Annotated in this window: 48 protein-coding genes and 1 pseudogene; 22 read left to right on the forward strand and 27 right to left on the reverse strand. The window is 37.3% G+C overall.

Annotated elements, in window-relative coordinates; all coding sequences use genetic code 11:
- From O970_RS06590 to csdE, 10 genes are all read left to right on the forward strand, one after another.
- On the forward strand, positions 1–606 hold a 606-nt coding region (locus O970_RS06590), incomplete at its 5' end, for a pyridoxal-phosphate dependent enzyme (RefSeq protein WP_024496332.1).
- Positions 603–1,427, forward strand: a complete 825-nt coding sequence (gene trpA / locus O970_RS06595; RefSeq protein ID WP_024496333.1) for a tryptophan synthase subunit alpha — start codon at positions 603–605, stop codon at positions 1,425–1,427. The genes O970_RS06590 and trpA, both read left to right, overlap by 4 nt.
- 842 nt (positions 1,428–2,269) lie before the next feature.
- Positions 2,270–2,494: a transposase family protein gene (locus tag O970_RS06600; protein WP_166667091.1), complete on the forward strand. Its 225-nt coding sequence runs from the start codon at positions 2,270–2,272 to the stop codon at positions 2,492–2,494.
- A 525-nt stretch (positions 2,495–3,019) separates the two neighbouring features.
- Entirely contained in the window at positions 3,020–5,215 is a 2,196-nt protein-coding gene (gene priA, locus O970_RS06605) for a primosomal protein N' (RefSeq protein WP_024496334.1), read from the forward strand.
- A gap of 313 nt (positions 5,216–5,528) precedes the next feature.
- Positions 5,529–6,182, forward strand: a complete 654-nt coding sequence (locus O970_RS06610) for a hypothetical protein (protein WP_024496335.1) — start codon at positions 5,529–5,531, stop codon at positions 6,180–6,182.
- 601 nt (positions 6,183–6,783) lie between these two features.
- Positions 6,784–7,878: a LacI family DNA-binding transcriptional regulator gene (locus O970_RS06615; RefSeq protein WP_024496336.1), complete on the forward strand. Its 1,095-nt coding sequence runs from the start codon at positions 6,784–6,786 to the stop codon at positions 7,876–7,878.
- Between the two features lie 81 nt (positions 7,879–7,959).
- Positions 7,960–8,955, forward strand: a complete 996-nt coding sequence (gene ubiU, locus O970_RS06620) for a ubiquinone anaerobic biosynthesis protein UbiU (RefSeq protein WP_024496337.1) — start codon at positions 7,960–7,962, stop codon at positions 8,953–8,955.
- 46 nt (positions 8,956–9,001) lie between these two features.
- Complete coding sequence (locus tag O970_RS06625; protein ID WP_024496338.1) at positions 9,002–9,880, forward strand: U32 family peptidase; 879 nt, start codon at positions 9,002–9,004, stop codon at positions 9,878–9,880.
- Complete coding sequence (csdA, locus tag O970_RS06630) at positions 9,874–11,076, forward strand: cysteine desulfurase CsdA (protein WP_105291847.1); 1,203 nt, start codon at positions 9,874–9,876, stop codon at positions 11,074–11,076. The genes O970_RS06625 and csdA overlap by 7 nt, the downstream gene beginning before the upstream one ends.
- 9 nt (positions 11,077–11,085) lie before the next feature.
- The gene (gene csdE / locus O970_RS06635; protein ID WP_024496340.1) at positions 11,086–11,508 is read left to right on the forward strand and encodes a cysteine desulfurase sulfur acceptor subunit CsdE; all 423 of its coding nucleotides are present in this window, start codon (positions 11,086–11,088) and stop codon (positions 11,506–11,508) included.
- 149 nt (positions 11,509–11,657) lie between these two features.
- On the opposite strand, the gene dolP is transcribed toward csdE, so the two are convergent.
- The 5 genes from dolP to rlmM form a co-directional block, all read right to left on the reverse strand.
- Positions 11,658–12,242 (reverse strand): division/outer membrane stress-associated lipid-binding lipoprotein, encoded by a 585-nt coding sequence (gene dolP, locus O970_RS06640; RefSeq protein ID WP_024496341.1) that lies wholly within the window; start codon positions 12,240–12,242, stop codon positions 11,658–11,660.
- Positions 12,243–12,259: 17 nt separating this feature from the next.
- Positions 12,260–12,847 (reverse strand): SIS domain-containing protein, encoded by a 588-nt coding sequence (locus O970_RS06645; RefSeq protein ID WP_024496342.1) that lies wholly within the window; start codon positions 12,845–12,847, stop codon positions 12,260–12,262.
- 5 nt (positions 12,848–12,852) lie between these two features.
- Positions 12,853–13,230 (reverse strand): YraN family protein, encoded by a 378-nt coding sequence (locus tag O970_RS06650; RefSeq protein ID WP_036562905.1) that lies wholly within the window; start codon positions 13,228–13,230, stop codon positions 12,853–12,855.
- A complete protein-coding gene (locus O970_RS06655; RefSeq protein WP_024496343.1) occupies positions 13,203–15,161 on the reverse strand; it encodes a penicillin-binding protein activator in 1,959 nt (652 codons plus the stop codon). The genes O970_RS06650 and O970_RS06655 overlap by 28 nt, the downstream gene beginning before the upstream one ends.
- A 130-nt stretch (positions 15,162–15,291) precedes the next feature.
- On the reverse strand, positions 15,292–16,398 hold the full coding sequence (gene rlmM / locus O970_RS06660; RefSeq protein WP_024496344.1) for a 23S rRNA (cytidine(2498)-2'-O)-methyltransferase RlmM: 1,107 nt from the start codon (positions 16,396–16,398) through the stop codon (positions 15,292–15,294).
- 260 nt (positions 16,399–16,658) lie between these two features.
- On the opposite strand from rlmM, the gene miaB reads away from it, so the two are divergent.
- The 10 genes from miaB to O970_RS06710 all read left to right on the forward strand — a co-directional run bounded on the left by miaB (position 16,659) and on the right by O970_RS06710 (position 30,128).
- Complete coding sequence (miaB, locus tag O970_RS06665) at positions 16,659–18,086, forward strand: tRNA (N6-isopentenyl adenosine(37)-C2)-methylthiotransferase MiaB (protein WP_024496345.1); 1,428 nt, start codon at positions 16,659–16,661, stop codon at positions 18,084–18,086.
- A 396-nt stretch (positions 18,087–18,482) separates the two neighbouring features.
- The gene (locus O970_RS06670) at positions 18,483–19,538 is read left to right on the forward strand and encodes a PhoH family protein (RefSeq protein ID WP_024496346.1); all 1,056 of its coding nucleotides are present in this window, start codon (positions 18,483–18,485) and stop codon (positions 19,536–19,538) included.
- A gap of 16 nt (positions 19,539–19,554) precedes the next feature.
- Entirely contained in the window at positions 19,555–21,510 is a 1,956-nt protein-coding gene (mrdA, locus tag O970_RS06675; protein WP_036562908.1) for a peptidoglycan DD-transpeptidase MrdA, read from the forward strand.
- The gene (gene mrdB / locus O970_RS06680; protein ID WP_036562910.1) at positions 21,510–22,619 is read left to right on the forward strand and encodes a peptidoglycan glycosyltransferase MrdB; all 1,110 of its coding nucleotides are present in this window, start codon (positions 21,510–21,512) and stop codon (positions 22,617–22,619) included. Before mrdA ends, mrdB begins: the two co-directional genes overlap by 1 nt.
- Before the next feature lie 117 nt (positions 22,620–22,736).
- Complete coding sequence (locus O970_RS06685) at positions 22,737–23,951, forward strand: serine hydrolase (protein WP_024496349.1); 1,215 nt, start codon at positions 22,737–22,739, stop codon at positions 23,949–23,951.
- A 119-nt stretch (positions 23,952–24,070) separates the two neighbouring features.
- Positions 24,071–24,334, forward strand: a complete 264-nt coding sequence (gene ybeD, locus O970_RS06690) for a DUF493 family protein YbeD (RefSeq protein ID WP_024496350.1) — start codon at positions 24,071–24,073, stop codon at positions 24,332–24,334.
- A gap of 345 nt (positions 24,335–24,679) precedes the next feature.
- The gene (licT, locus tag O970_RS06695; RefSeq protein WP_024496351.1) at positions 24,680–25,528 is read left to right on the forward strand and encodes a BglG family transcription antiterminator LicT; all 849 of its coding nucleotides are present in this window, start codon (positions 24,680–24,682) and stop codon (positions 25,526–25,528) included.
- 176 nt (positions 25,529–25,704) lie between these two features.
- Positions 25,705–27,606 (forward strand): beta-glucoside-specific PTS transporter subunit IIABC, encoded by a 1,902-nt coding sequence (locus tag O970_RS06700; RefSeq protein ID WP_024496352.1) that lies wholly within the window; start codon positions 25,705–25,707, stop codon positions 27,604–27,606.
- 25 nt (positions 27,607–27,631) lie between these two features.
- On the forward strand, positions 27,632–29,032 hold the full coding sequence (locus O970_RS06705; protein WP_024496353.1) for a glycoside hydrolase family 1 protein: 1,401 nt from the start codon (positions 27,632–27,634) through the stop codon (positions 29,030–29,032).
- 334 nt (positions 29,033–29,366) lie between these two features.
- Positions 29,367–30,128: a histidine phosphatase family protein gene (locus O970_RS06710; protein WP_024496354.1), complete on the forward strand. Its 762-nt coding sequence runs from the start codon at positions 29,367–29,369 to the stop codon at positions 30,126–30,128.
- A 62-nt stretch (positions 30,129–30,190) separates the two neighbouring features.
- Here O970_RS06710 and asnB read toward each other — a convergent pair whose 3' ends face one another.
- The 7 genes from asnB to O970_RS06745 all read right to left on the reverse strand — a co-directional run bounded on the left by asnB (position 30,191) and on the right by O970_RS06745 (position 38,766).
- Positions 30,191–31,867: an asparagine synthase B gene (asnB, locus tag O970_RS06715; RefSeq protein WP_024496355.1), complete on the reverse strand. Its 1,677-nt coding sequence runs from the start codon at positions 31,865–31,867 to the stop codon at positions 30,191–30,193.
- A gap of 137 nt (positions 31,868–32,004) precedes the next feature.
- Positions 32,005–33,435, reverse strand: a complete 1,431-nt coding sequence (gene gltX, locus O970_RS06720) for a glutamate--tRNA ligase (protein WP_024496356.1) — start codon at positions 33,433–33,435, stop codon at positions 32,005–32,007.
- 237 nt (positions 33,436–33,672) lie between these two features.
- On the reverse strand, positions 33,673–35,376 hold the full coding sequence (gene pabB / locus O970_RS06725; RefSeq protein ID WP_024496357.1) for an aminodeoxychorismate synthase component I: 1,704 nt from the start codon (positions 35,374–35,376) through the stop codon (positions 33,673–33,675).
- A 2-nt stretch (positions 35,377–35,378) separates the two neighbouring features.
- Positions 35,379–35,963 (reverse strand): anthranilate synthase component II, encoded by a 585-nt coding sequence (locus O970_RS06730; protein ID WP_024496358.1) that lies wholly within the window; start codon positions 35,961–35,963, stop codon positions 35,379–35,381.
- An 88-nt stretch (positions 35,964–36,051) separates the two neighbouring features.
- Entirely contained in the window at positions 36,052–36,333 is a 282-nt protein-coding gene (locus O970_RS06735; RefSeq protein WP_024496359.1) for a GNAT family N-acetyltransferase, read from the reverse strand.
- Positions 36,334–36,674: 341 nt separating this feature from the next.
- A complete protein-coding gene (gene pfkA, locus O970_RS06740; RefSeq protein ID WP_024496360.1) occupies positions 36,675–37,637 on the reverse strand; it encodes a 6-phosphofructokinase in 963 nt (320 codons plus the stop codon).
- A 205-nt stretch (positions 37,638–37,842) separates the two neighbouring features.
- A complete protein-coding gene (locus tag O970_RS06745; protein ID WP_024496361.1) occupies positions 37,843–38,766 on the reverse strand; it encodes a cation diffusion facilitator family transporter in 924 nt (307 codons plus the stop codon).
- A 187-nt stretch (positions 38,767–38,953) separates the two neighbouring features.
- Here O970_RS06745 and trmL point away from each other — a divergent pair, with 187 nt between their 5' ends.
- On the forward strand, positions 38,954–39,460 hold the full coding sequence (gene trmL, locus O970_RS06750) for a tRNA (uridine(34)/cytosine(34)/5-carboxymethylaminomethyluridine(34)-2'-O)-methyltransferase TrmL (RefSeq protein WP_024496362.1): 507 nt from the start codon (positions 38,954–38,956) through the stop codon (positions 39,458–39,460).
- 312 nt (positions 39,461–39,772) lie between these two features.
- On the opposite strand, the gene O970_RS06755 is transcribed toward trmL, so the two are convergent.
- From O970_RS06755 to O970_RS06765, 4 genes are all read right to left on the reverse strand, one after another.
- Complete coding sequence (locus O970_RS06755) at positions 39,773–40,159, reverse strand: barstar family protein (protein WP_024496363.1); 387 nt, start codon at positions 40,157–40,159, stop codon at positions 39,773–39,775.
- 10 nt (positions 40,160–40,169) lie between these two features.
- Positions 40,170–40,718: a guanyl-specific ribonuclease gene (locus O970_RS06760; RefSeq protein WP_024496364.1), complete on the reverse strand. Its 549-nt coding sequence runs from the start codon at positions 40,716–40,718 to the stop codon at positions 40,170–40,172.
- A 511-nt stretch (positions 40,719–41,229) separates the two neighbouring features.
- Complete coding sequence (locus O970_RS09895) at positions 41,230–41,409, reverse strand: hypothetical protein (RefSeq protein ID WP_166667092.1); 180 nt, start codon at positions 41,407–41,409, stop codon at positions 41,230–41,232.
- 238 nt (positions 41,410–41,647) lie between these two features.
- A complete protein-coding gene (locus O970_RS06765; protein ID WP_024496365.1) occupies positions 41,648–41,923 on the reverse strand; it encodes a hypothetical protein in 276 nt (91 codons plus the stop codon).
- Positions 41,924–42,079: 156 nt separating this feature from the next.
- Here O970_RS06765 and O970_RS10330 point away from each other — a divergent pair.
- Positions 42,080–42,151: pseudogene (locus O970_RS10330) on the forward strand (hypothetical protein); the annotation flags it as partial.
- A 50-nt stretch (positions 42,152–42,201) separates the two neighbouring features.
- Here O970_RS10330 and O970_RS06775 read toward each other — a convergent pair.
- The 11 genes from O970_RS06775 to O970_RS06810 all read right to left on the reverse strand — a co-directional run bounded on the left by O970_RS06775 (position 42,202) and on the right by O970_RS06810 (position 47,224).
- Positions 42,202–42,663 (reverse strand): hypothetical protein, encoded by a 462-nt coding sequence (locus O970_RS06775; protein ID WP_024496366.1) that lies wholly within the window; start codon positions 42,661–42,663, stop codon positions 42,202–42,204.
- Positions 42,664–43,405: 742 nt separating this feature from the next.
- Positions 43,406–43,594: a hypothetical protein gene (locus tag O970_RS06780; protein WP_024496367.1), complete on the reverse strand. Its 189-nt coding sequence runs from the start codon at positions 43,592–43,594 to the stop codon at positions 43,406–43,408.
- A 128-nt stretch (positions 43,595–43,722) separates the two neighbouring features.
- Positions 43,723–44,211, reverse strand: coding sequence for a DUF5376 family protein (locus tag O970_RS06785; protein WP_024496368.1), 489 nt, complete (start codon positions 44,209–44,211; stop codon positions 43,723–43,725).
- Complete coding sequence (locus O970_RS06790; protein WP_081685283.1) at positions 44,211–44,519, reverse strand: EndoU domain-containing protein; 309 nt, start codon at positions 44,517–44,519, stop codon at positions 44,211–44,213. The genes O970_RS06785 and O970_RS06790 overlap by 1 nt, the downstream gene beginning before the upstream one ends.
- Before the next feature lie 25 nt (positions 44,520–44,544).
- Positions 44,545–44,910: a hypothetical protein gene (locus tag O970_RS06795; RefSeq protein ID WP_024496369.1), complete on the reverse strand. Its 366-nt coding sequence runs from the start codon at positions 44,908–44,910 to the stop codon at positions 44,545–44,547.
- Positions 44,844–45,152 carry a type IV secretion protein Rhs gene (locus O970_RS09900; RefSeq protein WP_166667093.1) on the reverse strand — a complete coding sequence of 103 codons (309 nt, stop codon included), beginning with the start codon at positions 45,150–45,152 and terminating at the stop codon, positions 44,844–44,846. The genes O970_RS06795 and O970_RS09900 overlap by 67 nt, the downstream gene beginning before the upstream one ends.
- Before the next feature lie 3 nt (positions 45,153–45,155).
- Positions 45,156–45,278, reverse strand: a complete 123-nt coding sequence (locus O970_RS10335; protein ID WP_420885470.1) for a VENN motif pre-toxin domain-containing protein — start codon at positions 45,276–45,278, stop codon at positions 45,156–45,158.
- 421 nt (positions 45,279–45,699) lie between these two features.
- Positions 45,700–45,903, reverse strand: a complete 204-nt coding sequence (locus tag O970_RS06800) for a hypothetical protein (RefSeq protein ID WP_024496370.1) — start codon at positions 45,901–45,903, stop codon at positions 45,700–45,702.
- A gap of 368 nt (positions 45,904–46,271) precedes the next feature.
- Positions 46,272–46,502, reverse strand: coding sequence for a hypothetical protein (locus tag O970_RS06805; protein ID WP_024496371.1), 231 nt, complete (start codon positions 46,500–46,502; stop codon positions 46,272–46,274).
- Complete coding sequence (locus O970_RS09905) at positions 46,499–46,666, reverse strand: hypothetical protein (protein ID WP_166667094.1); 168 nt, start codon at positions 46,664–46,666, stop codon at positions 46,499–46,501. Before O970_RS09905 ends, O970_RS06805 begins: the two co-directional genes overlap by 4 nt.
- Before the next feature lie 147 nt (positions 46,667–46,813).
- Complete coding sequence (locus tag O970_RS06810; RefSeq protein ID WP_024496372.1) at positions 46,814–47,224, reverse strand: DUF6911 family protein; 411 nt, start codon at positions 47,222–47,224, stop codon at positions 46,814–46,816.
- Positions 47,225–47,248 lie beyond the last annotated feature (24 nt).

Here is a 47,248-nt window from a genome sequence, read left to right on the forward strand (position 1 = left end):
CCAACTATCGTACGTGAATTTCAGCAAATGATCAGTGCCGAAGCCAAACAACAAATTCTAGAACAAGAAGACGCTTTACCCGATGCAGTCATTGCTTGTGTTGGTGGCGGCTCAAATGCCATCGGTATGTTTGCTCATTTTATTAATGAACCTAGTGTTAAATTAATTGGCGTAGAGCCCGCTGGGCATGGTATAGCTACGGGTCAACACGGTGCCTCACTCAAACACGGCACGTTGGGCATTTACTTTGGCATGAAATCGCCGATGATGCAAACCCAAGAAGGACAAATTGAAGAGTCCTATTCCATTTCAGCTGGATTGGATTTCCCATCCGTGGGGCCACAGCATGCCTATTTAGATAGTATTGGGCGGGCTGAATACGTCTCAATCACCGATGAAGAAGCACTTGATGCCTTTAAAGCGCTATCAGCAAAAGAAGGAATTATACCTGCCTTAGAATCCTCACATGCCTTAGCTTATGCGTTAAAACTTATCAAACAAGCACCAGACAAACCACAACGACTTATCGTAAACTTATCTGGGCGTGGCGATAAAGATATTTTTACGGTTTACGATATTTTAAAGACCAGAGGAGAAATGGTATGAATAACAATTCATCACGCTATCAACAACTATTTAATCATTTAGCTGAACAAAAAAGAGGCGCATTTATACCTTTTGTTAGCATTGGCGATCCTAATCCTCAACTCTCTTATCAAATTATTGACACCCTAGTTGCTGCGGGTGCTGATGCGTTAGAATTAGGTATTCCTTTTTCAGATCCGCTTGCCGATGGACCCACCATTCAAAATGCGAATCTACGGGCATTTGCGGGGGGAATAACCGTCAATCACTGCTTTGATATCATCGCTAAAATTCGACAAAAACATAATGATATCCCTATTGGTCTACTGATTTATGCTAATTTAGTCTTTCGCCGAGGCATTGATAAATTCTATGCCGACTGCGCTAAAGCAGGTGTCGATTCAGTGCTCATTGCCGATGTCCCACTATCTGAATCCCAGCCATTTCGCCAAGCTGCTATCAACCACCATATTGCCCCAATTTTTATTTGCCCGCCCAATGCCGATGATAAAGTCATAAAGACTATCGCTGAATATGGCCAAGGTTATACGTATTTAGTTTCACGAGCAGGGGTCACTGGCAGTGAAAACAAAGCCAAACAACCATTAAATCACTTAATTAAAAAGCTTAAAATGTACGGTGCACCATTACCGATTCAAGGTTTTGGTATTGCTGAGCCAACACAAGTAAAAGCCGCGATTCAAACAGGGGCAGCTGGTGTCATTTCTGGATCAGCAACGGTGAACATCATTGCTGATCATTTGACCAACCCCCCCTTAATGCTCAATAAACTAAGCGAATTTGTAAACCAAATGAAACAAGCGACCCCCATATTGAGCTAACTTAACAATATTAATCCATTATCAAGGTTTATAGCCACAATGGTTTAATTCACTAACGCTAAAGAGCTAAACGATTTAGATCTAGCGAATTAAACCATATTTCTATGATTAACATCATCAATACGATAAACGCTAACGGTTACGTTAAAAAATATAATTAATAACTTAAAAGAAAAAGTTATCTACCAGATTTAACCTAAATGTGCAATTAATGTCAAAAACCTATCAATTAGTTATTTATCACAAAACGCCTCACCTCGCAGGTTACACAGGGTGATGACTGAATTTAGCCAGCTATCGGTCAATAAACAGCAAACGCAATACAAAGTTATATGGATAAAGTAATATCAGAGCTCTGGCGAGTTTACCGAACAAGCAAATCGTAGCGTCAAGAAAATGAGCTTATAGCCCTATCTAAAGGGAATGTTTGTTAATGGAGAATGATAGCCTAAAGCAAGCTGGGTTGATAATAGGCAAAAAATCAAGTTAATCACAGATAATCAATATCGATATAACTTATGTGCATTATGTCGATGTTTAGAAATGCCAAGAAATCGATTTAATTATCAACCACAATTAATCCATAAAAAACAGATAAAAACGCTTAGCGTAAAAGTTAGGCAGGTATTTAGCGACAACTATCAAATCTATGGAGCAAGACCGCTAAAGGCAGCGAGTGCTTAGAAAGCAAAAACATACTCTTATCAAGACGACGAATTGCTCGAATCATGAAAGAAAAGAGTTTGGTGTAAATATCGTGTTGATACAGAAAAAAGCAACGAATCAATAGTTAGTAATCTGCTTAATCGTGATTTTCGGTAGGATAACAACGAAAAATATTTGTGATTGATTTAACTTATGTGAGAGTAAAACAACACTGGCATTACCTTTGTGTGATGGTTGATGTGTGTGATCGGAAAATCGTGGTACGAAATACTGGAAAACAGAAAAATCCTCAACTTGTTATGGATGCTATCAGTCAAATACTCATTAATTCAGTTGCGTTATTTCATTCAGATGGAGGAAAAGCGTTTGATAATTATTTGCTTGATGAGTGTTTAAGCTAATTTAGCATTCAGCATTCGTTAAGCTATGAAGGGGGGCTGTATGATAATACCATTGCTGAAGTGGATTTAAAACGGTGAAAACTGAATTTGTGCCAAAAACAATTTTTGATTCACTTGAACAGCTAAGTTTGCAATTTAATCACTATGAGGATTAGGTTAATGACAACAGGTTTCATTCGTCTTTAAATTGCTGGTCACCAATTGAATATAGAATAAAGCTATGACCTTATCTTTTAGGTACTAAAATATGTAGACATACCATTATCAATTGCAATGATCGCTAACGATTTAATTAAAGGAAAATAAAATCGCTATCTATTATCACAATATACTGTTAATAATAAAGCGTTCAAATCCTGAGCATTCAGACTTATTTTCCTCGTGCAACTCAATAGTTGTCGATAATGTAAGTAACATTTTTGTTGGTTTGATAATATGGTTAATGTTTAAAGAAAATATACATCCTTTGTTTTTCGATTTATGATAGTGGCTGTTTTTTCTTATTCTGTTTTTATTAAAATAATGATGCTTATTGCCCATGTTGCCCTTGCTGTGCCGTTGCCAAAACTATTTGATTATCTGATTCCAGAAGTGCTAGCGAATCAGATCACCGTTGGTACCCGTATAAAAGTCCCTTTTGGTCAGCGATATGATATAGGTATTGTGGTAAATATTGATACGACCACGGAATTTGATATTAACAAGCTGAAAGCAGTCAGTGAAGTAATTGATCATACCTCATTGTTTCCCGATAAATTATGGCAATTATTACTGTGGGCTGTGGATTATTATCATTATCCTATCGGGGAAGTATTATTTCATGCTTTACCCGTCTTATTACGCCAAGGTAAGCCAGCAAGATTTTCTTCAACAACACAGTGGCAACTCTCCGCGAAAGGTAAATTATTCAACGATGATGATTTAAGCCGTTGGCCGCGTCAGCGTCAGTTATTTAAATTACTACAACAAAATACGGATGATGATCTTATTCAGGCAGCTTCATTCTCTCGTAGTATTTATCAAAAACTGCAAGAAAGACAATTAATTGAACAAGTTGAATTACCTTATTATCCGAAAAGCTGGCAAGCGGAAACAGCATGCAATGATAGCCCCTTATCATTAAATGATGAGCAACAGCAAGTCATCGCGGTTATTCAGCCATTACTGACACAATTTAATGTTTGTTTGCTTGATGGGGTCACGGGGTCAGGCAAAACCGAAGTGTATTTACATACGCTGGCGTCTATCCTAGCTAAGGGGCAACAAGCTTTAGTCTTTGTTCCTGAGATAGGTTTAACACCACAAACCATTGCACGATTTAAGACCCGTTTTAATGCGCCGATCGATATCTTACATTCTGGATTGAATGATAAAGAACGTTTACAAGTCTATCTACGTAGTAAAAATGGCGAGAATGCCATTGTTATTGGTACTCGTTCGGCGTTGTTTACGCCGTTTAAACAGTTAGGCTTAATTATTGTTGATGAAGAACATGATACCTCGTATAAACAACAAGAAGGTTGGCGTTATCATGCTCGGGATTTAGCGATTGTTCGAGCTAAGTTGGACAATATTCCCATTATTTTGGGTAGTGCCACCCCTTCGTTAGAGTCATTATATAATGCTAAAATCGGTAAATATCACCATTTAACCTTAACTAAACGTGCTGGAAACGCGGCTTTTGCTGAGCAATCTATTATTGATATTAAAGGGTTACCATTAAAATCGGGCTTGTCTTTACCCTTAATTCAACGTATAAAAACTCATTTAGATTGCCAGCAACAAGTATTACTGTTTTTAAATCGCCGCGGTTTTGCGCCAGTTTTAATCTGCCATGATTGTGGTTGGATCGCTGAATGTCCGCGCTGTGATCGTCCTTTTACTTACCATCAACAGCAGCAGAAACTCAATTGTCACCATTGTGATACGCCGCGATCAATCCCACCACAATGCCCCAAATGTGGTTCAACCCATTTACAAGCGATAGGTTTTGGTACAGAACAAGTAGAACAACAATTAAAGCAATTGTTTCCTGATATTCCTATTAGCCGAATTGATCGCGATTCTACGGCGAAAAAAGGCGCGCTTTCTGATTATTTGACCCAAATAAACCAAGGACAAGCTCATATCTTAGTCGGCACACAGATCTTAGCTAAGGGGCACCATTTTCCTAATGTTACCTTAGTCGGTATTATTGATGTCGATGGCGCCCTATTTGCCAGTGATTTTCGGGCTACGGAGCGTTTTGCTCAGCTTTATATACAAGTTGCTGGGCGAGCGGGAAGAGAGCAAAAATCAGGTGAAGTGATATTGCAAACCCATCATCCAGAGCATCCATTACTAAAAGTATTGCTTGAACAAGGCTACCCAACTTTTGCTACGCAAGCATTGATTGAACGCCAAGCAACCTTACTGCCGCCATTTAGTTATCAAATAGTGATCCGTGCTGCTGATAAAAATAATCAAGCAGCCCCAAAGTTTTTGGCTCATGTTAGTGATTGGCTAAAACAGTATAGTGATGATGCTTCCTTATGGATCTTTGGCCCTGCTACCGCTAATCAACCCAAAAGAGCCGGTTATTATCGTTGGCAATTATTATTGCAACATCCTAATCGGCGTAAGTTTCAATCGATAATAAAAGAGCTGTGCCTAGCGATGACACAATGGTCAGAAATGCATACCATACGTTGGAGTATTGATGTTGATCCTATTGAAATGTAACGGATATCTTAGCGATATAATCAACCATTATTTCTACCATAAAGTTAGCTAGGCTGAATAAGATCGTTATACTCTAATTAAAATTATACTGAATTAACATAAATTTTTATGTTTATTCAGTAGTGATGATTGTAAATAGCGTACCTTTATAATCGTGAGCCTAGTCGATAAGTTTGATATTTTTAATATCATCAGCCTATATGATATATTGGTTAACTTATCAACTGTAGTAGTATATATAATCAACTTTAGTCCTTTTAATCATCAACGTGATTGGGGAAAGTTACTTATCTATCGACAAGGAAAGCGTTTCATGAAAAACATAGTTATTGGTTTTATCCTCCCCTTTTTATTATCAGGATGTGCCTATTTTTCTGAACAACCCCCGCGTTACTCATCAAAAGCGATACCCGATTTAGTTTGGATTACACAAGTTATCGAATTACCACTAGAAAATTCAGATAAGAACGCTAATTACTCCCAATTGGTTAATCCTAAAAAATATCAATATGCGGTAAAAGATCAATATGAACGACATTTCATTATTATTGAAATTGCTCAGCAAGCTGATTATAAAGTGGGAGAATGTGCGATCCGTTGGTGGGATCGTCGAGATAAAACCTACCCTCGATTAAATAAAACTGGTCCAAAATGTGCATTATTATCAAAAGAAATGGAGATGAATAAACCACCTGTTAATCAGCAATCGACGGCCAAGTTAAAACGAGCAGCCTTACTTAATAGTTGGTTAGATACACATGAGTCCGCTATTATTCGCACTTGGGGTAAACCAGATAAAGTTGAGCAAATTGGCGATGATCGCTACCTTGAATATATTTATAAACGCACAACCAGCGGGGCAACCAAAAAAATTTCCACCTCTAAAACGTGGATATGTAAAACCCGCTGGCAAATCAAAAAAGATCATCTATTTTCTTATGCAGAAACGGGGAACGCCTGTTATTAATCGTATCGTTTAGATGGCATAAATAGTTAGTATTTACTATTTATGTTCTCTATTGTTAATGTTTGATGCATTAACGGTCAATATTTGATCGTTTATGATAAGTTTTACGTTTACCTATGCGGTGATCAATCACGACTTCGCGTGTGGATAATTTAAAATGTTAGTTGCGCGTAGTTAAGATCATTATTCAATTTACTATGTATCAATAGAGCGGTTACTAGCCATCTTTTAGGCGATTTGTCTCATATTTACTATAAATATGATTCACCTATCGATCCTTTTCTAGAAAGTAATCACAAGAGATAAAAATAAACATTAGGGTTTAATGCTTACCATTACCGCACTTATTATAAATAGTCTATGCTCAAGTTAAGTTCATTTATTTAATAAAAAAGTCGCTTGTCATTTATTTATGACTATTACCACTGCTTGGTTTAATTTAAAGAGTAACAGTATGCCCAATGACTAAAGATAAGGCGTTAACCGCTTATCGTATTAAAATTTTTGGATTTAGCTCGCGCTTTTTATCATTAGATGTCGCCAATATAATTGATTCATACCATACTAAAAATAGGATTTATTTAATGGGTTAAGCTTAATAATGAAAAAACATAAAGCGGTCACTATGCAAGATATTGCTAAATTCGCCAATGTTTCGGTCGCAACCGTTTCGCGCGTTTTAAATACGCCAACGAAAACCTCTCGCTTTTCCAGAAACAAAGTTATCCAAGCGATTAACGAACTGAATTATGATACCAAAGCATTAATTAAACCTTACCATATGGTGCATCATAATAAAAAAATATTGGTAATAGATAATCAATATCTAACTGGCGGGATGATAAATCGAGGTATTGAACATAAAGCTTATGAATTAGGATATAAATTACTTTACTTACGTTTTCTCTATTTTAATCAACAAGAAATCCAACAAATTATTACTTATACCATTCATCATCAAATTGAAGGGATTATACTTATTAATGATTGCCCTTATCTGCAACAACTTGAGCAATATTGCGAGGCTCTGCCACCGATTATTTTACTTAACCACTATTCTCGTTACTTATCTTGTGTTTATTTTGACCATTTATCCATTGCTTATCAGGCAACAAATTATTTTATTAATCAAGGTCATAAACATATTGCTTGTCTAATCGGATTACCACATAAGCAAAGTACTCAATATTTAGTTGAAGGCTACCAACTGGCTTTAAAGCGTGCGGCGATTAAGCCAAATAACGCCTTTTTGCACTATCAGTGCGTTGATTTTGACTCCGCACAATCTTTGTTTAAAACCTTATCACAACAACCGATCGTACCAACGGCTATTTTTTGCTATGATAATAGCTGTTTGAATTACGATGATCACTATCAGTCATCATCTTATCAGCCCAATCAAACGCCAACTTATCTCGATGAAAATAGTATTATTAATGGCCTATTAACTCAGGTCAAAAAACAGCACTATATAATCCCCCAACAATTATCTTTAATTGCAACTTTACCGCAAATTAATCATCAAACGCTTACTGAACCTCAGGTAACGTATATACATAAACCCATGTATCAAATGGGACAACAAGGATTACTATTATTGTTATCATTGATCAACAAACCAGCTAAACAATATCAATCGATTATTATTAATAGTGATCTGATTATTCGCCATTCGGTTACAAATAAAAATCAATAACTTAGTTATACTTTTTCTATCGCATTTCATAGTGATTTATTGCATACTAATACAAGGATTATATAAAAACTAGGTAATAATATGGAACTTCTCTGTCCAGCAGGATCCTTGCCTGCTTTAAAAACCGCTATTGATAATGGTGCTGATGCCGTTTATATCGGTTTGAAAGATGATACAAATGCTCGTCACTTTGCGGGACTTAACTTTACAGACAAAAAACTTGATGAAGCGTCGACGTATGTTCATCAACATGGTAAAAAATTACATATTGCAATAAATACTTTTGCCCATCCCGATAAGTTTAACCGTTGGCAACATGCTGTTGATATGGCAGCGCAAATTGGCGCTGATGCCTTAATTTTGGCGGATTTGGCGATGCTTGACTATGCCGCTGAAAAATACCCACATATTGAACGTCATGTTTCAGTACAAGCTTCAGCAACCAATCTAGAAGCCATTAAATTTTATCAACGTAATTTTGATGTACATCGTGTGGTTCTGCCTCGTGTGTTATCTATGCATCAAGTTAAACAATTATCACGGGTGACGCCAGTACCTTTAGAAGTGTTTGCGTTTGGTAGTTTGTGTATTATGGCTGAGGGGCGTTGTTACCTTTCCTCTTATTTAACTGGTGAATCGCCAAATACCGTTGGCGCCTGTTCCCCAGCAAAATTTGTTCGTTGGCAACAAACCGAAAAAGGACTTGAATCACGATTAAATAATGTATTAATTGATTGCCATAAACAGGGTGAAAACGCGGGGTATCCAACCCTATGTAAAGGGCGATATTTTGTGAATAATACGTTATATCATCCGATTGAAGAACCAACTAGCCTCAACACCATTGAGTTGTTACCGGAACTCTTTGCCGCGAATATTGCCTCTGTTAAAATTGAAGGGAGACAGCGCAGTCCCGCTTATGTCGCCCAAGTTACCCAAGTTTGGCGTCAAGCGATTGATCGCTACCTTGCCAATCCAAATCAGTTTAATGCTGAGAAAAAATGGATGGAGACATTAGGTTCTGTTTCTGAGGGAACACAAACCACCTTAGGTGCTTATCACCGCAAATGGCAATAGTTGCTAATTTAATCAACAAAAAGAATCAAAACAGGTAAAAGACGCAATGAAGTATGCATTAGGACCTTTATTATATTACTGGCCAAAAGAGAAAACCGAGCAGTTTTATTCTGCTGCTTGCGAAAGCAGCGCCGATATTATCTATTTAGGCGAAACGGTTTGCACCAAACGTCGTGAACTGAAAGTCGCGAATTGGATTGATCTAGCTAAACAGTTATCCAAAACAGGGAAACAAATTGTTATTTCTACCTTAGCGCTGCTTGAGGCACCATCAGAATTAAACGAACTACGTCAGTATGTTGAAAACGGTGATTTTGTGATTGAAGCCAATGATTTAGCGGCGGTTAATTTAGCTTACGAAAATAACCTCCCTTTTGTCGCTGGTCCAGCCTTGAATTGCTATAATGCCTATACCCTTAAATTATTACATAAACAAGGGATGATACGTTGGTGTATGCCGGTTGAATTATCGAGAGATTGGTTAAACAATGTCGTTAATCAATTAGACACATTAGGGCTTAAACAGCGCTTTGAAATAGAAGTCTTTGGTTATGGCTATTTACCGTTAGCTTATTCAGCTCGCTGCTTTACCGCTCGCTCCGAAAATCGCCCTAAAGATCAGTGTGGGCTTTGTTGTATTAATTACCCTCAAGGTCGAGAGGTTTTTTCACAAGAACAACAAAAAGTATTTGTGTTAAATGGTATCCAAACCCAAAGTGGCTACTGTTATAATCTTGGCAATAATTTAGTTGAGATGAAAGCGTTGGTTGATATTGTGCGGATCTCACCCACTAGCCTTGAGACACTGAACATAATTGATCAGTTTCGACAAAACGAAGAAGGCAAACAGCCACTTGATATTGAATCAAATCGTGACTGTAATGGTTATTGGAATGGTATTGCAGGGCTTGCGTTACAATCATGATGTTTGATGCCATTCGATTCCGTGATGATTTTCCCGCATTAAGTACTGGGCAAGTTTATCTTGATAGCGCCGCTACGGCATTAAAACCGCAGCCAATGATTACAGCGACCAGCGATTATTACCGTCAAGATACAGCGAATGCTTATCGTAGTTTATATCAACAAGCACAGCGAACAACCCAGCAAATTGAAACCACACGGCAAAGGGTGGCTGAATTGATCCATGCCACAAGTCCGCAACAAATTATTTGGACTAAAGGTGCCACTGAATCGGTAAATTTAGTCGCCCAAAGTTATGCCCGCTATACACTGAAAGCGGGCGATGAAATTATTGTCAGTGAGCTGGAACATCATAGCAATCTGATTCCATGGTTAATCGTTGCCGAACAAACGGGGGCGAAAGTCATAAAATGGGCGTTAAATGACAATCATCAACTGGATATTGCCGGCTTAAAACAGTGTATCAGTGATAAAACACAAATCGTTGCGGTAACGCAAATGTCAAATGTCACTGGCTACCAACCCGACTTAGCCGAAATCGTAAAGATTGTCCATGCAAATAAGGCGGTTATCGTTGTCGATGGTGCGCAAGGAATTCTTCATTCACCGATCGATGTTGCCAGTTTAGATATCGATTTCTATCTTTTTTCGGCGCATAAGCTATATGGTCCAACAGGTCTAGGGGCGTTATATGTAAAAGCCGATAAATTATCTCAGTTAGCGGTATGGCATGGAGGGGGCAAAATGTTAAAAACGGCTTCTTTTAGTGGATTTGAGCCGCAATTAGCACCAGAAAAATTTGAGGCAGGGACGCCAAATATTGCCGCAATTATTGGATTTGGTGCCACATTAAACTGGTTAAAACAGTGGGATCGTTTGGCGGCTGAAGCTTATACGTTATCTTTAGCACAGCAAGCGGAACAAGATTTGCAATCCATCTCTGGTTTTATCAGCTATCGCGCTACAACGAGTCCTATATTGTCTTTTAATATTGAGCACATACATCATAGTGATATGGCGGTTTTATTAGCTGAACAAAAGGTTGCTGTTCGCACGGGTGAACTTTGTGCTCAACCGTTGATGAGAAGATTAAATTGTAGCGGTGTTATCCGAGCGGCTTTCGCCCCCTATAATAATCAGCAAGATGTATTACGATTGGTTAATGCGGTGCATACTGCATTAGACATTTTGAGGTAAAATTAGGTTATGAACGCACTAAATATAACAGAACATCAATTAGTTGAGCAGTTCGCTCAACAACCTACATGGCAAGATCGATATCGTCAGCTAATTGCATTATCTAAACACTTACCACCGCTAGCGGTAGAAGATAAAAACGCGCATTATCATATTAATGGCTGTGAAAATAATGTTTGGCTAAAAGTAACGCGTCATCATGATGGACGATTTCATCTTAGTGCTGATAGCGATGGACGAATTGTTAAAGGATTATTAGCGATCTTAGTTATTTTAGTGGATGGCAAAACCGCAGAGCAAATAACCCAGATCCCGTTTAGTGATATTTTTCATCAATTAAAAATCGATACAGAACTCAGTGAATCCCGTTTAGTTGGTCTAAATAAGTTAATCGAGGAGATCCGGCAAGCGGTGGCACAGCAAAATAGTTAATTTAATAAGAAGAATATCAAGATAAGTGTATCGATGTTATCTATTGTTCTATATTTTGTTACTTTAATGAGATAGGACACTCGCTGAAACGGTGGTGCTGAATGATAAAAATCAAGGCTTAGCTAGATACTAAGCCTTGGTAATTTTGTTTATTTTATATATTCAAAGGCGGTAACCACTAATTTGACCCCCGCAACTTTACGGGCAATCTCCGTGGCGCTTTTTGCTTCTTCGGGAGTAACAATCCCCATTAAGAATACTTCGCCATTTTCTGTTACCACTTTTATATTACGCGCTTTGGTTTGCTTATTCGCAATCAGTTGTGATTTTACATTGGCCGTAATCAGAGCATCATTGGTTAATGTCGCGCCGCCAATGCGTGGCGCGATACGAATTTGTGTATACACTTTACCTACGCCGTCAACCTGACTCACTACCTGTTCAGCAGTAAGGATTTGTTTTTTATTTTGCGCTTGGCCAGTTAATAGGACATTACCATTATAAGCGCTACCAATAATACGTGCACCAGTAAGTTGCGCGCGGTGCTCCTTAATCGCAATCCCTACCCGTGATGATAGTGTGGTATCATCAACTTGAGTACCAATTGTTCTTGGATCTAACGCGGTTTTTGTCGTCACGGCGGCACCAGTACCTAACGCGATAACAGCACAACCTGACAATCCTAATATCATTGGGACGATAGAAATAACCAGCAACATCTTTTTGCGTATCATATTTTCACCTTTTATCGCTATTCTTTAAACATAAATAGTGCTTGTTCAATTAACTCACACAAGCAATTTAATACGAGCTGATGAATTTCTTCAACACGTACTTTTTTATTTGATGGTACTCGGATCTCCAAATCTTGTTGTCCCAATAATCCCATGAGTTCACCGCCTTCGCCGCCCGTTAAAGCAATAATCGTCATATCTTTGATCACGGCCTCTTCTACTGCGCGGATCACACCACTACTATTACCTAATGGGGAAATAGCCATAAGAATATCGCCACTTTGTCCTAAAGCTTGAACTTGTTTTGCATAGACTTCCGCATGATAACCATGATCAGCAATCGCACTCATCACCACATTATCACAGACAAGAGAAATCGCTGGAATGCTTGGCCTTTCGACGTCAACACAATCAATTAATTTTGCGGTGAAGTTCTGGGCGTTGGCCGCCGAAGCGCCGTTGCCGCAGACTAAAATTTTATTGCCGTTGAGTAATGCCTCAACCAATTTAGTCCCAGCTTTTTCAATAATTGCGGTCAACGCATCAGCAGTGACAATTTGTGTTTGAATACTTTCAGTAAAATAGTTTTTAATTAGATCCTGCACGTATTTTATCCATTATTTATTATTTCTAACCCAAAGGCATTGGTAATCCAATTATACTGGTTACCCGTTACGGCAAAAATATCAAACCGGCATGCCACATCATCAATACTTAATGAATGAGCGTGTAACCAACTGATGGCCGTTAATAAAATTTTACGTTGTTTATACTTATCCACCGTGGCTTCAGCTAAACCAAAACGGCTGGTTTGACGATAACGCACTTCAATAAAGACCCAATATTCACCATCTCGCATAATTAGGTCAATTTCACCTAAAGCACATTGGCTATTACGCGTCACCAGCACCAACCCTTTTGCCTGTAAGTACTGACAAGCTAGCGTTTCATAATAATAACCTAGTTGCTGCTTAGCTGATCGATTAATTGAATATCCCCTTTATGATACCTACTCCATATTAGTTGACGCTGAATTTCACAATCAGAATCAACAAAGATTTTACCCGTTAACCCATCTTCTAATACTGGATTTTGCTGAGAACGAAGTTTATCAAAATGATTGGCTAAACGCCACGCATCCATCCCCATTGCATAAAGACGCACTAAACTATAATCTTGTTGAATATTGCTAGGTAACTGTGAATAAATCGTATTATTATTCATTAATAGGGGAATATCGCTAAATTGCATACCTTCCATTTCAAGTCGATAATCGGTGGTAGTATTCGCACTATGACTACGCGAACTGGAATAAAGAGGCGGAACAGCAACATTAGTTTCCATTTTCGTTTTGACTTTGTTGCCTGTCGTGTTCATCTCTAACATTGGCTTGATAAAATCTAGTTCTTCTTGCGTGGCAAAAACATAGATAGCATCGATATCACTAGTAGGCATAAGTGTATCTGATGAGGTATTAATCAAATTAGTTTTTAATAATTGACCTTCTACTTTTAACCCAATCCCTGTGTTCATTTGCTGCTTCAACTGTGCTGCGGATGAAAAATATTGGACATAAACAGGACCGGCAGCTGCGGCATACCAACTAGTAGCAAATGCCTTAGCCGCACGACGCCCAACCGCATTATCGGTTGTGATGATCAGTGGCACATGTTTATTTTGTCCCATGATATGTTTTGCGGCATCAATCGCTTCTTCTTCAGGCGATAATGCAAAGTAACAGATAGTGTTATTGCTAGGAAATAGGGTCAAATGCTGATCATGTACTTTATTTAATGCTAATACTGGTAATGATGGGTTGGAACGCGTTAGATTAACCACATCATTTTTAAGCAGAGGCCCTACAATAAGTTGTGCTCCTTGCTGTTTTGCTTGCGAAAGTATCGATGGTAATGAATCAGCAGTGGTATCAAATACTTGTATATTTTGCCGATTTTCATCAGGATAAAAATTGGCCGCATCCATATAGCCCGCTCTTATGGCTTCACCAAAAACTTTCGATGTCCCAGTTAATGGTAATAGTAGTGCGACATTACTTGCATGGCTGCCCTCATCATTTGCTGCTATATTTTGCTTTATACCAAAAATGGCATTTTTTACATACATCACCGCAGGGTGAGTAGGATATTGAATCTGCCAATCAGATATTGCTTTGCTTATGCGTCGGTGCCGTTCTTGCTCTGAAAGATCGGGGATCACGGTTTCCGTTTCGCCCTCACTATTGATCTGATTGATCGGTTCAACCATTAAACTTTGACGATAAATGTACACCAGTTGAATCCAGCCTTGTAAATTTAATTCATTCGCATAAACCACGATATTTTGTAGATCATTATCCGATAGCGAATTAAAAAACTGCCATGTTTGATTAATAACCGATTGCTTTAATGATGGTGTAGAGAAGGTTTCTAATGCCATATAATCGCTAGCTTGTGCATTAATATCGCGGTTTTGTTGATCTTGAAGTAATTTGATCTGGTAATAGCGGAATTTTTGTTGCACATTTAGGGTATTGGCGTCAATAACGGCTAAGTTAAAGGGCTGTTGTTGTTTAATCGCCAATTCAGCATGAATTAATTGTTTCTCTTTTTGTTGTTCTGCATTTAACGAAGTATGTAACGTGGCGAGCTGATTCTCAGCATCAGTTAAGCGATTTTCAGCTAATAATGCTCGAATTAACATTAATTGGAGATCCACCTTCGTTGAACCTTTAGCATTTTGTAATAACTGCCGATAATAAGCTGAACTATTATTTGGGTTATAAACCACCGTTTGTCTTGCTGTTGCTTCAGTAGATGAGGATTGATCTAGATTACAGCCAACCGATAATAATACTAATTGGATAGTAATCACCGCTTTTATCCAATAATTCAACGAAATAATGACCTGTTTTCCTGACATATTTAGCTAATCCCTATACTATAACTTTTATAATTATATTGACCATTTAACAGACAATAGTTGCCTACCTGATACACGCATAGCACATTATATCGTATATTAGTCATTCCCTGTATCCTGTTTTTACGACTTATTTAATTTGTTGTGGTATTTGACTACCCCAAATTCGTTGTACATGCACCGTTATCTCTTCGCGATCATGATATAGCTGTTTAGCCTGAATAATAACGTGTATTCCACGTTGATTTAGCGCTTCGGTTAAATAATGTAAATTTGACTTTACTTCTTCATAACGCTTTTTCATCGGTAATTTTAAATTAAAAATGGCTTCTCGACACCATCCATTAATTAACCATTTTGCCATCAACTCAGCCACTTTTGCTGGTTTCTCAACCATATCGCAAACCAGCCAATAAATATTAAGGCGTTTTGGTTCAAATTTAAAACCATCTTCCCGATAATGTTTTACTTGGCCTGTTTCCATTAATTTAGGGTGCATAGCACCATTATCAACCGCACTGACCATCATACTACGTTTGACGAGTTGATAAGTCCATCCCCCTGGGCAAGCCCCTAAATCAACTGCATGCATGCCAGGGGCTAAACGTTCCTCCCATTCAGGATAAGGAATAAAGACATAGAAGGCTTCTTCTAGTTTTAAGGTCGAACGACTAGGGGCATCTGCGGGGAATTTTAGCCGTGGTATCCCCATATAAAAAGGCGAATTATTTTTACCCAATGAGTAACCAACATAACAACAGTCACTTGCAATAAATAAAACATGAATGACGGGTTTAGTTCGGTTTTCCGTTTTAAGCAGTAAACGTCGTTGTCGTAGCGCCTGACGTAACGGTACCGTAAATTTTCGACAAAAACCAGCCAGCGCTTTCCCTTCATTGGTGTCTGCGACTTCAACCCGCACTTCGCCTGCGCCGTACACCAACCCATCTAAGGCATTAATAATTGGCGTAATGCGATCCTCACTGGGTAACGCGTCTAATAAATCGCCAGCGACAAACATTTGTCGTGCAAAAATCAACGTGGTGAAAGCAATTTTGGATACGAGTTGTTCTGCCTCTTGCGCTTGATAGCATTCGAAAATAACGTAGGCACTGTGCGCTTTTACCCGAGCAAAACCATAAATACCCAAGGCGCTTGCTCTATCGGTAATTTCTGCGGCGCACTCTTTTTCAAAGCCTGAACGGCAATATAAAATCACTTTATTTAATGTTTGCATATTCAAATAAAATATCTATAAACTTACTAAAAAATAATGGGCATTAGTTTGCGCGATAGCTAAATAATTGTCACGCTTTTTCATTATTTATCTCTTTTTATTACGCCTATATAAAATTGATCATAATCAATTGATTATTAAATTAATTTCACTTTTTTAATTACTACTAGCCACAAATTACACAAAGCATTACAATAGCAGCCGCTAAAATCGCGGATTTAAAACCGTTTTCATTTTAACATTACAACAACGAGTGATTGATGAGCAAAAAATTACATATTAAAACTTGGGGTTGCCAGATGAATGAATATGATTCATCAAAAATGGCCGACCTCTTAGCCGCAACGCATGGTTATCAACTTACTGACGATGCTGACGACGCCGATTTATTATTACTAAATACCTGTTCAATTCGTGAAAAAGCACAAGAAAAAGTGTTTCATCAGTTAGGACGCTGGAAGAATGTCAAACAAAAAAGACCTGACGTGATTATTGGCGTTGGTGGTTGTGTTGCCTCACAAGAAGGGGATCATATTCGTCAACGTGCGCCATTTGTGGATATTATTTTTGGTCCGCAAACGTTCCATCGTTTACCGGAAATGATTAAACAAGTACAACAGACTCATGGTCATGTTGTTGATGTCAGTTTTCCTGAAATTGAAAAGTTCGACCGTTTACCAGAACCGCGTAGTGAAGGTCCAACGGCTTTTGTCTCTATCATGGAAGGTTGCAATAAATATTGTACTTATTGTGTTGTACCTTATACACGTGGTGAAGAAGTGAGCCGCCCATGTGATGATGTATTATTTGAAATTGCTCAACTCGCTGAGCAAGGCGTACGTGAAGTCAATTTGTTAGGACAAAATGTTAATGCTTATCGTGGCGCCACGTATGATGGTGGTATATGTAGTTTTGCCGAACTATTACGTTTAGTTGCCGCAATAGATGGTATTGATCGTATTCGTTTTACCACCAGTCATCCAATTGAATTTACGGATGATATCATTGAGGTTTACACCGATACGCCCGAATTGGTTAGCTTCTTACATCTACCCGTACAAAGTGGTTCCGATCGCGTATTAACGATGATGAAACGTTCACATACGGCCTTAGAGTATAAATCCATTATTCGTAAATTACATAAAGCCCGTCCAGGAATTCAAATTAGTTCAGACTTTATTGTTGGTTTCCCTGGGGAAACTCAAGAAGACTTTGAACAGACCATGAAGTTAATCGCTGATGTGAATTTTGACTTAAGTTATAGTTTTATCTATTCAGCTAGACCGGGAACGCCTGCTGCCGATATGCCGGATGATGTCTCCGAAGAGGAGAAAAAACAGCGTTTGTATTTGTTACAACAACGAATTAATCAACAAGCGATGCAATATAGCCGCAAAATGTTGCATACCGTACAACGTATTTTAGTCGAAGGCACATCCAAAAAAGATATTATGGAACTTTCGGGACGCACTGAAAATAACCGTGTGGTTAATTTCCCAGGTACGCCTGATATGATTGGTCAATTTGTTGATGTTGAAATTATCGAAGTGTATCCGAATTCGTTACGTGGTAAAGTGATTCGAACAGAGAAAGAAATGGGCTTACGTGTTGATCAATCACCACAACAAGTGATAGCCCGAACACGTAAAGAAAATGAGCTAGGTGTCGGTGTCTATATTCCTGAGTAAATGGAATTGCGCCCCAAAACGCATAGTAAATTGTGATATAACGGTTTATTGATCGCGTTTTATAAACAAAATGCCAATAATTTGGGAACAAAGCACACATTTTGATTGTCAAATCCCAAGCTTAAGACGGCTTTAGTTTAATAAAGCCGTTTTATAATCAATGTAATGGAAGTTAATATCTTATTGGATACGCTTCTGTTACATTAAACAGTTGGTTATCACTAAAGAATAATGACATGAAATAGGCTATTTCATCTTTTATCTGGTCGTTTATCGCGGAAATAGGATGAGATGACACTCAAGCAGATGACATTTATTATCTATTGAGGTTTATAAATAAAATTAAATAATTAATGATTTAAAATAACCATTTATCAACAAACATGGAGGTTATAAGTGAATATTATTAATCATACAATCAATCTAGAACCCGCCGATAATCAACCACTTAATAGCTTATGTGGGCCATTTGATGAAAATATTAAGCAACTGGAACGCGGATTAGGCGTTGAAATTAATCATCGTGGTCATCAATTTATTATCATTGGCTCTACCCACCCAGTGACGGCAGCGGCGAAGATTTTAACCGATCTTTATCGATTCACCGTTAATAAAGGGGGGGATCATACGATTACCCCAGAACAGATCCATCTAGCGATCAAGGAAAGTGGTTTAGTTGAACAGATGGAAGCACATATACCGCAATATGGTAAATCAGTGCTGATCAAAACTAAACGTGGTGTCATCAAACCGCGTACCCCGAATCAATCGCAATATATTGCTCATATTCTTGATTATGATATTACGTTTGGCATTGGTCCTGCGGGAACAGGGAAAACTTACTTAGCCGTTGCAGCAGCCGTCGATGCCTTAGAAAAGCAACAAGTTAGACGTATTCTTCTTACCCGCCCAGCGGTTGAGGCTGGCGAAAAATTAGGTTTCCTACCTGGTGATCTTAGTCAAAAAGTCGATCCCTATTTACGACCTTTGTATGATGCTTTGTTTGAAATGTTCGGTTTTGAAAAAGTCGAAAAATTAATTGAGAAGAATATTATTGAAGTAGCGCCTTTAGCTTACATGCGAGGACGCACATTAAATGATGCCTTTATTATTCTGGATGAAAGCCAAAATACCACCATTGAACAGATGAAAATGTTCTTAACTCGTATAGGTTTTAACTCTAAAGCGGTCATTACTGGCGATATTACTCAGATTGATCTACCCAAAAACCAAAAATCAGGCTTACGTCATGCCATTGATGTACTTAGTGAGGTAGACGATATTAGTTTTAATTTCTTCCAAAGCCAAGATGTCGTTAGGCATCCTGTTGTCGCACGTATTGTTAATGCTTATGATAAATGGGAACAAAAAGAGCAATTGCGCAAACAACAATTACAAGAACAACGCAAAGCACCAACCTTAACCGAAAAGGAGGCGGCTACTTTAGAGTAGCGCGTGTTGTATCATTATCAAATTTAAGGTTCCAAAAGTTACAAATAAAAAAGCGAAGCGCGATAAATTCCGCGATCACTCGGCGGAAGCGCACCTTTTTTTACAGCGGGCGTTCATTGCCTTTTTAGGCATAATCATATTAATTATCATTTTGTTGGTGACGCTGACGCATCTGCAAATATCGCGTTATAAATATTACAGTACGCGTTCTAATGAGAATAGGATTAAAGTTATCCCAATTCCGTCTAATCGCGGTATTATTTATGATCGTAATGGGGTACCATTAGCGATCAACAATACCGTTTATCAATTAGAAATTATCCCTGATCGAATTAAAAATCTTGATGAACAGTTAGAAGAATTACAAACTATCGTCGATTTAACCGATGAAGAAATTGATACCTTCCGTAAAGAACGGCGTAATTATCGGGCTTATAGTGCGGTCCCACTTAAAGATAAACTGACTGAGAATCAAATTGCACGCTTTGTGGTTAATCAACATCGCTTTCCTTCAGTTAGCATATCAGGAAAACAGCTTCGCTATTATCCCTATGCCAATACCTTAACGCATGTGATTGGTTATGTCTCTAAAATCAATGATCGGGATAAAGCCAAACTTATTGAGCAAGATAAATTAAATGATTACGTCGGCACCAATAACATTGGGAAACTGGGTATTGAGCGGTACTATGAAGATATCTTACATGGTTTACCTGGTTATCAAGAAGTGGAAGTAAATAGCCGTGGTCGTATCATCCGCCAATTAAGTGAAAGTCAGCCTAAAGTAGGGGAAGATATTTATCTCACTATCGATCTTAAACTACAACAATATATTGAGAAATTATTAAATGGTCGACGTGCGGCGGTAGTTGCGATTAATCCAAATAATGGCGAAGTATTAGCGATGGTATCTAGCCCTAGCTACGATCCTAATTTATTTGTCGGTGGGATATCGGCAAAAGATTATAATCAGTTATTAAACGATCCGAATAAACCACTATTTAATCGTACTATTCAAGGGGCTTATCCGCCCGCTTCCACCGTTAAACCATTTATTGCCGTATCGGCTCTATCGGAAGGCGTAATTACACCAGATACAACAATTAATGATGTTGGCTGGTGGCAATTACCAAACACAGAAAAGCGCTATCGAGATTGGCGTCGTTGGGGACATGGTAAAGTCAACGTAACGCGGTCAATTGAATCTTCGGTCGATACTTTTTATTATCAGATAGCCTATGATTTAGGTATTGATAAATTGTCAAAATGGATGAACGAATTTGGTTATGGTCAAAGAACAGGCATTGATCTGTCGCCGCTAGAAGAAAGCAGTGCCAATATGCCAACCCGTGAATGGAAAGCGCGGCGTTATAAACAACCTTGGTTACAAGGGGATACCATTCCAGTTGGTATTGGACAAGGTTATTGGACGGCCACCCCGCTACAAATGGCCAAAGCCGTCACCATTTTAGTTAACGATGGGCTTATTCATACCCCACATTTGCTACTTAATACGCGCAGTACGCAATATAACCTGCCATTGCCATTAGCGAATAACAAGCTTGATTCCCTAAGTCCATTACTGTTATCCGTTAAACATAAATATTGGGAATATGCTAAAGAAGGGATGTATAAAGTCTTATATGGCTCTAAAGGCACCGCCAGAAAGATCTTTACCGATATGCCTTATGAGGCTGCCGGTAAATCAGGCACCGCTCAAGTTTATGGACTAAAAGCCGATGAGATCTACAACGCCAATAATATTCCTGAACATTTACGCGATCACGCGTTATTTATTGCTTTTGCCCCCTACAAAAAACCGAATATTGCCCTTGCGATTGTGATCGAAAATGGCGGAGGGGGAAGTAGCAATGGCGGTATGATAGCAAGAAGAATATTAGACTATTATGAACTGGGTGATGAAACTACCACTATTGATGATTCAATCTCGAAACTGAAACTAGGTGATTAATGATTAATGAAAATAAATCCTCAATATGGTCTAAATTACATATTGATCCATTACTGTTACTCTTTATTTTACTTTTGTTAGCTTATAGTGCTTTTATTATGTGGAGTGCAAGTGGACAAAATGATGGGATGATGGAACGAAAATTAACCCAAATTGGATTGGGTCTATTGGTTATGCTATGTATGGCACAGCTATCGCCACGCTTTTATGAAAAATGGTCGCCTTACCTGTATATGGTCTGTATTATGTTTTTGGTATTAGTTGATATTACTGGACATACGAGTAAAGGCGCGCAACGCTGGCTAAATCTGGGTTTTATAAAATTTCAACCTTCAGAAATCGCTAAAATTGCCGTCCCGTTAATGGTCGCCCGTTTTATCAATCGTGATGGCTGCCCGCCTTCGTTTAAAAATGTGGTGATCACCTTATTGATTATTGCCCTACCCACATTATTAGTTGCCATGCAACCCGATTTAGGCACCTCAATTTTAGTCGCCGCTTCAGGTATTTTTATTATTTTTCTTGCCGGTATTAGTTGGCGTTTTATCTCGGCGGCTTGCGTTGCCATCGCATCTTTTGTTCCCGTCATGTGGTATTTTCTAATGCATGACTACCAACGTGAGCGAGTACTTACGTTATTTAATCCAGAACGTGACCCGCTGGGTAAAGGTTATCACATTATCCAATCTAAAATTGCTATCGGATCGGGGGGATTATGGGGTAAAGGCTGGTTGGAGGGCACTCAGTCACAACTAGAGTTTCTGCCCGAACGTCATACTGATTTTATTTTTTCAGTGATCGCCGAAGAATTTGGGTTTATCGGTGCCATTATTTTACTCATTTTATTTTTATGCTTGATATCCAGAGGATTAATCATTGCCGCTCAAGCCCAAACCACGTTTGGACGAATTTTAGCTGGCGGCTTAACCCTAATCTTTTTTATCTACGTATTTATTAATATCGGTATGGTTAGTGGCATCTTACCTGTGGTTGGTGTACCATTACCTCTAATTAGTTATGGGGGATCCTCATTGGTCGTACTTATGGCAAGTTTTGGCATTATTATGTCAATTCATACCCATAGACGAATGTTATCAAAAAATATATAGCGATTCATAATGTGATATACATGATTATCTTATTGCATATGACTATTTTATCACTGCTTAATGTAGATTTAATTCATAACGATACTCCCCTAGTATTTAATTTTGGAAGATTTTAGAATGAAAGAAAAACCTTTTTTACCCGCTAAACGTCGTATGTTTAAGCATTGTTCCTTAGCATTATTCACCTTAATCATGCACACCTCAACCGCGATGGCACAGCTGCCTTTCCCTATTCCTGATGCGCCTAAATTAGACGCGGCTGCTTATATTTTAATTGACGCTAAATCAGGGGAAGTTTTAGCGGAATACAATCCTGATGTCAAACGCGACCCAGCCAGTTTAACAAAAATGATGACCAGTTACGTCGTGGGGGAAGCAATAAAAACCAATCGAATTACCGAACACGATATTGTGACCATCAGCAAAGCGGCATGGGCAATGGGCAATCCCACCCTAAAAGGTTCTTCTGTGATGTTTTTAAAACCTGGCGATGAAGTGACCGTATCGGATTTAAATCGTGGGATTATCATCCAATCAGGTAATGATGCGTGTATCGCGATGGCCGAACATATTGCGGGTAGTCAAGATTCCTTTGTTAATTTAATGAATAATTATGTGTCTCAACTTGGCTTAACTAATACCCATTTTGAAACCGTACATGGACTGGATGCACCGGGTCAATTTTCAACAGCTCGTGACATGGCTTTATTAGGTAAGGCACTTATTAATAATTTACCGAACGAGTACAACATTTATAAGGAAAAAGAGTTTACTTATAACAATATTAAACAACGCAATCGAAACGGCTTATTATGGGATACGTCACTCAGCGTTGATGGGATTAAAACGGGTCACACGAATGCTGCTGGTTATAATTTAGTTGCATCTGCATTAGAAGGCAATACTCGTTTAATTTCTGTTGTGTTAGGCGGACAAACCTATAAAGGTCGCGAGGCAGAAAGTAAAAAGTTACTGACATGGGGATTCCGCTTTTTTGAAACTACCGAGCCTGTCAAAGCGAATCAAGCAGTGGTACTTGGCACCATTTGGTATGGCGATAAGCCTAAGGTTAAATTAGGATCATTAACCAATATTGATCTCACCGTTCCGCGTGGACGCACCGCAGATGTAAGCGTGCATTATACGTTTGATGATGTCTATCTATCTGCCCCTATCAAAACAGGCACCAAAGTAGGTAAGTTACAGTTTATGTTAGATGATAAAGTGTTAGCTGAAAAACCATTAGTTACACTTGAAGATATTGATGAGGCAGGTTTTTTCAGTAAAATTTTGCAATATGTCAAACTTAAATTTATTCAATTGATTAATTAATTATTGAATTTACAAAGCAGCAACCGTTATATAAAGAGAATAGTCTTTCTTTATCGCGTATAATGGTTACTGCCTTACAATAACCTTATTTGGATCATTACTTATATTCAGGATCAATGATGAAGACAAAACTTAACGAACTCCTTGAATTTCCTTGCTCTTTTACCTATAAAGTGATGGGAGAAGCCAAACCAGAATTGGTAGACAAAGTGGTTGCGGTGATTAAAAAGCATGCTCCAGGTGACTATACACCATCGATAAAACCGAGTAGCAAAGGCAACTACCATTCGGTATCCATTACCATTAATGCCACACATATTGAACAAGTAGAAACACTTTACAAAGAATTAGGTGAAATTGATATCGTTCGAATGGTGCTTTAACCGCTATTTATCTCATCGATATTAACTGTGTGCCGATTCTAGATAATAATAAGAATCGGCTCAAAAAATTCTCTAATCTTGCCGTTAATGGTTTGCCTTTCTATTTATCATTTTTTAGTTTTACTTTATTAAAGCATAGACGATCAGTTTCCTAAAGCTGATTACAATACAATCACCTAGGTGATTAAATGCTCATTTCTTACGAATCAAAACAGTAATCTGTACCAATATTGCTTAAATAACTTTATTTTTTACTACAAACAGAGGAAATCAGAACCGTTTTACTGTTTTATATGATTTAATTAACTGTTATTTCGTAACAATAAGCACAGAGAATACAAAAATATGAAACATACTATCCATAAAATTCTAAATAATAATGTGATTATTACCCTAAACGAACAAAATCAAGAAATGATTCTTATGGGGCGGGGCATTGGTTTTAAAAAAAATATTGGCGATAACTATGATCCTTTGTTAACGGAAAAGCGTTTTAAAATTAGCGACGAAAATAACGGCTCTACAAATGACAATACCGCTGTAAATATTCCTATTGAAATATTAGCCACCACGGAAAAAATTATTGAATATGTCACCGCACAAGTAACATGTAAATTGGATGATCATCTTTATTTGCAACTAGCTGATCATATTCAGGTTGCGATTATGCGTTTTAAACAAGGCTTAACCATTCCGAATAGCTTTAACTGGGAAATGAAGAAAATTTATCCCAAAGAATACGAGCTAGGGCTTTATGCGTTAACCATCATCAAGCAACGCTTAGGTATTACCTTACCAAGTGATGAAGCGGGGTTAATCACCTTTCATATCATCAATGCCGAACAGAATCGATCGATATCTAAGCTAGTAAATTTAATAAAGATTACCCAACAAATTCTTGATATGATAAAAGACTATTTTAATTTGGATTATAACGAAGATAGCCCCTATTATCAGCGCTTTATTATCCATTTAAAATTTTTTGCTATACGTATTATAAATAATAATCTTATCCTTAATGGTATCGATTTCCCCTATTCCTTGATGAAACAGCAGTATCAACATGCATTTCAATGTACTGAAAATATTGCCACTTTCCTTTTAAACCATTATCAATATCAACTGACCGAAGAAGAAAAACTTTTTTTAACAATCTATATTGAAAGAATTCGTACCGATTTAATAGAACAATGATATCAATCACATTTTTAAAATATAAAATAGGGTTTAATAGATAGCATAAATAAAAGTATGTTAATTTTGCGTTAACACCAGAATGGATTGTTACTGTTACTTAACAGGCAAAACCTAAGTTTGACACGTTGTTGTTGGGCTTAGGTTTTTTTTATCTCTATGTTAGGAATATTAGAATGAAATATGAACAACTTGCTAAACAGATTATTAAATATGTAGGTGGAAAGGAAAATATTCAGTCCCTAGTACATTGTGCAACTCGATTACGTTTTGTATTAAAAGACAACCTAAAAACGCAGGTAGAGGATCTAAAGAAAGTGTCTGGCGTAATTATGGTTGTTGAAAGTGGTGGTCAATTTCAGGTAGTGATTGGTAACCATGTCGCAGATGTATTTGAAACCATTATGAAACTGACCCAATTGGGCAATAATGATAACCAAAATCAAGAACAAAATGTCAACAACACCAATTTGCTTAATCGACTTATCGATATTATCTCCAGTATTTTTACCCCTATAGCAGGTGTTATGGCATCAATTGGGATATTAAAAGGGTTATTATCATTATTGGTAATTGTTGATGTTATCAATACTAGCACGGGAATTTATCGCATTTTAAATGCCACTGCCGACAGTATTTTCTTTTTCTTACCTATTTTTCTGGCTTATACTTCCGCTAAAAAATTCTCAGCCAATCCTTTTATCGTCATGGCTGTTGCGGCCTCATTAATTCACCCAACCATTCAAGAAGTGGTTAACGCCACCATGACCGCTAAAATACAACAATTGCCCTTGCCACCAACTGAGTATTTCTTCTTTATTCCTATCAGTTATATGAATTATGCTTATTCGGTCATTCCTATTATTTTTTCGGCATGGTTAGTGGCAAAGTTACAACATTTCTTTAATCGCATACTACACAGTTCATTTAAGAATATCTTTACGCCATTCTTCTGCTTAATCATTGTCGTTCCTGTTACCTTTTTAATTATCGGACCAGTGACTTTATTCTTATCCGATCTCATTTCAAATGCATTTTTACAGTTATATCAAGCGAGCCCAGCCTTAGCCGGTCTGATTATTGCTGGCGGCTGGCAAATACTTGTCATATTTGGTCTGCACTGGAGTTTTGTACCTATTATGCTCAATAACCTAAGTCCAGCTATGTTAGGTAAGGACTTTATGCTACCCGCGCTAGTACCAACGGTAAGCGCCCAGATTGGGGCAACCATAGCTGTCTCTATGCGAACCAACGATAAAGCGCTAAAATCATTGGGTTATTCTGCCGCATTTACGGCGATATTTGGCATTACTGAACCTGCAGTATATGGCGTTACTTTACCTAAACGACGACCATTTATCATAAGCTGTATTGCGGCAGCGATTGGCGGGGCAGTAGTGAGTTATTATGGTACTGCGACCTACTCATTTGGTTTAGCGAATATCTTTACTATTGCTCAGTCCATTCCACCAACAGGGATAGATAGTACTATTTTTGGCTTATTATTAGGGATTATTGCTTCGTTTATCATCGCTTTTGTGGTTACTTTCTTTTTTGGTCAACCTAAATCGGACACCGCACCACAAACAACGCAAGAAACAGAACACCCCGTAACAGACTTATCCACTGCAACGTTATCAAGTCCAATGCAAGGACGCCTTATTCCACTTTCTAAGGTGAATGATATAACATTTAAGAATGAATTGATCGGCAAAGGGGCGGCGATTATCCCTAATCGTGGCGAAGTGGTTGCCCCCGCTGATGCCACCGTGATCTCATTATTTCAGACAAAACACGCGATTGGTTTATTAACGGCTGATAATATTGAATTACTTATTCATGTTGGATTTGATACAGTTAAATTAAAAGGAAAACATTTTATCGCCCACGTTAGAGAAGGACAACATGTCAAACAAGGAGAAAGATTACTCAGTTTTGATATACAGGCGATCGAGCAGGCTGGATTTGAATTGACGACACCAATTGTTGTCACCAATAGCGATCACTTTAAACAGATAACAAGTGTAACTAAAACAGATATTACTATTAGTGATTCACTCTTATTATTAACAAAATAGATTTAATTAGGATTAGGAGAATAGCATGAATTTACAGTTTCCTCAGCACTTTCTATGGGGTGGCGCCATTGCCGCTAACCAAGTTGAAGGCGCATATCGCCAGGATGGAAAAGGGTTATCCAGTTCAGATGTTCAACCACATGGTATTTTTGGTGAGATCATTGATAGAGATGTCGAAACCATAACCAGTATTAAGGATAAAGCCATTGATTTTTATCATCGATATCCTGAAGATATCGCTTTATTTGCCGAGATGGGCTTTAATTGTCTGCGCGTATCCATTGCTTGGACACGTATTTTTCCTAATGGCGATGAGCCGCAACCTAATGAGGCAGGGCTCGCTTTTTATGATACGTTATTTGATGAGATGGCAAAGTATCATATTACCCCGCTTGTCACCCTATCGCATTATGAAATGCCGTACCATTTAATCAAACATTATGGCGGGTGGGGGAATCGACAATTAATTGAATTTTTTAACCGTTATGCCAAAGTCGTATTTGAACGTTATCAACATAAAGTAAAATATTGGCTGACCTTTAATGAAATTAATATGTCTTTACATGAACCATTTACTGGAGTTGGTTTAGCCAGAGAGAGTAGTAAACAGGCTATCTATCAAGCTATCCATCATCAATTGGTCGCTAGCAGCAAAGCGGTTAAAGCTTGTCATGAAATCATTCCTGATGCCAAAATTGGTAACATGTTACTTGGCGCCTTAACTTATCCATTAACACCAAAACCAGATGATGTGCTGGCAACCTTACAAGAAAATCATACTTGGCTATGGTTTGGCGATGTTCAGGCTAGAGGTGAATATCCTGGTTATATGAAACGCTTTTTTAAAGAAAACAATATACAGTTAACGATAACGGAAGATGATCGCCAATCACTAAACACGACCGTCGATTTTATTTCATTTAGCTATTATATGAGTGCCTGCGCAACCGCCGAAGATAAAGATAAGTTAAAAGGTAATATTCTAGATATGGTCCCTAATCCTTATCTGAAATCATCAGAATGGGGCTGGCAAATCGATCCTAAAGGCATTCGAATCTTACTTAATCTATTACATGAACGTTATCAAAAACCATTATTTATTGTTGAAAATGGGTTAGGCGCTATCGATAAAATTGATGAGAATGGTCATATTAATGATGATTACCGTATCCAATATTTACATGATCACTTAGTCCAAGTTGGAGAGGCCATCGCTGACGGGGTCGATGTCATGGGATATACCAGTTGGGGTCCTATTGATTTGATCAGCGCCTCTAAAGCAGAAATTACTAAACGTTATGGGTTTATCTATGTCGATTTAAATCAGGATGGTTCAGGGACCTTAAAACGTATCAAGAAAAAAAGCTTCTCTTGGTATCAATCCGTTATTAAAACAAATGGGCAACACCTTAACCGTAAGGTGTAAAGCAGATGGCGGCATGACTAAATCGACAAGTCCGATGGATTTAGTTAATGGATATAGATAATGATTGATTAACTCTTTATTCATCGGCGGAGAATAAATCGGTTATGCAATAGCAGAGATAGCACTTTAACCGATAAGGGGAATAAGTTGCACGATCTGTTTTATGGGTAATAAAGAATACGTATGTTGCTGAACGCTTAGCTAACTTAATGACCATCATCTTAAGGATAAAAATGATGCTTTATATATTACCCAGCATTACCGAAAACAAATTGAACAGATCATAATTAACAGTAAATTTATCATTTCTATAAATAACAAAAATGAGGTTTATATGCAATTTTTATTAAAATCAATGGCAACAGTAATTGCTTTTATTATGTCGATAAGCCAAGTACTTGCCGCTGATGTGACATTGTATGTAACAAGACATGGAAAAACCATGTTTAATACAGCACAGCGTGTACAAGGTTGGTCAGACACCCCGTTAACCCAACCCGGTATTGACGTGGCGGAACAACTTGGTCGAGGGTTAAAAGGGATCGATTTTATTTCAGCTTATTCCAGTGATTTAGGCCGTGCTCGTGAAACGGCTAGAGTGGTATTAGCGGCGAAAGGTGATCAACTGAATATTATTGAAATGCCAGGTTTACGTGAAACATGTTTCGGTGATTTTGAAGGTGATTTAGATCCTAATATGTGGAATCCAGCAGCGAATTACTTAGGTTATCCAACTGATAAAGCACTGATGCAAGCCTTTGCCGATAGAAAAATTGGCTTAGATAAAATGCTTGATGCAATTAAAGCGGTGGAAAAATCAGGGCAAGCTGAAAATTACGCCACGGTTCGCGACCGTATGTTAACCAGCCTAAGAACGATTGCGAAACAAGCGCAAGCACAAGGTGGCGGTAATGTATTGGTGGTATCCCATGGTTTGGCGATCTTATCCATGATTAATGAATTGGTTGATGAGCCATTACCGCCAGGTCTGCATAACGCCAGTATCACTAAAATTCGTTATACCGATGAGGATAAATTTATTGTCGAAACCATCAATGACACCAGTTATATTGATAAAGGTAAACTTGAGCAGTAAACACATTCATCGCAGTATATAAAAGAGCCGGCTCAAATCCGGCTCTTTTATTATAATAATGATTACGCTTTATTATACGCTTGATTATGTACCCCAACTGCGGCACGCCCAGAAGGATCATCTAAGTGCTTAAAGGCTTCATCCCATTCAATCGCTTTGGCGGATGAACAGGCAACCGATGGTCCGCCTGGCACGCATTCTACGGCACTTGGTAGTGGGAATAACTCTTCGAATATTTCACGATACATATACGCTTCTTTTGACGTTGGCGTATTATATGGGAAACGGAAATGCGCGTTTGCCAATTGTTGATCAGTGACTTTTTCTGCGGCTATTTCTTTTAAGGTATCAATCCAGCTATAACCCACCCCATCAGAAAACTGCTCTTTTTGGCGCCATACTACGCTCGCTGGGAGGTAAGACTCAAACGCTTCACGTACAATCTGTTTTTCTATCTTACCGTTAGCACCACACATTTTATCTTTTGGATTTAAACGCATTGCCACATCAAGGAAAGATTTATCTAAGAAAGGTACACGCGCTTCCACACCCCATGCTGACATCGCTTTATTCGCCCGCGCACAATCGTACATATGTAAAGCGGCTAATTTACGTACTGTTTCTTCATGAAACTCTTTGGCATTCGGTGCTTTATGAAAATAAAGATAACCACCAAAAACTTCGTCTGCCCCTTCACCAGAAAGAACCATTTTAATCCCCATAGCTTTAATTTTACGCGCCATTAAATACATTGGGGTTGAGGCACGAATTGTTGTAACATCGTACGTTTCAATAAAGTAGATAACGTCACGAATCGCATCAATGCCTTCTTGTACCGTGAAATTGATTTCATGATGGACGGTACCCAAATGATTAGCCACCTCTTGTGCCGCTTTTAGGTCTGGTGCCCCCTTTAAGCCAACCGCAAAAGAGTGTAATTGAGGCCACCATGCTTCGGTTTTTTCATGATCTTCGACGCGACGTCCCGCATATTTTTTAGTAATCGCAGAAATGACGGAAGAATCCAAACCGCCAGATAATAAGACCCCATAAGGTACATCTGACATGAGATGACTTTTTACGGAATCTTCTAACGCAACACGTAATTGATTAATATCTGTTTTATTATCTTTAACGTTATCGTATTCCATCCAATCACGTTGATAATAGCGTTTTATTTCACCATCGGTACTTGATAAATAGCTGCCAGCAGGGAATTCCGTTAAGGTTTTACAAGCGGGAACCAATGCTTTCATTTCGGAAGCAACGTAAAAATTACCTTCGCCATCATGTCCCATATATAGCGGGATAATTCCAATATGATCACGACCAATTAAATAGGTATTCTTGTTGATATCATAAAGAATAAAGGCAAACATACCTTGTAGATCATCGAGGAAATCAACGCCTTTTTCTTGATAAAGCGCTAAGATAACTTCACAATCAGATCCCGTCTGAAACTCATATTTATCTTTATATTGTTCCCGAATTTGTTGATGATTATAGATTTCACCATTAACCGCGAGTACCAGTGTCTTATCTTTATTATAAAGCGGTTGCGCACCGGTATTAACGTCCACGATCGATAAACGTTCATGGGCCAAAATAGCATGATCAGATGCAAAAACACCAGACCAGTCAGGACCACGATGACGTAATAAACTAGAAAGTTCAAGCGCCTTAGTTCGTAGTGCCGCTGGGTCTGATTTAATATCAAGTATACCAAGAATAGAGCACATGGGTTTCTCCGTTAAGTCTTTTTCATTGTAGATAGCGTTGGATAACGTTCTATTTTCATCTATCTTATTATTTATATTCATTTCAGCAAAATTAGGGAAAATTTTTCATCTAATTTTGCTGATAGGTTTAATTAGGGTTAATTTGATACCGCTTCACGCGCGTTTATATAAGCTAATGCTTGTTCAATACGTTTTAAACTACGGGTTTGGCCAATTGCAAATACGGTCGCATCCACTGAAGGCGATTGTCCTATACCAGTCACAGCTACTCGTAATGGCATTCCTACTTTGCCCATACCAACAGCAAGTTCATCCGCTGTAGCTTGGATTGCGGTATGAATATTTTCCACCGTCCAGTCTAGATCACTTATTGCCGCTAATTTATCACGAATACGTTCCAGTGCCTCACGAGCTACAGGACGTAAATGTTTTTTTGCCGCCTCTTGATCAAATTCGCTAAAATCTTGATAGCAATATCGGCAACTCTCCGCCATCTCCTTTAAGGTCTTACAGCGTTCACCAAAAAGTTTAACAATAGTGATTAAGTCAGGACCCTGTTCTAAATCATAATGGTGTTGCTGCATATGCCACATTAAATGTTGTGCGACATAATCAGCATCACTATGCATAATATAGTGATGATTTAACCATAATAACTTTTCAGTATTAAACGCACTCGCCGATTTATTAATTGCGTCTAAACTAAAGTAGTTGATCATCTCTGTAAGAGAGAAGATTTCCTGATCGCCGTGTGACCAACCTAAACGAACTAAGTAATTAAGTAAGGCTTCAGGTAGATATCCATCATCACGGTATTGCATAACACTCACCGCGCCATGTCGTTTAGATAGTTTCTGCCCATCATCTCCTAAAATCATAGAAACATGCGCATACTGCGGTACTGGCGCTCCTAATGCTGTTAAGATATTAATTTGACGCGGTGTATTATTAATATGGTCTTCGCCTCGTATCACGTGGGTAATTTCCATATCCCAATCATCTATTACGACACAGAAATTATAAGTCGGTGAACCATCTGTGCGACGGATAATTAGATCATCTAACTCTTTATTGGCAATTTCAATTGGACCACGGATAAGATCATTAAAAATCACTGCCCCATCTTGGGGATTAGCAAAACGGACTACGTGTGGCTCTGCGGCGGTATGGGCGTTTTGCACTGCGTCACAGCGACAATGACCATCATAGCGTGTTTTTTCGCCGCGTGCCATTTGCGCTTCACGCATGGCGTCTAAACGTTCTTTAGAACAGTAGCAACGATAAGCTGTCCCTTGTTCTAACATCGTATCAATCACCTGATTATAACGTTCAAAACGTTTCGTTTGATAGAATGGTCCCTCATCCCAAGCAAGATCTAACCAATTCATACCATCCATGATCGCTTCTATCGCTTCTGGTGTCGAACGTTCTAAATCGGTATCCTCAATACGTAATACAAAGCTACCTTGTGCATGCCGCGCATATAACCACGAATATAATGCTGTCCTTGCCCCACCTACGTGTAAATACCCCGTCGGACTTGGTGCAAAACGTGTCTTGACTTTCATCTAATTATCCCAATACTCTTTTTAACCAATAACAAAATATTGTAGCACGATCAAACAATTGAGCAATACAAAAACCATGAGCGATCGTCATAAACATTTGATAAAACAAACCATTGTAAATTAACTAATCAATCGTAATCGTACACAGCATTTTTTTGATTAATGATAGCAATAAACCGTGATATTCACCGATAGCAATAAGCGTAATAGGCAATATAATAGAGGTACGATGCGTGATTAATCCTGCCAACACACTTCACGCCATTTTCGAACACTATTAATAAAGATAATTTTATCTGCACGTTTAACATCACCACGAGTTAATATAGCAGGTTTAATTTTTTGTTGTGCTAGCCACTCGCTACGTAGAGTACCTGGTAATAATCCACAGTGAATCTCTGGCGTTAGCCATTCGCCATTAATGATCAATACGACGTTGCCATTAACAAATTCGGTAATTTCATCACGCTCATTAAAAAGTAGATATTCCCGATTTAAGGTTGCGGCTGGATAGTATTCACGCCGTGTGGTCTTATGGTATAGGAAAGGATTTTGACTATTCACCGGTTTATCAGCAAATGAGGCAAATAGGGGCTGGTTATCTAAAGGCGCAATAGGTTCTACGTTTAATGTGAGTTGCCCATCGCTTGCTAGCAATACGCGTACTTTATACGTGCCTTTGTTGTACTGCTGAGCACAGTTATGTAATTGCTGTTGTAATGTTGATGATGAATAACTGAAATCAAAATAGTCAGCCGACTGGGCTAAACGCGATAAGTGCCTATTTAAGAGAAAATAGTCGCCCTCTTCTAACAATAAACTTTCCAATAGCTGATGCGATCGTGGCGATTGATATAAAATCTGTGCTTTATTAATAATTTCTTGATATTCATCCTTTGCCGTAGAATCCCATGTGATCCCTCCCCCTACGCCGTATTGTGCCTGCCCACACTGTTTATCAAGGGTTAATGTACGTATAGCCACATTAAATATCGCTTGATCATCGGGGGTTATCATCCCAATCGCCCCACAATATACACCTCGAGCCTCCCCTTCTAACTCAGCGATAAGAGCCATGGTACTTTGCTTTGGCGCGCCAGTAATCGATCCGCAAGGGAATAAAGCAGTGAAGAGTTGGGTCATAGAGATAGATTGAGGTAGTTGTGCAGAAACAGTCGATGTCATTTGCCAAACCGTAGGATAACGTTCACTGGCAAATAACTGCTCAACCTTAACCGTCCCCGTTTTTGCAATTTGATTGAGATCATTACGTAATAAATCAACAATCATCATATTTTCAGCCTGATTTTTTTCACTAAACAGGTGTTGTCGTTGGACTTCATCATCCGCTAAAGTTAATCCTCTGGCCGCAGTCCCTTTCATCGGTTTAGTGACAATACGTCCTTGTTGATAATGAAAGAATAATTCTGGTGATGCCGATAGGATGACTTTATCCCCCAAATCTAAATAAGCACTATAATCTGCCCGCTGAGCTTGCAATAGATGTAAATAGAGGGCATAAGGGTCATGATCAAAATAACCATTTAAGCGAATCGTATAATTAGTTTGGTAAGTATTGCCTTCTGCTATCTGCTTTTTAATGGTCTCAATCGCTTGTTGATAGTGTTGATGATTAACATTTGCTTGCCAATTTATAGGGTATCTATCAGCATTAGGAGAATGCGGAAAAGTGGTGGCGGGCTGTTTAAAAATCCCAAACCAGATCAAAGGCCAGTTATTTGGTGCCGCCGTCATAAAATGAGGATTAAAAGCAGAGGCCGCTTCATAAGCGACATAACCTACCGCGTAATATCCCTCTGCTACTGCTTGTTCAACTTGTTGCAAACACGATAGCACTTCATTCAGTGAATCCGTAGTAATAATAGTGATGGGATCAGTGAAGTATGTGGGTTGTCCTAAAAAATCTAAACGCAGTATCATAATCAAGACTCAGGTAATAGTTGATAATGAGATAAAAATTGTTTTAACAAGGTTAACCCCTGTTCAGTCAAAATGGCTTCAGGGTGAAACTGTACCCCTTCTATTGGCCATGTTTTATGTCGAATTGCCATAATTAGTCCATCATCGGTGGTGGCAGAAATCGTCAAACAATCAGGTAAATTCTGTTTATCAATCAGTAGCGAATGGTAACGAACTACCGATAAAGGCTGAGGAAGTTGCTGGAATAAGCTTTGATTATCATGGTAAATGGTGGCTAATTTTCCATGTACAGGGGCGGCGGCTTTAGTAATGGTAGCGCCAAAATAATGACCAATCGCCTGATGTCCTAGGCAAACGCCAAGAATAGGCACTTTACCGGCAAAATGCGCAATCGCAGCTAAACTAAGACCAGCATTGATGGGTGAACTCGGCCCTGGAGAGATAATTACTGCTTGAGGCTTAAGTTGTTTAAGATCGGCTAAACTCAGCGCATCATTTTTAATCACCTCTACCTGACAACCCAGTTGCTGAAAATAATCGACTAAATTGTAAGTAAATGAATCATAATTATCGATAACAAGTAGCATAAGACAATATATAATATAGGATAATCGCAAAGAATAATTAACCGCTGATCCACTCAGCGGTTAAAAGAATGACTCAACGTAATACCGTTTACCGTTGGGCTAATATATCTTGGCAAGCGGGTTTGCGCGCAAACTGTTTTTCGGCAAAAGAGCAAAGCGGAACAATTTTACGCCCTTCTTGTCGCATTTTCTCCACAACCAGATCAAATAATCGATCGGCAATGCCTTGTCCGCGATAATTAATATTAACATAAGTATGGTCGATAATCGCTAAATCGTTACCCTGCCTTTGGAATGTCATTTCGGCAATGTCTTGTTCGCCTTGGGCTCCAGGCACATAAAAACGATTTTCCTCTTCTAAATACTCCATTATAAAACTCCTTTTTTGTTTATCACTAATGGCTATCGTAGCGCGATTTTAAGCAAAAATATAGTTGTAATAGTTGATTATATTGGTAGGTATGATCGGAAGATAAGTATAATTAACCCTATTCGTATCAGTAAAAGTTTATTGATAAATGTTTTTAATCGTTTGCATTTAAATATCACTATTTTAAAGGGTAAACCACTATCTAATCTATCTGTACCCTTGAAGAGTGGTAATAACAAAGGCAACAGACTAGTAAACATCAAATAACCAATTAGACTGATTATCGTAAAAAAACCGGCTACTATTACCGGTTTTTTAATTAAATTAACAAGTGATAACGATTAATAGAGACGTTTGGCCGTATTATATAAATCTTTATTAAATGGTCGTTTCATATTTTCAATGGCATCAATAATGTCATGATGGACCATTTTCTCATTTTGTATACCTACACAGCGACCGCCAAAGCCTTTCATCAAGAGATCAACCGCATATTCCCCCATACGAGAGGCCAATATACGATCATAAGGTACAGGACTCCCCCCGCGTTGAATATGACCTAAAATGGTTGCTCGGGTTTCATGTTTTACGGCATCTTCAATTTCTTGTGCTAATAAATTGACATCACAGATGTGTTCAGTAATCGCCACAATCGCATGTTTTTTACCTTTCGCAAAACCTTGTTTAATCTCACGAATCAATTCATTACGATTAAATTCTACTTCAGGAATTACGATAAATTCACAACCGCCAGCGATAGCAGCCGCTAAGGTTAAATCACCACAATAACGCCCCATGACTTCAATAACAGAGATACGTTGGTGTGAAGACGACGTATCACGTAATCGGTCCACTGCTTCGACCACGGTATTGAGTGCGGTAAAAAAACCGATCGTATAATCTGTCCCAGCGACATCATTATCGATAGTCCCTGGAAGACCAATACATGGAAAACCTTCCTCAGTAAGACGCTTTGCGCCCATGTAAGAGCCGTCGCCACCAATAACCACTAAGGCATCAATTTCATGCTTTTTTAAATTATCGATAGCCTTTAAACGGATAGCTTGTTCTTTAAATTCAGGGAATCGTGCCGACCCTAAAAAAGTACCACCCCGATTAATCATATCAGATACGCTATAGCGATTTAGGCGTTCAATTTTATCTTCATATAATCCTAGATAGCCATCGCGGACACCATATACTTCTAATCCTTCACTTAACGCAGTACGAACCACACCGCGAATCGCAGCATTCATGCCTGGCGCATCGCCACCACTCGTTAATACAGCAATTTTTTTTATCATAGATGCCTCTGTTTAAAATTATAATTTACACATCATTATAGAGACTTCAAGCAACGGCGACAATCAATCATTGTTGCTTTTTAATACTATTTTTATGCTAAGTTAATTTAATCATTATAAAACACTAAAAGAATAATTTAACTAATTATATTGTTATTTAACCACGTAAAAAACATTATCATGATGAGCAAGTATTTATGGTGATTTAAGGCAATATGTTAGGTGGACTGATTTCACTTTTTATTGATAGCTCATGAGCCACCACCGAACAGGGGTCTTGATGAATAATAATATCTGAATTGGGGAAAGCCTGTGCTAATGTTGCTTCGACCTGATCCGCAATACTATGTGCGTCAATTAAAGGTAAATTATCGGGTAGCTCAAGGTGTAACTGAATGAATTTGGTTTTACCTGATTGGCGAGTCCGAATACCATGAACGCCGTGTACATGAGGAGATTGACAAACAATATCATGGATTTGCTTAATTTCTTCATCTGGTAAGGCTTTATCTAACAGTGACTGAATCGCATTATAAGCAATTTGAAATGCACTATATAAAATATATAAACTAATTAGAAAAGCAAAAATGCCATCGGCATAAATTAAGCCATTCCAACTAAGTAATAATGCGATTAACACAGCGATATTCATCAATAAATCCGATTTATAATGCAACATATCCGCTTGAATAGCCTGACTGCCAGTATGGCGAATCACATACTGTTGATAACTATTTAATGCAAAGGTAAAAACAATCGAAACAATACTAATAGAGATACCGGCAATGGGAAAGTGCAACGGTTCGGGACTAATGAAACTTTTCACACTATTTAATAATAAAAATACCGCAGAGCCGGCAATAAAAGCACTTTGCGCTAACGCAGCCAATGGCTCAGCTTTACCATGCCCGAACGTGTGGCCTCGATCAGCGGGTTGAAGGGCATAACGAAGAATAATTAAATTGGCGCCAGAAGCGAGTAAATCGATACTAGAATCGAATAGTGATGCTAATATTGTCATTGAATTGGTCAACCACCAAGCAACCAATTTGATGATTAACAAAAAGATCGCGGAAATTACCGCAAATATTGTTGCGCGTTTAACTAATTTATCGTAATTCATGTTTATACCTATAATAATGGCGTTAGTTCTGTCATTTGCTATCGACATTAACCTCATTATCACCTAGCAATTTTGTTAATACATCTGTCTAAATATACGTTATTATAACGCATTTATGTCTTGCTTGTTGTCAAAGCAAATAAATTGAACAACAAAGATAGCGTTAAAATCTATCCATTAAGAGGTCTATTTTGTGTTAAACATTGTGCTTTTTGAACCTGAAATTCCACCCAATACGGGTAATATCATTCGTTTATGTGCCAATACTGGATTTAAACTTCATATTATTGAACCGATGGGGTTTTCATTGGATGACAAACGGTTAAGACGCGCTGGTCTCGATTATCATGAATTTGCCAATTTACAGCGTTATCAAAATATAGACGATTTTTTGCTCCGTAATCAACTTAGTTTAGAAAATGCCCATCGACAAGCTAATCAACCCACACTTTATGCGTTAACAACAAAAGGTCGACTACCGCATAGCTCGGTCGCTTATAAAGCAGGTGATTTCTTGCTATTTGGTCCTGAAACCCGTGGCTTACCAATGTCCATTCTAGACAATTTACCGATGAATCAAAAAATTCGGATTCCAATGGTGGAAAATAGCCGCAGTATGAACCTTTCAAATTCAGTATCGGTTGTGGTTTATGAAGCATGGCGTCAACTCGATTATCTTGGTGCTTATTTACCAGAATAAATTTATTCTTACGATAAATGAAACGCTAAAATGATGGTACGGGGACGAGTTCATATTGGCTGAGTCTCTCCCGTTACCACCAGTGTAAAGCAATAAGTAGCACCATAACCTTTTGTTATCAGCGAATAGGGAATTGATTATACTTGCTTATCTAGTAAGTATTATGTGACATTATACGTCATCCATATTTCCTGAATGATTTTATTTAATACGTTAAAAGCAGCCAGATTAAACTAACTAATCACCCGTTTTACCCCATAATAAAAAAATTAACTTATGGGGTAAATTAAGCTAAAACAAAAATAAAGACATTTACGATGATAAAAGTCGATCAATTATCGGCTTATCTTTTTCTTGAAAAACGACTTCTAATTGATGCTGCCCCGCGTCTTGCCAATCGTAAATAGCCGTATTCAAAATATCTAAATAAATTTTTAAATCATCTTCAGGTAGTTGAGGAATAACATCATGGACGATAACAATCTTCTCCTCACGAATCCAATCAAAATCATTTAGGCAGTCTTCTAACGCATTCCAATTAAAACCAAAATAGCCAGGAAACCACAATAAATAGTAAAGCGATGTTAATAGTTGTTCGGTATTATTGATGGCTGGATCGATTCTGGCAAAAAAAACTTCACCCGTATTATAACTAGCACGACCATTAATAAATGTGAAGGCTAAGTGATTATCTAACATGATATTACTCCTACTTTATTCTAATAAACGTTTCATAGTGGTCACTGGTATAATATATATCGCGTCCCTGACCAACAATAATTCGTTGAGGTCCTGGACCAGAAAAATCTGGCGTCGGATGAACATATTCTCGATAATAGCCAAGCTCCCTCTTTGGTAGTGGAGTCTGCTTACTAGTTCGATGAGGTCTATTTTTGAAAACCGAACCATCATTTCTATGTGGATATTTACCACCTTTTTGGATTCGGTCAAGGGTAGGTTTCAAATCTATCGTACGTTTAAAACTACGTCCAGTTTTAATATCCTTGATAATTGCATTATCGATAAATCGGATAGGATATTTGGGCTTGCTAGAACGAACGACAGGACGAGCGACATTGGCATTTACCCTATCGTTTTGTTGTTCTTTCGTCTGCGAATCACTCGACGCGTTATGCTGAAGTTCTTTAGCGGTTACACTTTTTATACTGCTTTCAAAAACAAAAAAACCACAGCATGAGATAGCAATAAGTAAAACCATCCCCAAATAGATATGTGCTTTTTTTAACCGTTTTATCATTATTTTCCCCCCTATTTATTCATCGCTTAAACTTAATTAATTCATCTAAATTTTCCTTAAATTATTTCTTATCATTTAATCCAGATAACCATTTGCTAAAACCTTCATACACTAATCTGTGTCAACAAATATGGTATCATTCTACATAAAACAATATCAATTTTAGGCTTACAGGTATACCGGTTTTTAAAGTTAAGATCGCTTTCCCAGCAGCTCATATATATATCGTCCCGTCAATCACCAACATTTTTTATACAATTGGTTGCTGACTGATATTGTTCGGACGATAAGAATTTGAATATCAAATTTAAAAATGAAACAATTTGCACAAGAATGGAATAACTTGCATTACCACTTCAAATCTAACCATAATTAGCGGACAGCTGACAACTAGCGCATCATTAGGTTTTTGAAAATTATTATCTAATGCAAATTAGAGGTATTCTGTATAAGAAATCAACCTATTATTATACGGATGTAATGCACTAAACATTTTGTTCTCCTTACTCTATTAAGTTCTTTTAAATTTCTTATTAGGATCGCGATATCGACAGTCATCATAGATTTTTAACCCAAATCTTTTTCCTCTATCATCAAGTAATGCCATTGTAATAATATAAGGGTCGCTAACAGGATAAAATATTTGTCCATTTGTCCATTTGTCCATTTGTCCATTTGTCCATTTGTCCATTTGTCTATGATAAATTTTGTCATACTGATTAAAATCTATTTTTATCGATGCAGATTTAATCCAATCGAAATAAATATTTTTAACTTTTAACAGATGATAAAGAAGCTCATTAATCGAGAGGTAATTTGAGAAAATACGCTGTATTAGGTGAAACAGTATTATTTAATATATTAAAGTTAAGTAAATTTATATTATTTTTACTAGCAAATTTATATAAAAAACTTAACGCACAATAGCCTTAAAAATCATTATTTCGACTATTTAAGGAACTAAAAATTCCACGTGCTATATCAAGTAATTCCCGACGACGAGCCATATAGCTATTTGTTCTTTTTGTAATAAACCATGCACAATCCTGATATGTTTCCGTCTTAAGCAAACCTAACAGCGTACTATCTCGATGGTTAATCTGCGCTGCCTTGATGGTAAGTTGTCCATCACCAGTTAAGCGGGCTTGTTGGTGTGTCCACTCTTGACTGGTTACTACGGCATTAACAGCCAAAACAAAAACCACGAGTAAAACCCTGCGAGAGACGTCACAACGTCATTATACAGTTGGCTATGTCAGCGTCCGGCATGAACCTAAAGCCAACGAAACTCGCACCCACTATAGCAAACTTCCTGTGCTGCCCTAAAAGGTAATTGGTTAGAAGAGGCAGGATTTACCACCCGACAACCTGTCACCATTACGGCTAAAAAGGACAAGTTAATTCTCCAACTACGAAATAGATCGCATAGTTAGTAAATAATTTTCAGTTCTGCGATAAAGATCGCAGAACTGAATCAAAACAATCAAATTGATAACACAGCTATTGTAGCTAAACTAAGATCTCCATTTTTTGTAAATTCAAAATGTAGAGTATAAGACCCCATATCATATAATACCCAAGAATTTATATAACCGAGAAAAGGACTTTGCTCATTTCCTCCTTTATTTGATGGATTACCTAATAATTCAATAATCATTTTTTCAGTATAATTAGCATCTATTTCTCTAAATAATTTTCCTTTATATATCGAATAATTATTTTCTACCTTAAAAAAAAATTGAATATGATTTAAGTGTTGTTTTCTAAAACCAATAAGGATACCTGTTTGAAAAAATTCATAATATTTAGTTTGATCTGGATCATTATATTCAATAGGATCCTCAGAAACTTCAGGTTTTTCACCAATAGAGTTTTCTAACTTCAAAAACTCTTCTGATATTTCAGCATATCCTAATGCATTAACAAACTTTTGCCATTCTATCATTATCAATAAATCCCCATTTCTTTATTACGAGACAACTTGCTCTTGTCTTCTCAGATCACAAGCCGCATCATCAACACCCCCACAATGGGTATTGATAAATACTTGTTCAATTCTATCTGAAACTTCTTTTTTATCTCACTCTGTCAACCACGGATCTTTATTCAATAAATTATTTTCCACCGCATTTTTACTCGCCAGTCCTCTCAGTGACAGAGTTCGTATGGGGCTTTATTTGGATAGAGAATTTGGCTAATAAAATAAGGCAAGCGAATTTTTATCCTCCTCACTCCGTTTGCCTCAGCTAAGACACCATTATCTTGGCGCTTTGTCACTACTGTTTTTAAATTTAAATGTTTTTATTTACTAAAGAATTTTCTTTAGGCGTCGGCATTCCAAAAAACAAATACACACTCCGATAGGAATCCCCATAAGAGATGATTTAAATATGAAATATATATATTCTATTTCAAATGGAAATTCATTATTTTTTATATAAACATACACACCACAAGTAGCATAGATAACTGATAGAGATAAAAATATGCAAATAGAAAAAATCAAACAACTTCCGAATAATAAATAATATTTTTTAATCATTTTTTACCTCACTTTTAGATTTTGATATTTTATTGATCAAATAACCAGCTTGTTCGGTCATACTTGAAGAAACAGCACTACCACCATTAGCAGGTATAGTGCTTTGAGGAGCAGGCTTACTAATTGTCCATATTCCAGTTAGGATCTACTCATATTGTTTCGAAATTGGATTATATAGTTTTTCTAATGGACCTTGAAAAATTCTTCCTCCAATATAACCAATCCCTGAACTAATTGCTCCTACTACTGCGCCTTTTAATGGATCTTCATCTTTTAAATGAGTTGATCGATATCTTGCTTTTGTCCTTTGCTGTTGTTGATGGTAAGCTTGCATTGCTTGACCGCCGATTTGGTGGTACTGTTGGCATGACCGCTAATAAGATTAGGTGATAGTGTTAACTGCCACCTAATAGATAAAAACTTTATAAGGTGTATGTCAAATTAAGTGAAATTCATTAAAGATTAGCATGCATAAGGCACTAGATGAGAGCCTTCTAATCCGTTATACATATCAATAGCGTCTTGCCCTTCGGCAATAAATTCGACATCAATGGGATCGGGTGGATTGTTGGGATCATTATAATCGCCTTCTAAAAATATCTTATATTGCTCCAGAACATATAAAAGCTGCTCTCTGGTCATTATGACTTGTTGTTCTTCAACGTATTCTGTACCAATAAAGACGTAATCTCCCGTTATTAATACCCAATGCGCATTACCAATACCAAACCAACCATCTGGTGCTCGGCTGTTTTCTAAATCGGTGAGATTGTTAATCCAGATATTGACGGAGTTAATTGAAGATTGGAGTTCTGTCGATAACCAAGAAGCTATTTCACATACACCACGACCTTGCTTAGGAGCAAATCGCATATTTTCACTATATTCTCTTCCTGAAGGTGAAAATTTTTTATAATCTGGTATCCACCAGTAATAAATTAGTCTATTCATTATCTATTCTTACCTTGATATATTGACCAAGCAGTTGCCCCTGTGCCATTTGTTTTTTTATAAAAACCTCCTATTTTCATTCCACTTGAAGATGTTCCTATCCATTTTTCAGGTTCATCAACTTTAGGGGTAGAGTTTCCAAAAGGACTTTTAATTTCCATTTCCGTCTGACGCTTAGACCAACGTTCAGGAAAGAACGTCGTTTCAGCCTGTTTTTTATAACATTTTCCTGTTGCTGGATTTCTAACAGAAATATATCCTTTTTGGACACCATTTACATCAGCATGGCCCCATTTATCTACTCTAATGTTAGGTGGGGATCTACGTTAAAACTTATTGATTACGAAAAGCTAAAGCATACTCTTTAGACTTTTTTAATAGTCCTTCCTCAAATTTTTTCCATTGTTCTGGGTTTGATGTTGATTTGTTGATTATCGCTTCTATAAGTCCTGTTGCAGTAGCATTAGCTAATCTATCATCTGAAGATGATATTCCTTCCTCTATCAATTTGAATAAATATTTTTTATCTATTTCATCAAGGTTATCAAATTCATTTAATAAACATTTTCCAATATTTGAAAACAATACCGTTAAGGGAGGGAATTCTGGTTCCCAATATGAGTAATTTTTATTTATTTCACTTTCAATAACAACAGATAATATCTTAAATTTATTTGTGAAATCAGTATAATTAAACATTTGTATTTTCCTTTCAATACATTTTGTAAATCTTTTAAAACATTTTCAGCGGCTGCTCTATCGCCACTGGGTGCCATAGGATTTCTTTTTATCCAATCTTGTAAAGCTCTTGAATAATCTTCAGCTTTTTGAGAATATGTTTTCCCTCCAACACTTTGCCCTGTAGATAACTCGTGACGAACTGCATCAGCTGTACTTCCCCTTCCAATTTTTGCATTTTCCCTATATGGATCGTCAAACAAACCTTACAATTGTTTATCTTTTACAATGGATTTTTCCATCTGGGAAATTGTTTTATCTTTATATTTTTTATAATTATTTTTCACCGCATTTTTACTCGCCATTCCGCCAGCGACAGCATCGGCGATTGCTGAACTTCCTAAATTGGTGTTTAAACTACATCACCACTACAGTTTTTTGTAAGTAAATAGTTTATTTTTTATGTTTTAAATATATTGATATACGACACAATAAGTAATACAGCAAGTAGGCTTTATTTACTACAATAGTACATAAAAATAATAATGGCTAAAGTACAAGCTAAACAAAAATGAGGAATCAAAAAATTAATTATGGAAATTTATTGACAGAATTAATTGTCACTTTTTAATAACGAATACTCTAATATAGGGTAGGATTGTCAGGTTAACTTTAAGCTACTACATATAAAGTATCACCATTTTTTCTAAATTTTGTCAAAGTATCTTCTAGTAAATTTTTGCGAAATTATATTTACTTAGTATAAAAAATAAAGCCCTACATTTGCAGGGCTTCTTATAATATTTTCTTTTATTTTAATTGATCATATATCTTATAAATATCATATTTCAATTTCAAAACATTATCTTTTTCGATGCCGTGAATCGTTTCAAATTCTTCAGAATCGACACATACACCCGAATATATCTCACCAATAATTGAGCGTATAATATAAAGCTCATCTTTCGATAAAATTACTGTTGATTGCTCATTATCTAATTGAATTAATTTCATTCTATTTCCTCTATTCTGGGTTTTGGTGCCCGGTGTGCTGTTTGATGATGGTCGCAATTTCTGGTGCCAGTGCCCCTGATATTCCGCCCGCTATATTGCCACTGATTATGCCGCTGATAAGCTTAATATCTTTCTTCTGCGTTTTGCCGTTATTTATGATAAAACAAGGAAGTAATAGGTTAAACAATAATTCCCACTTGTTTAGACGGGGATTATTCTTTATTTGGAATAACGATCTCTTAATTTATTCATATAAAATTCAATTGAATTTTTATCATTCTGATGCACTTTAATATAACTATTTGATATCAGCTGCATTAGTTCAACAAAGTGTTAAGGAGATATTGTCGAAGTTTCATAATCTCCAACTAAAAAAGATACCTCACTAAAATCTTTTGGATCACTAAATCCTGATCCAAAACATATTCAATTCCTTCAGAAACAACAGCAACAACTCCTCTTGATGCATCGTAGATAAATTGTAGAAAATTCATTTTACGTTCTTTATACATTATTTCAATTAGACGATATAAATCTACACCATCATTTTCTATCATTGTTTCTTCAATGTTTTTTAACCATTGTGTATTATCTATCATTTTTTATTCCTCTCTGCCATTGTAATAAATGCATTATTTATTTTCTTATTTTTTACATCATGAGTCACTTTAAACCAGTAACCATCAATTTTGATGTCATGTACGTTTTTTGTTGGATTAGATCGGAAATAATTCTCTGCTTGTTTTGCCGCTCTATTTGACATTCCAGTAAGCGGTTCGGGTCTATCTCGCCAGTTCGCGGGTCTATGGTTTCGGGGTACTGATCTTTGGGCAGTTGTTTTGTAACTCTATCATAACAAAATTACAAATAGCAAAATAAAAACCACACTATTTAAGTGGGGAAAATTAAATTAACTCAATAAATCTCGGCTAACATCTCCTGTTTCTAAAAACTCTTTAAATGCTTGGATTACCAAAGAAAAATTTTTGGTGGTAGATGCAATAGCAAACGGTTCACCTAACATGGGAATAAATTCTTTAGATCCTGATTCATCATTAAATGTTCTAACTTCGATATCACCATCTTCCATACTAGTTGCAAATAAGATTAGATACCTTTTACTATCTGAATATAGACTCATTTTATATGGTTTTAGTTTTTCTTCTTGATTATTAAAAAGAATCAATGTTCCATTTTTATCTCTAAAATTTGTCAAATAACTCATCATATCATCTATAGATGGGTTTGTAATAATAGGTAATCGAACACTATCATTATCATTAATTTTAAACCCACCATAGATTTCATAAATTATTTTCATCACTTAACCTCTTTAATTGATTTC

The sequence above is a fragment of the Candidatus Schmidhempelia bombi str. Bimp genome (assembly GCF_000471645.3).
In the GTDB taxonomy this organism is placed as follows: Bacteria; Pseudomonadota; Gammaproteobacteria; order Enterobacterales; family Orbaceae; genus Utexia; species Utexia bombi.

Bases quoted from the DNA above. Each gene is read 5' to 3' on its own strand.
- trpA (WP_024496333.1), top strand. From the start codon at position 603: ATGAATAACAATTCATCACGCTATCAACAACTATTTAATCATTTAGCT.
- priA (WP_024496334.1), top strand. From the start codon at position 3,020: ATGCTTATTGCCCATGTTGCCCTTGCTGTGCCGTTGCCAAAACTATTT.
- O970_RS06610 (WP_024496335.1), top strand. From the start codon at position 5,529: ATGAAAAACATAGTTATTGGTTTTATCCTCCCCTTTTTATTATCAGGA.
- O970_RS06615 (WP_024496336.1), top strand. From the start codon at position 6,784: ATGAAAAAACATAAAGCGGTCACTATGCAAGATATTGCTAAATTCGCC.
- ubiU (WP_024496337.1), top strand. From the start codon at position 7,960: ATGGAACTTCTCTGTCCAGCAGGATCCTTGCCTGCTTTAAAAACCGCT.
- O970_RS06625 (WP_024496338.1), top strand. From the start codon at position 9,002: ATGAAGTATGCATTAGGACCTTTATTATATTACTGGCCAAAAGAGAAA.
- csdE (WP_024496340.1), top strand. From the start codon at position 11,086: ATGAACGCACTAAATATAACAGAACATCAATTAGTTGAGCAGTTCGCT.
- dolP (WP_024496341.1), bottom strand. From the start codon at position 12,242: ATGATACGCAAAAAGATGTTGCTGGTTATTTCTATCGTCCCAATGATA.
- O970_RS06655 (WP_024496343.1), bottom strand. From the start codon at position 15,161: ATGTCAGGAAAACAGGTCATTATTTCGTTGAATTATTGGATAAAAGCG.
- rlmM (WP_024496344.1), bottom strand. From the start codon at position 16,398: ATGCAAACATTAAATAAAGTGATTTTATATTGCCGTTCAGGCTTTGAA.
- miaB (WP_024496345.1), top strand. From the start codon at position 16,659: ATGAGCAAAAAATTACATATTAAAACTTGGGGTTGCCAGATGAATGAA.
- mrdB (WP_036562910.1), top strand. From the start codon at position 21,510: ATGATTAATGAAAATAAATCCTCAATATGGTCTAAATTACATATTGAT.
- O970_RS06685 (WP_024496349.1), top strand. From the start codon at position 22,737: ATGAAAGAAAAACCTTTTTTACCCGCTAAACGTCGTATGTTTAAGCAT.
- ybeD (WP_024496350.1), top strand. From the start codon at position 24,071: ATGAAGACAAAACTTAACGAACTCCTTGAATTTCCTTGCTCTTTTACC.
- licT (WP_024496351.1), top strand. From the start codon at position 24,680: ATGAAACATACTATCCATAAAATTCTAAATAATAATGTGATTATTACC.
- O970_RS06700 (WP_024496352.1), top strand. From the start codon at position 25,705: ATGAAATATGAACAACTTGCTAAACAGATTATTAAATATGTAGGTGGA.
- O970_RS06705 (WP_024496353.1), top strand. From the start codon at position 27,632: ATGAATTTACAGTTTCCTCAGCACTTTCTATGGGGTGGCGCCATTGCC.
- O970_RS06710 (WP_024496354.1), top strand. From the start codon at position 29,367: ATGCAATTTTTATTAAAATCAATGGCAACAGTAATTGCTTTTATTATG.
- asnB (WP_024496355.1), bottom strand. From the start codon at position 31,867: ATGTGCTCTATTCTTGGTATACTTGATATTAAATCAGACCCAGCGGCA.
- gltX (WP_024496356.1), bottom strand. From the start codon at position 33,435: ATGAAAGTCAAGACACGTTTTGCACCAAGTCCGACGGGGTATTTACAC.
- pabB (WP_024496357.1), bottom strand. From the start codon at position 35,376: ATGATACTGCGTTTAGATTTTTTAGGACAACCCACATACTTCACTGAT.
- O970_RS06730 (WP_024496358.1), bottom strand. From the start codon at position 35,963: ATGCTACTTGTTATCGATAATTATGATTCATTTACTTACAATTTAGTC.
- O970_RS06735 (WP_024496359.1), bottom strand. From the start codon at position 36,333: ATGGAGTATTTAGAAGAGGAAAATCGTTTTTATGTGCCTGGAGCCCAA.
- pfkA (WP_024496360.1), bottom strand. From the start codon at position 37,637: ATGATAAAAAAAATTGCTGTATTAACGAGTGGTGGCGATGCGCCAGGC.
- O970_RS06755 (WP_024496363.1), bottom strand. From the start codon at position 40,159: ATGTTAGATAATCACTTAGCCTTCACATTTATTAATGGTCGTGCTAGT.
- O970_RS06760 (WP_024496364.1), bottom strand. From the start codon at position 40,718: ATGATAAAACGGTTAAAAAAAGCACATATCTATTTGGGGATGGTTTTA.
- O970_RS09895 (WP_166667092.1), bottom strand. From the start codon at position 41,409: ATGGACAAATGGACAAATGGACAAATGGACAAATGGACAAATGGACAA.
- O970_RS06775 (WP_024496366.1), bottom strand. From the start codon at position 42,663: ATGATAGAATGGCAAAAGTTTGTTAATGCATTAGGATATGCTGAAATA.
- O970_RS06780 (WP_024496367.1), bottom strand. From the start codon at position 43,594: ATGCAAGCTTACCATCAACAACAGCAAAGGACAAAAGCAAGATATCGA.
- O970_RS06785 (WP_024496368.1), bottom strand. From the start codon at position 44,211: ATGAATAGACTAATTTATTACTGGTGGATACCAGATTATAAAAAATTT.
- O970_RS06795 (WP_024496369.1), bottom strand. From the start codon at position 44,910: ATGTTTAATTATACTGATTTCACAAATAAATTTAAGATATTATCTGTT.
- O970_RS06800 (WP_024496370.1), bottom strand. From the start codon at position 45,903: ATGAAATTAATTCAATTAGATAATGAGCAATCAACAGTAATTTTATCG.
- O970_RS06805 (WP_024496371.1), bottom strand. From the start codon at position 46,502: ATGATAGATAATACACAATGGTTAAAAAACATTGAAGAAACAATGATA.
- O970_RS09905 (WP_166667094.1), bottom strand. From the start codon at position 46,666: ATGTCAAATAGAGCGGCAAAACAAGCAGAGAATTATTTCCGATCTAAT.
- O970_RS06810 (WP_024496372.1), bottom strand. From the start codon at position 47,224: ATGAAAATAATTTATGAAATCTATGGTGGGTTTAAAATTAATGATAAT.